The sequence below is a fragment of the Pseudomonas sp. PNPG3 genome, assembly GCF_023093815.1.
Taxonomy (GTDB): domain Bacteria; phylum Pseudomonadota; class Gammaproteobacteria; order Pseudomonadales; family Pseudomonadaceae; genus Aquipseudomonas; species Aquipseudomonas asiatica.
Genome location: NZ_JALLKV010000041.1, coordinates 1 through 53934, shown reverse-complemented (window position 1 = coordinate 53934; position 53934 = coordinate 1). Strand labels below are relative to the sequence as shown.

At 62.7% G+C, this 53934-nt stretch carries 50 protein-coding genes and 1 tRNA gene; 25 read left to right on the top strand and 26 right to left on the bottom strand.

The annotated features are described in order from the left end of the window. The first annotated feature begins 269 nt into the window (after window positions 1-269). Window positions 270-1289 (top strand): transporter, encoded by a 1020-nt coding sequence (locus tag MJ643_RS22285; protein ID WP_024086247.1) that lies wholly within the window; start codon window positions 270-272, stop codon window positions 1287-1289. Window positions 1290-1304: 15 nt separating this feature from the next. On the opposite strand, the gene ehuA is transcribed toward MJ643_RS22285, so the two are convergent. The 4 genes from ehuA to ehuB form a co-directional block, all read right to left on the bottom strand. After that, window positions 1305-2099: an ectoine/hydroxyectoine ABC transporter ATP-binding protein EhuA gene (gene ehuA, locus MJ643_RS22280; protein ID WP_164842880.1), complete on the bottom strand. Its 795-nt coding sequence runs from the start codon at window positions 2097-2099 to the stop codon at window positions 1305-1307. A gap of 59 nt (window positions 2100-2158) precedes the next feature. Further along, window positions 2159-2815: an ectoine/hydroxyectoine ABC transporter permease subunit EhuD gene (gene ehuD / locus MJ643_RS22275; protein ID WP_003256382.1), complete on the bottom strand. Its 657-nt coding sequence runs from the start codon at window positions 2813-2815 to the stop codon at window positions 2159-2161. Beyond that, on the bottom strand, window positions 2812-3471 hold the full coding sequence (ehuC, locus tag MJ643_RS22270; protein ID WP_013970844.1) for an ectoine/hydroxyectoine ABC transporter permease subunit EhuC: 660 nt from the start codon (window positions 3469-3471) through the stop codon (window positions 2812-2814). Before ehuC ends, ehuD begins: the two co-directional genes overlap by 4 nt. A gap of 62 nt (window positions 3472-3533) precedes the next feature. Further along, the gene (gene ehuB / locus MJ643_RS22265) at window positions 3534-4388 is read right to left on the bottom strand and encodes an ectoine/hydroxyectoine ABC transporter substrate-binding protein EhuB (RefSeq protein WP_013970845.1); all 855 of its coding nucleotides are present in this window, start codon (window positions 4386-4388) and stop codon (window positions 3534-3536) included. A 239-nt stretch (window positions 4389-4627) separates the two neighbouring features. Between ehuB and MJ643_RS22260 the strand changes: the two genes are divergently transcribed. From MJ643_RS22260 to MJ643_RS22195, 14 genes are all read left to right on the top strand, one after another. Beyond that, window positions 4628-6022 carry a PLP-dependent aminotransferase family protein gene (locus tag MJ643_RS22260; protein ID WP_031324447.1) on the top strand — a complete coding sequence of 465 codons (1395 nt, stop codon included), beginning with the start codon at window positions 4628-4630 and terminating at the stop codon, window positions 6020-6022. Window positions 6023-6236: 214 nt separating this feature from the next. Continuing rightward, on the top strand, window positions 6237-7208 hold the full coding sequence (gene eutB, locus MJ643_RS22255; RefSeq protein ID WP_013970847.1) for a hydroxyectoine utilization dehydratase EutB: 972 nt from the start codon (window positions 6237-6239) through the stop codon (window positions 7206-7208). A 30-nt stretch (window positions 7209-7238) separates the two neighbouring features. Then, the gene (gene eutC / locus MJ643_RS22250) at window positions 7239-8231 is read left to right on the top strand and encodes an ectoine utilization protein EutC (RefSeq protein WP_013970848.1); all 993 of its coding nucleotides are present in this window, start codon (window positions 7239-7241) and stop codon (window positions 8229-8231) included. Window positions 8232-8267: 36 nt separating this feature from the next. Beyond that, window positions 8268-9458: an ectoine hydrolase DoeA gene (doeA, locus tag MJ643_RS22245; RefSeq protein ID WP_013970849.1), complete on the top strand. Its 1191-nt coding sequence runs from the start codon at window positions 8268-8270 to the stop codon at window positions 9456-9458. Window positions 9459-9461: 3 nt separating this feature from the next. After that, the gene (doeB, locus tag MJ643_RS22240; RefSeq protein WP_013970850.1) at window positions 9462-10481 is read left to right on the top strand and encodes a N(2)-acetyl-L-2,4-diaminobutanoate deacetylase DoeB; all 1020 of its coding nucleotides are present in this window, start codon (window positions 9462-9464) and stop codon (window positions 10479-10481) included. Window positions 10482-10517: 36 nt separating this feature from the next. Continuing rightward, entirely contained in the window at window positions 10518-11984 is a 1467-nt protein-coding gene (locus MJ643_RS22235) for an NAD-dependent succinate-semialdehyde dehydrogenase (protein WP_013970851.1), read from the top strand. 12 nt (window positions 11985-11996) lie between these two features. Continuing rightward, window positions 11997-13382, top strand: coding sequence for an aspartate aminotransferase family protein (locus MJ643_RS22230; RefSeq protein ID WP_024086251.1), 1386 nt, complete (start codon window positions 11997-11999; stop codon window positions 13380-13382). 125 nt (window positions 13383-13507) lie between these two features. Then, window positions 13508-14128: an isochorismate family cysteine hydrolase YcaC gene (ycaC, locus tag MJ643_RS22225; RefSeq protein WP_013970853.1), complete on the top strand. Its 621-nt coding sequence runs from the start codon at window positions 13508-13510 to the stop codon at window positions 14126-14128. Between the two features lie 229 nt (window positions 14129-14357). Next, window positions 14358-15176, top strand: coding sequence for a polyphosphate kinase 2 (ppk2, locus tag MJ643_RS22220; RefSeq protein WP_003256373.1), 819 nt, complete (start codon window positions 14358-14360; stop codon window positions 15174-15176). A 35-nt stretch (window positions 15177-15211) separates the two neighbouring features. Continuing rightward, a complete protein-coding gene (locus MJ643_RS22215) occupies window positions 15212-16408 on the top strand; it encodes a monovalent cation:proton antiporter-2 (CPA2) family protein (RefSeq protein ID WP_013970854.1) in 1197 nt (398 codons plus the stop codon). 39 nt (window positions 16409-16447) lie between these two features. Then, window positions 16448-17545 carry an AI-2E family transporter gene (locus MJ643_RS22210; protein WP_013970855.1) on the top strand — a complete coding sequence of 366 codons (1098 nt, stop codon included), beginning with the start codon at window positions 16448-16450 and terminating at the stop codon, window positions 17543-17545. Window positions 17546-17558: 13 nt separating this feature from the next. Continuing rightward, complete coding sequence (locus MJ643_RS22205; protein ID WP_013970856.1) at window positions 17559-19079, top strand: TolC family protein; 1521 nt, start codon at window positions 17559-17561, stop codon at window positions 19077-19079. Continuing rightward, entirely contained in the window at window positions 19076-20173 is a 1098-nt protein-coding gene (locus tag MJ643_RS22200; RefSeq protein WP_024086253.1) for an HlyD family secretion protein, read from the top strand. The genes MJ643_RS22205 and MJ643_RS22200 overlap by 4 nt, the downstream gene beginning before the upstream one ends. Further along, window positions 20163-21185, top strand: coding sequence for a DUF2955 domain-containing protein (locus MJ643_RS22195; protein WP_013970858.1), 1023 nt, complete (start codon window positions 20163-20165; stop codon window positions 21183-21185). The genes MJ643_RS22200 and MJ643_RS22195 overlap by 11 nt, the downstream gene beginning before the upstream one ends. Before the next feature lie 89 nt (window positions 21186-21274). On the opposite strand, the gene sulP is transcribed toward MJ643_RS22195, so the two are convergent. From sulP to MJ643_RS22120, 15 genes are all read right to left on the bottom strand, one after another. Further along, the gene (sulP, locus tag MJ643_RS22190) at window positions 21275-22987 is read right to left on the bottom strand and encodes a sulfate permease (protein WP_013970859.1); all 1713 of its coding nucleotides are present in this window, start codon (window positions 22985-22987) and stop codon (window positions 21275-21277) included. Window positions 22988-23276: 289 nt separating this feature from the next. After that, on the bottom strand, window positions 23277-24377 hold the full coding sequence (ychF, locus tag MJ643_RS22185) for a redox-regulated ATPase YchF (RefSeq protein WP_013970895.1): 1101 nt from the start codon (window positions 24375-24377) through the stop codon (window positions 23277-23279). Window positions 24378-24400: 23 nt separating this feature from the next. After that, window positions 24401-24985, bottom strand: a complete 585-nt coding sequence (pth, locus tag MJ643_RS22180) for an aminoacyl-tRNA hydrolase (protein WP_208209537.1) — start codon at window positions 24983-24985, stop codon at window positions 24401-24403. Between the two features lie 79 nt (window positions 24986-25064). After that, a complete protein-coding gene (locus MJ643_RS22175; protein WP_013970896.1) occupies window positions 25065-25658 on the bottom strand; it encodes a 50S ribosomal protein L25/general stress protein Ctc in 594 nt (197 codons plus the stop codon). Between the two features lie 121 nt (window positions 25659-25779). Next, entirely contained in the window at window positions 25780-26721 is a 942-nt protein-coding gene (locus MJ643_RS22170; RefSeq protein ID WP_003247410.1) for a ribose-phosphate pyrophosphokinase, read from the bottom strand. A 47-nt stretch (window positions 26722-26768) separates the two neighbouring features. Continuing rightward, window positions 26769-26843 (bottom strand) — tRNA-Gln (locus MJ643_RS22165). A gap of 20 nt (window positions 26844-26863) precedes the next feature. Further along, window positions 26864-27724, bottom strand: coding sequence for a 4-(cytidine 5'-diphospho)-2-C-methyl-D-erythritol kinase (ispE, locus tag MJ643_RS22160; RefSeq protein ID WP_013970897.1), 861 nt, complete (start codon window positions 27722-27724; stop codon window positions 26864-26866). A gap of 3 nt (window positions 27725-27727) precedes the next feature. After that, entirely contained in the window at window positions 27728-28345 is a 618-nt protein-coding gene (gene lolB, locus MJ643_RS22155; protein ID WP_013970898.1) for a lipoprotein insertase outer membrane protein LolB, read from the bottom strand. A gap of 4 nt (window positions 28346-28349) precedes the next feature. Then, the gene (locus MJ643_RS22150) at window positions 28350-30071 is read right to left on the bottom strand and encodes a tetratricopeptide repeat protein (protein ID WP_013970899.1); all 1722 of its coding nucleotides are present in this window, start codon (window positions 30069-30071) and stop codon (window positions 28350-28352) included. A gap of 188 nt (window positions 30072-30259) precedes the next feature. Next, window positions 30260-30985: a phosphocholine cytidylyltransferase family protein gene (locus tag MJ643_RS22145; RefSeq protein WP_013970900.1), complete on the bottom strand. Its 726-nt coding sequence runs from the start codon at window positions 30983-30985 to the stop codon at window positions 30260-30262. Then, window positions 30982-31584, bottom strand: coding sequence for a type 1 glutamine amidotransferase (locus MJ643_RS22140; RefSeq protein ID WP_024086258.1), 603 nt, complete (start codon window positions 31582-31584; stop codon window positions 30982-30984). The genes MJ643_RS22145 and MJ643_RS22140 overlap by 4 nt, the downstream gene beginning before the upstream one ends. Beyond that, window positions 31581-33941, bottom strand: a complete 2361-nt coding sequence (locus MJ643_RS22135) for a PEP/pyruvate-binding domain-containing protein (protein WP_196184639.1) — start codon at window positions 33939-33941, stop codon at window positions 31581-31583. Before MJ643_RS22135 ends, MJ643_RS22140 begins: the two co-directional genes overlap by 4 nt. A gap of 58 nt (window positions 33942-33999) precedes the next feature. Next, window positions 34000-35310 carry an ATP-grasp domain-containing protein gene (locus MJ643_RS22130; RefSeq protein ID WP_013970902.1) on the bottom strand — a complete coding sequence of 437 codons (1311 nt, stop codon included), beginning with the start codon at window positions 35308-35310 and terminating at the stop codon, window positions 34000-34002. Window positions 35311-35322: 12 nt separating this feature from the next. Continuing rightward, on the bottom strand, window positions 35323-35940 hold the full coding sequence (locus tag MJ643_RS22125; protein WP_024086260.1) for a CDP-alcohol phosphatidyltransferase family protein: 618 nt from the start codon (window positions 35938-35940) through the stop codon (window positions 35323-35325). Between the two features lie 23 nt (window positions 35941-35963). Continuing rightward, window positions 35964-37157 carry a hypothetical protein gene (locus MJ643_RS22120; protein WP_024086261.1) on the bottom strand — a complete coding sequence of 398 codons (1194 nt, stop codon included), beginning with the start codon at window positions 37155-37157 and terminating at the stop codon, window positions 35964-35966. 807 nt (window positions 37158-37964) lie between these two features. Between MJ643_RS22120 and hemA the strand changes: the two genes are divergently transcribed. From hemA to MJ643_RS22090, 6 genes are all read left to right on the top strand, one after another. Next, entirely contained in the window at window positions 37965-39242 is a 1278-nt protein-coding gene (gene hemA, locus MJ643_RS22115) for a glutamyl-tRNA reductase (RefSeq protein WP_013970908.1), read from the top strand. After that, complete coding sequence (gene prfA, locus MJ643_RS22110) at window positions 39239-40321, top strand: peptide chain release factor 1 (RefSeq protein ID WP_013970909.1); 1083 nt, start codon at window positions 39239-39241, stop codon at window positions 40319-40321. The genes hemA and prfA overlap by 4 nt, the downstream gene beginning before the upstream one ends. Next, window positions 40321-41151: a peptide chain release factor N(5)-glutamine methyltransferase gene (prmC, locus tag MJ643_RS22105; RefSeq protein ID WP_013970910.1), complete on the top strand. Its 831-nt coding sequence runs from the start codon at window positions 40321-40323 to the stop codon at window positions 41149-41151. Before prfA ends, prmC begins: the two co-directional genes overlap by 1 nt. After that, the gene (locus MJ643_RS22100; protein WP_013970911.1) at window positions 41145-41900 is read left to right on the top strand and encodes a molybdopterin-synthase adenylyltransferase MoeB; all 756 of its coding nucleotides are present in this window, start codon (window positions 41145-41147) and stop codon (window positions 41898-41900) included. The genes prmC and MJ643_RS22100 overlap by 7 nt, the downstream gene beginning before the upstream one ends. Then, window positions 41893-42690 (top strand): glutamate racemase, encoded by a 798-nt coding sequence (murI, locus tag MJ643_RS22095; RefSeq protein WP_024086262.1) that lies wholly within the window; start codon window positions 41893-41895, stop codon window positions 42688-42690. Before MJ643_RS22100 ends, murI begins: the two co-directional genes overlap by 8 nt. 101 nt (window positions 42691-42791) lie before the next feature. Further along, window positions 42792-43310 (top strand): acyloxyacyl hydrolase, encoded by a 519-nt coding sequence (locus tag MJ643_RS22090; RefSeq protein WP_024086263.1) that lies wholly within the window; start codon window positions 42792-42794, stop codon window positions 43308-43310. Between the two features lie 123 nt (window positions 43311-43433). Here the strand turns inward: MJ643_RS22090 and MJ643_RS22085 are convergent, their stop codons facing one another. The 5 genes from MJ643_RS22085 to MJ643_RS22065 form a co-directional block, all read right to left on the bottom strand. Then, window positions 43434-44132 carry an SDR family NAD(P)-dependent oxidoreductase gene (locus MJ643_RS22085; RefSeq protein WP_038408692.1) on the bottom strand — a complete coding sequence of 233 codons (699 nt, stop codon included), beginning with the start codon at window positions 44130-44132 and terminating at the stop codon, window positions 43434-43436. Then, complete coding sequence (gene phrB / locus MJ643_RS22080) at window positions 44129-45571, bottom strand: deoxyribodipyrimidine photo-lyase (protein ID WP_038408694.1); 1443 nt, start codon at window positions 45569-45571, stop codon at window positions 44129-44131. Before phrB ends, MJ643_RS22085 begins: the two co-directional genes overlap by 4 nt. Then, window positions 45562-46461 (bottom strand): MerR family transcriptional regulator, encoded by a 900-nt coding sequence (locus tag MJ643_RS22075; RefSeq protein WP_015268948.1) that lies wholly within the window; start codon window positions 46459-46461, stop codon window positions 45562-45564. The genes phrB and MJ643_RS22075 overlap by 10 nt, the downstream gene beginning before the upstream one ends. Further along, the gene (locus tag MJ643_RS22070) at window positions 46451-47419 is read right to left on the bottom strand and encodes a DUF523 and DUF1722 domain-containing protein (protein WP_038408696.1); all 969 of its coding nucleotides are present in this window, start codon (window positions 47417-47419) and stop codon (window positions 46451-46453) included. Before MJ643_RS22070 ends, MJ643_RS22075 begins: the two co-directional genes overlap by 11 nt. A 100-nt stretch (window positions 47420-47519) precedes the next feature. Continuing rightward, the gene (locus tag MJ643_RS22065; RefSeq protein WP_013970918.1) at window positions 47520-48506 is read right to left on the bottom strand and encodes an NAD(P)/FAD-dependent oxidoreductase; all 987 of its coding nucleotides are present in this window, start codon (window positions 48504-48506) and stop codon (window positions 47520-47522) included. A gap of 187 nt (window positions 48507-48693) precedes the next feature. Between MJ643_RS22065 and MJ643_RS22060 the strand changes: the two genes are divergently transcribed. Beyond that, window positions 48694-49599, top strand: coding sequence for a TIGR01777 family oxidoreductase (locus MJ643_RS22060; RefSeq protein ID WP_038408700.1), 906 nt, complete (start codon window positions 48694-48696; stop codon window positions 49597-49599). A gap of 13 nt (window positions 49600-49612) precedes the next feature. Further along, entirely contained in the window at window positions 49613-50626 is a 1014-nt protein-coding gene (hemH, locus tag MJ643_RS22055) for a ferrochelatase (protein ID WP_038408702.1), read from the top strand. A gap of 132 nt (window positions 50627-50758) precedes the next feature. Here hemH and MJ643_RS22050 read toward each other — a convergent pair whose 3' ends face one another. Both MJ643_RS22050 and upp read right to left on the bottom strand, forming a co-directional pair. Further along, the gene (locus tag MJ643_RS22050) at window positions 50759-52027 is read right to left on the bottom strand and encodes a uracil-xanthine permease family protein (RefSeq protein WP_047594600.1); all 1269 of its coding nucleotides are present in this window, start codon (window positions 52025-52027) and stop codon (window positions 50759-50761) included. 2 nt (window positions 52028-52029) lie between these two features. Continuing rightward, window positions 52030-52668: a uracil phosphoribosyltransferase gene (gene upp, locus MJ643_RS22045; protein ID WP_011532223.1), complete on the bottom strand. Its 639-nt coding sequence runs from the start codon at window positions 52666-52668 to the stop codon at window positions 52030-52032. Between the two features lie 161 nt (window positions 52669-52829). Between upp and MJ643_RS22040 the strand changes: the two genes are divergently transcribed. Together MJ643_RS22040 and MJ643_RS22035 are read left to right on the top strand one after the other, a co-directional pair. Beyond that, window positions 52830-53387, top strand: coding sequence for a hypoxanthine-guanine phosphoribosyltransferase (locus MJ643_RS22040; RefSeq protein ID WP_013970923.1), 558 nt, complete (start codon window positions 52830-52832; stop codon window positions 53385-53387). A gap of 2 nt (window positions 53388-53389) precedes the next feature. Further along, entirely contained in the window at window positions 53390-53863 is a 474-nt protein-coding gene (locus MJ643_RS22035) for a WbuC family cupin fold metalloprotein (RefSeq protein ID WP_024086265.1), read from the top strand. Window positions 53864-53934 lie beyond the last annotated feature (71 nt).

Here is a 53934-nt window from a genome sequence, read left to right as displayed (position 1 = left end):
GATTGGGCGAATCATATCGCCCTTAAGAGGTGTCCGGGATCATTAGGCCAGTTCACTTTAGCCGCGAACACCGGCGCAGCCGGTGCCATGCACCGCGTTGGATTCTTCGCGGCTAAAGCCGCTCCCACAGGGTATGCGGACCGCTTGCGAATTCGGCTCTCTACGCGACAGCGCAGCCCAAAGGGCTTTCAGCTATCCAGCTGTCATCTGACTGCAACGAATATTCAGCAACCTTTCTGCCATCTCCCCGTGCCTCATTGCGAGTTCGAATGGGCCATCCCGCGCTGCATCTGCCACAGGACCACGACCTGTTCGGCCTGCTCTACGCCTTCGCCTTCCGCCCTGGCCAGCCGGGGCGCGAAATCGATTCGGCGCAGTTGTTGCGCACGCTCGGCCAGCCGCTGGAACCTGGCGAGTTTCTCTGGGTGCACCTGAACCTGGCCCACGCTGCCTGCGAACGCTGGTTGCGCACCCACCTGCAGTTGCCCGAAGCCTTCTTCGAAACCCTGCGCGAAGGTTCGCGCTCGACCCGTATCGAACACGCCGACTCGGCACTGCTGGCGGTGGTCAACGATGTGGTGTTCAACTTCGGCCTGGTGTCCTCGGACATCTCCACGCTGTGGGCCTGCGCCAGCAGCCAGTTGCTGGTAAGCGCGCGGTTGCAGCCGCTGCATTCGGTCGACAAGCTGCGCTCGTCGGTCAAGCATGGCGAGCGCTTTCATTCGTCCATCGAGTTGCTGGTCCATCTGTTGCGCGACCAGGGCGATGTGCTGACCCAGATCGTGCGTGAAACCACCACCAGCGTCGACCGCATCGAAGACCAGTTGCTGTCCCAGCGCCTGAGCGACAACCGCGCCGAACTGGGCAGCATGCGCCGGGTGCTGGTGCGCTTGCAGCGCCTGCTGGCGCTGGAGCCGGGGGCGCTGCTGCGCCTGCTCAACCGGCCGCCCGACTGGCTGCAGGAACAGGACATACGCCAGCTGCGCGCGGCCACAGAAGAGTTCACCCTGGTGATCAGCGACCTCACCGCCCTCGGTGAGCGGATCAAGCTGTTGCAGGAAGAAATCGCCGCCAAGCTCAACGAACAGACCAACCGCACCCTGTTCACCCTGACCGTGGTGACCGTGCTGGCGCTGCCCATCAACATCATCGCCGGTTTCTTCGGCATGAATGTCGGGGGTGTGCCGCTGGCGGAAAACCCCCATGGTTTCTGGGTGCTGGTGGCCCTGGTGGCGACCTTCACCGTGCTGGTGGGGCGCTGGGCGTTTCGCAAGCGGCGCGAGTACTGACGCGACGATCGCCGGTCAGTTCGCCTCCCGCACTGCACTGAGGAACGCCCGGGTCCGCTCCTGTTGCGGGTTTTCGAAGATCTGCGCCGGCGTCCCCTGTTCGTGGATCTGCCCCTTGTAGAAGAAGCACACCCGATCCGCGAACTCCCTGGCAAAGCCCATCTGATGCGTCACCATCAGCATGGTCAGGTTGTGTTCGCTGCCCAACCGGCGGATCACGTTCAGCACCTCGCCACACAGTTCCGGGTCCAGCGCCGAGGTCACTTCGTCGAACAGCATCACCTTGGGTCGCATCGCCAGCGCCCGGGCAATCGCCACGCGTTGTTGCTGGCCACCGGACAATTGCGACGGGTAATGCTCGAACTTGTTGCCCAGGCCAACCATCTCCAGCAGCTCCGCAGCCCGTTCGCGCGCCTCGGAGGGCTTCACGCCCAGTACCTGGACCGGGGCTTCGATCACGTTCTGCAAGGCACTCATGTGCGGGAACAGGTTGAAACTCTGGAACACCATGCCGATCTTCGCGCGCACTTTGCGTACATGGCGCTCGTTGGCGATGAGCTGCTGGCCGTTGCGCCCGGGCATGTGGGTGAGCGATTCGCCATCGACTTCGATCATGCCCTGGTCAATGCCTTCAAGCGTCATCAGTACCCGCAGCAACGTCGATTTGCCCGAGCCGCTGGGGCCGATGATCGCCACCTTTTCGCCGGGGGCGACATCGAGGTTGAGGCCGTCGAGCACGGTGAAGCTGCCGTAGCGTTTGGTCACGTCCTTGAAGCTGACGATCGGTTGGGCAATGGCCGGTGTGGGCATGTGGGTGTCCAGCGGCTGGGTGGCGGTGGCAGTGGCGAAGTGGGTCACAGGGGCGATCATCAGCGGAGCTCCAGGCGCACTTCAAGGCGCCGAACGAGGTAGGCCAGAGCGACGCTCAAGGCCAGGAAGAACAGACCGACCAGGGTGATCGGCTCGAGGTAGCGGAAGCTTTCGGAGCCGACGTTCTTGGCCTGCTGCATGATTTCCACCACGGTGATGGCCGACAGCACCGGGGTGTCCTTGAGCATGGCGATCAGGTAGTTGCCCAACGGCGGCAGGATCGGGCGAATCGCCTGGGGCAGGATGACTGCCCGGTAGGCGGTCCACGGCGCGAAGTTGAGGGCGACCACCGCTTCCCACTGGCTGCGCGCCACCGAGTCGAGGCCGCCGCGGTAAACCTCGGCCAGGTAACAGGCGTAGTGCACGCCGATACCGATGATGCCGGCCTGCATGGCCGTCATGTTCACCCCGTAGTTGGGCAGCACGTAGTAGAGGAAATACACTTGGATCAGCAGCGGCGTACTGCGGATGAACTCGATCAGCAATGCCACCGGCCACGACAGCCAGGCCTGGCGGCTGCGTCGGGCAATGGCCAGGAACAGGCCCAGCACCACTGCGATCAGGAAGCCAACCAAGGTGATGCCCAGGGTTTTCAGCGACGCCTGCAGCAAGTCGGGGAGGATTTGCGCGACGTAGTTCCAGTCCCAGAAATTCATGACAGGCTCCCCCGCAGGCGACCACGGCTCAGGCGCCGTTCGACCCGACGCATGAGGAAGTTGATGACCTGCGCCAGGACGAAGTAGAGCAGCAGGGTGAGGCTGAAGATTTCCAGGGTCTGGAAGGTCGCCTGGTCCAGCTGACGGGCGCGGAAGCTAAGGTCCGACAGGGTGATCAGCGACACCAGCGAGGTGTTCTTCAGCAGTTCGATCAGCAGGTTGGTGCCAGGTGCGATGGCCGCCAGCAATGCCTGCGGCAGGATGATCCGCCGGAAGCGGGTGGTGGCGGGCATGTTCAGCGCGGTGCAGGCTTCGTACTGCCCCTTGGCCACCGAGCTGATCGCCCCGCGCATCACTTCGGCACCGTAGGCACCGATGTGCAGCCCGAGGCCGACGATGGCCACGGTGTAGGCGCTGAGTTCGACGTTGAACGGTGGCAGCGGCAATACGAAGAACAGCCAGAACAACTGCACCAGCAGCGAGGTGCCACGGAACAGCTCGATGTAGGCCACGCACAGCCAGCTCAATGGCCGCCATGACGAACGCCGGCCGAGGGCGGCGAGGATCGCGGCGACGATGGCCAGCAGCGAGCCGAAGAAGGTCACCTGGATGGTGATCCAGGCGCCTTGCAGTAACAACGGTATCAATTCACCCATGGTTCGACCTGAATAATCGGATTACACAGGGAATGGCACGGCAAGCGCCATGCCACCTCGATTCACTGCTGGGCACAGAGCTCGGCGGCGGTCTTGTCAGTCACGTTGCTGCGGTCGAAGCCGAACGGCGCGACGGTCTTCAGATGCTCCTCGCTGCCCAGCCACTTCTTCATCTCGGCGTTGACCGCGTCGCGCAGGGCTTTGTCCTCGGGGCGGAAGGCCAGGGCACCGTAGCCGGTGTGGGCCGGGTCATCCGTGAAGTCGCTGATCGCCTCGACCTTGTCGCCACCCTTTTTCGCCAGGCCCTTCATGGTCAGCTGGGTGCCCACGGCAGCATCGGCGCGGCCGGCACGCACGGCCTGCAACTGGGCGGTGGTGTCCGGCACCTGAAGGATCTGCGCATCGGTGATGCCGGAGTCGCGGGCATAGGCGAGGTTGACCGTGCCGGCCATGATCGCCAGCTTCACGTCCGGGCTCCTGGCGATGTCGGCGTAGCTGTGCAGGTTCTTCGGATTGCCCTGTGCCACCAGCAGGGTGTCGGGCAGGGCGTACTGCGGGTCGGTGAAGATCACCTGCTTGCAGCGTGCGGGGGTGATGTACATGCCTGCTGCAATCACATCGAAGCGCCCGGCGCGCAAGCCCGGGATCAACGAACCCCACTCGGTGAGCACGCCATCGACCTGCTTGATGCCCATTTTCTCGAAGATGATCTTGGCGATTTCCGGCGACTCACCGGTTACACGGCCATCGGTTTCGGTGAAGGCGAACGGGGTTTCGTTGGCGTAGCCGATGCGGATGCGGCTGGTTTCCTTGATCTCGTCCAGGCTGGCGGCCTGGGCGCTGGCGAGCACACCGACGGCGGCACAGGCCATCAGCAGGCGCTGGAAGGGGCGTGGAACGTTGAAAGGCTGGCTCATCAATGAAGCTCCTGTTTGTTATAAAAACCGTCGTCGACGGCTCTGTGTTAGGAGGCAGTGGAGCAAAACAGCGATAGCAGGTCGGTCTTTTGTTCGAGGCTGCCAGGCAGCGGGAGTTCGACCTTGGGGCGAGCATACAAAAGCTGAAACGGCGATGGCATTGCACTAGGACAATTGCCCGAAGCACTTGTACGGGGGATGCTGTGACCCTGGCCCCGGCAAGCGAAGCGAACCTCATGATGAACAGTTGGAAGGCAGCCCTGGACGCGGCCCGCATCGGCGAGTCCAAATACAAGATCCTGGTCCAGGCCGTCACCGGCGAGATCGAGCGCGGCGTATTGGTACATGACCAGCGCCTGCCACCGCAGCGACAGGTAGCCGATGCCCTGGGCATCAGCGTGCAGACCGTGACCAATGCCTACAAGGAACTCGAGCGCCAAGGCCTGGTACGTTGCGAGATCGGCCGTGGCAGTTTCGTCAGCCGGCGCATGAGCGACCGTGTGTCGGATGACATCATCGACCTGCCCGAGCGTACCCTGGTCGACTTCTCCATCACCCGCATCCTGCACACCCAGGTGCATGAGCGCATCTGGCGCGACACTTGCGCCGAGCTGGCCGTGGAAGAGGAGCAGCCGTGGATCCATGCCTACCGGCCCATCGCCGGTTTCGAGAGCCACCGCGAGGCCGCGGTGCGCTGGCTTGCCGGCCTGGGCATGCAGGTCGAGCGTGACGATGTGCTGGTAACCAACGGCGCCGCCCACGCCATCTTCCTGGCCCTGGCCTCGCTGGCCGGGCCGGATGATGTGGTGCTGTGCGAGGGGTTGACCGACCATGGCGTGATCGGCAATTCACAGGTGCTCGGTTTCACCCTCAAGGGCCTGGAGATGGACCGCGAGGGCATCAACCCGGAACATTTCGAGGACATCTGCAGCAACGAGCGGGTGACCGCGCTGGTGTGCACACCCAACCTCAACAACCCGACCGTCAGCCTGATGCCCGACAGCCGGCGCCAGGAGATTGCCGAAATTGCCCGGCGCTTTGGCGTGCATATCATCGAAGATGACGTTTACGGCCCGCTACTGGGTGGCAGCCATGCCAGGCCGCTCAGTTCCTATGCGCCGGAGCTGTCGTTCTACTGCACCAGCATGACCAAATCGGTGCTTACCGGCCTGCGCGTGGGCTATCTGGCCATGCCCAAGCGGCTGGCGCTGCGCACCGAGAGCATCTTGCGGGTCAACAGCTGGATGGCCACGCCCCTGGTGGCGGAGATTGCATCGCGCTGGATCAACGACGGGCGCGCGGCGCAACTGGTGGCGCTGCAGCGCACCTTGCTGGGCGAGCGTCAGGCGTTGTTGCGTGAGTACCTGGGGGAGTATGTGCGTGGTCAGCACGCCCATGCCTTGGGTGCCTGGCTGAACATTCCCGAGCGCTGGGAAGTGGACAGCCTGGTGCGTGCCTTGCGCCGCCGGCAGATTGCGGTGACGCCGCCGGAGCCGTTCCTGGTGCGCGGTACACCGCGGCCACGGGCCGTGCGCTTGTGCGTGGGCGCCGAGTGTTCCGAGGCAAAGTTGCGCCAGGCCTTTGGCGATATGCGGGAGTTGTTCGGGCAGTATCCGCAGATCCACGAGCTTTGAGCGGCCTGTACCGGCCTCTTCGCGGGTAAACCCGCTCCCACAGGAATCGCGCATTTCCTGAACCCCGCACGGAACCTGTGGGAGCGGGTTTACCCGCGAAGAGGCCGGTACAGGCAAAAACAAATTCCCCGGCAAATTGCCCTAGTACATTCAGCACGACAATTTTCGCCTCATACACTCCGCCCAACATCAGCTCACTTGTTGGGTCCCGGTCATGTCAGCGCTCTCGCTTCACGATCTCTACCTCGCCCGCCAGCGTATCCACGGCCTGGTGCGCAGCACGCCGCTGGAACTTTCCCCCAGCCTGTCACGGCGCCTGGGCACGCCGGTCTACCTGAAGCTCGAGGCCCTGCAGACTACCGGCAGCTTCAAGCTGCGCGGGGCCAGCAATGCCATCGCCGCACTCAGCGCTGAACAACGCGCTTGCGGCGTGGTTACGGCCTCCACCGGCAATCACGGCCGGGCGGTGGCCCACGCTGCTGCGCAACTGGGCGTGAAGGCAACCGTGTTTCTTTCGCAACTGGTGCCAGCCAACAAAGTCCAGGCCATCCGCGATCTGGGCGCCGAAGTGTGCATCGTCGGCCACTCCCAGGACGATGCCCAGCAGGCCGCGCAACAACATGCCGATCAACAGGGCGCAACCCTGATCCCACCTTTCGATCACCCTCAGGTCATCGCCGGCCAGGGCACGTTGGGCCTGGAAATCATCGAGCAGTTGCCCGAGGTGGAGCAGGTGCTGATTCCGCTCTCCGGTGGTGGCCTGTTCGCAGGTGTGGCGTTGGCCATGAAAAGCATCAAGCCGGCGATCACCACCCATGGCATCAGCATGCAGCGCGGCGCGGCGATGTACGCCAGCCTGCAGGCCGGCAGGCCGGTCGAGGTTGAGGAGCTGCCGACACTCGCTGACTCGCTCGGCGGCGGCATCGGCCTGGGCAACCAGCACACCCTGAACATGACCCAGCGTCTGCTCGACCAACTCCACCTGCTGCCGGAAGCGTCGATCGCCAATGGCATGCGCCACGCCTACCAGCACGAACGGTTGGTACTCGAAGGTGCCGGTGCAGTCGGCATCGCCGCGCTGCTCGACGGCTTGGTGACGGCCCGCGGCCCGGTGGTGGTGGTGGTCAGCGGGCGCAACGTCGACAGCGCACAGCATCAGCGCGTCATCAATGGCGGCGACGCCTGAAATTCACGTTCCTTCACTGGAGGTATTCGAATGCCGGCCATCACCTTGCTCAGCGAAGCCGACCTGCGTAGCTGCATTACCCTCGACCGCGACGCGATCGATGCCATCGAGCAGGCCTTTGCCCTGCTTGCCACGGCCAATGTGGCGATGCCGCCGATCCTGCGCCTGGATGTGCCCGAGCACAACGGCGAGGTGGACGTGAAAACCGCCTACCTTCCTGGTCTGGAGCGTTTCGCGATCAAGGTCAGCCCAGGCTTTTTCGACAACCCCAAGCTTGGCCTGCCCAGCCTCAACGGCATGATGATGCTGCTGTCGGCCCGCACTGGCCTGCTCGATGCCTTGCTCCTCGACAATGGCTACCTCACCGCCGTGCGCACCGCTGCAGCCGGTGCGGTGGCTGCCCGCTGGCTGTCGCGGCAGGACAGCCGCAGCGTGGCCTTGATCGGCAGTGGCGAACAGGCACGCCTGCAGCTGCAGGCACTGCGCCTGGTGCGGCCGATCGAGCAGGTCAAGGTGTGGGGGCGCGATGCGCAGAGAACCGCAGCGTTATGTGATGACCTGGGGCGCGATGGGCAACTGCAGGTACAGGCCTGCGACAGTGTCGACCAGGCCATGCAGGCGGTCGATATCGCCATCACCTGCACCCCCAGCCGCGAGCCGCTGATCCAGCCGCATCACCTGCAACCGGGGCTGCACATCACTGCCATGGGCTCGGATGCCGAGCACAAGAACGAGATCGCGCCCATGGCCCTGGCCCGGCTCGACCGTTATGTGGCCGACCGCCTGAGCCAGACCCGCGTGCTGGGCGAACTGCACCACGCCTTGCGCGCTGGCGTGGTCAGCGAACAGGCCGTTCATTCCGAGCTGGGCCAGATCATCGCCGGCCTGCACCCGGGCCGTGTGCAGGCCGAAGAGGTCACCCTGTGCGACCTGACCGGCACCGGGGCCCAGGACACCGCCATCGCCAACCTTGCCTTCGAACGCGCAATCGCCGCCAACAAAGGCCTGGCGTTTCACAGCTGACAGTTTTCACAACCCACTCACAAGAAGGGCATCCGTATGTCACAGACAGTGGTCAACCTGCCGTTCAGCCGGCAGGAGTACGCCCAGCGCCTGGCCAAGACCCGCGCTGCCATGCAGGCACAGGGCCTGGAGCTTTTGCTGGTTACCGATCCATCGAACATGGCCTGGCTCACCGGCTATGACGGCTGGTCGTTCTACGTGCACCAGTGCGTGCTGCTGGCGCTCGATGGCGAGCCGATCTGGTTTGGCCGCGGCCAGGACGCCAATGGCGCAAGGCGCACGGTGTTCATGCAGCACGACAACATCGTCGGCTACCCGGATATCTATGTGCAGTCACGCGAGCGCCACCCGATGGACTACCTGTGCCAGGAGGTGATTCTGGCCAAGGGCTGGGGCGGCCTGAGCATCGGCGTGGAGATGGACAACTACTACTTCAGCGCGGCGGCCTACCAGGCGCTGTGCAAGCACTTGCCGCAGGCGCGCTTCAGCGATGCCGCCGGGCTGGTCAACTGGCAGCGGGCGGTCAAGTCGCCGCAGGAAATCGAATACATGCGTATCGCCGCGCGCATCGTCGAACAGATGCACGGGTGCATCCTCGAACGCATCGAGCCCGGCATGCGCAAGAACGAGCTGGTGGCCGAGATCTACCGCAGCGGCATCCTCGGTGTCGATGGCCACGGTGGCGACTACCCGGCCATCGTGCCGTTGTTGCCGACTGGCGCTGATGCCAGCGCGCCGCACCTGACCTGGGACGATTCACCGTTCACCCGCGGCGCCGGCACGTTCTTCGAGATTGCCGGCTGCTACAAGCGCTACCACTGCCCGCTGTCGCGTACCGTGTACCTGGGCAAGCCGCCGCAACACTTTCTCGATGGCGAAAAGGCGGTGGTCGAAGGTATCGCGGCCGGCCTCGATGCCGCGCGGCCAGGCAATACCACCGGTGACATCGCCAGGGCGTTCTTCCGTGTGCTGGAGAAGTTCGGCATACACAAGGACAGCCGCTGTGGTTACCCGATCGGTATCAGTTACCCGCCAGATTGGGGCGAGCGCACCATGAGCCTGCGCCCGAGCGACACCAGCGTGCTGCAACCGGGCATGACCTTCCACTTCATGCCGGGGCTGTGGATGGACGACTGGGGCCTGGAGATCACCGAAAGCATCCTCATCACCGAGACCGGGGTCGAGACCCTGTGCAACGTGCCGCGCCAGCTGTTCGTGAAGGACTGACCCATGAATGCAATCGCTCAGGCCGCCGCCACGGTGGCCAACCCGATCACCTGTACCTTGGATTTCGAGCAGGACGGTGTGCAGCACGGCTTCCTCAAGCTGCCGTACTCGCGTGACGACTCGGCCTGGGGGGCGGTGATGATTCCGCTGACGGTGGTCAGGAATGGCAGTGGCCCTACTGCCTTGCTCACTGGTGGCAATCACGGTGATGAGTACGAAGGCCCGGTGGCGCTGAGCAAGCTGGCTCAGCAGCTGCAGCCCGAGCAGGTAAACGGGCGGGTGATCATCGTGCCGTTCATGAACACACCGGCGTTCCAGGCGGGCACCCGTACTTCGCCGATCGACCGGGGCAACCTCAACCGCAGCTTCCCTGGCCGGCCTGATGGCAGCGTGACGGAAAAGATCGCCGATTATTTCCGGCGCACCTTGCTGCCGTTGGCCGATATCGTCCTGGACATCCACTCCGGTGGTCGCACCCTCGATTTCCTGCCGTTCGCTGCATGCCATGTGCTGCCCGACAAGGCCCAGCAGGCCCGCTGTGAAGCCGGCATGCAGGCCTTCGCCGCGCCCTACAGCATGCGCATGCTCGAGCTGGATGCGCAGGCGATGTACGACACCGCGGCAGAAGAGCAGGGCAAGGTGTTCATCACCACCGAACTGGGCGGTGGTGGCACCTCCACGGCGAAAAGCGTGGCCCTGGCGGAGCGCGGCGTGCGCAATGTGCTGATTCACGCCGGCATCCTTGCCGGCGAAGTGGAGCAGGGCGAGACAACCCTGCTGGACATGCCCGATGGCGATTGCTTCATCGCCAGCGAGCACGACGGATTGCTGGAGATGTGCCGCGACCTGGGCGAAACGGTCAGCCAGGGCGAAGTGATCGCCCGTATCCATGACATCCGCCGCACCGGCAGCGCCCCGGTCGAGTACCGCGCCCGACGCAATGGCTTGCTCGCAGCCCGGCACTTTCCCGGCCTGGTGCAGTGCGGCGACACCCTGGCGGTGATAGCCGACGTACTGGCCTGAACCTGGCGCCACGACAACGAGGTATGGAGAACAGTCATGTCACACCACTACCCATTCAACAGCCTGTGCCACGTCGATGGCCAATGGCTGCACAGCCACAGCGGCAACAGCATCGCCGTGCATGACCCGGCCAACCGCCAGGTCATCGGCCATGTGCCGCTGCTCGACCACGAGCAGATCGTCGCCGCGGTGGATGCCGCCCAGCGGGCTTTCCCGGCCTGGCGCCAGCAGAGTCTGGACAGCCGCGCTGCGCTGTTGCGGCGCTGGGCTGAATTGATGCTCGAGCACCAGGAGGCTCTGGCGCGCATTCTCAGCGAGGAACAGGGTAAGCCGCTGGCCGAAGCACGCGGTGAAATCGCCTATGCGGCAAGCTTCATCCCCTGGTTTGCCGAGGAGGCCCGGCGCCTCAACGGGCAGACTATCCCCAGCCATATTCCGGGTGCCCAGCTGAGTACGCTGAAGGAGCCCGTCGGGGTCTGCGCGCTGCTCACCCCGTGGAACTTCCCCAGTGCCATGATCACCCGCAAGGCGGCTGCGGCGTTGGCGGCCGGCTGCACGGTGGTGGTCAAGCCGGCCCACGAAACACCGTTTTCGGCGCTGGCCCTGGCCCAGCTGGCAGAGGACGCCGGCTTCCCGCCGGGGGTGTTCAACGTGGTAATCGGCGAGCCGCAGATGGCCATGGAAACCCTGGTGTGCGACAGCCGCGTGCGGGCGGTCAGCTTCACCGGCTCGACCCGTGTCGGCAAGCTGGTGCTGCAAGCCGCGGCTCAGGATGTGAAGAAAGTGGCGCTGGAGCTGGGCGGCAACGCGCCGTTCATCGTCTGCGCCGATGCCGACCTGGAGCTGGCCGTGCGGGTGGCCGTGGCCGCCAAGTTCCAGACGTCTGGCCAGGACTGCTGCGCGGCCAACCGGATCATGGTGCAGCGGCCGTTGTACGAAGCATTCCTGATGCGTTTCGCCGAAGCGGTGCGGGCGCTGAAGGTTGGCCCGGCGATGGTCGATGGCGAGGAGACGGCGGCAGAGGTCGGCCCGTTGATGCACCAGGCCGCCTTCGATGCCACCCAGGCCCGGGTCGAGGACGCCCTGCAGCGTGGCGCCCGGCGCCTGGTCGGTGGCGAGGGCCATGCGCTGGGTGGCTGGTTCTTCCAGCCGACGGTGCTCGCCGATGTCACGCCGGCGATGCGCATCTACCAGGAAGAAAACTTCGCGCCGATTGCCGGGGTCATGCCGTTCGACACGCTGGAGCAGGCCATCACCATGGCCAATGACACCGAGTACGGCCTGGCTGCCTACATCGTCGGCAACCGCCTCGATGTCGTGCACCCGCTGGTGCGCCGGCTCGACCACGCGATGGTGGCGATCAACGGCGTCAAGTTCACCGGCCACCCCATCCCGTTCGGCGGCATGAAGGCCTCGGGCCTGGGCCGCGAAGGCGGCAGCGAGGGCTTCGAACCCTTCGTCGAAACCAAATACGTTTGCTTGCACCACCACGGTCAGTTCTAAGGAGTGTTTGCCATGAGCCAAGATTTCAGCCAGCTGTTCGAACAGGACCGCGCCCACTTCATGCACCCTTCGACCCACGCCCATGATCACGCCAGCGGCGCGCTCAAGGGCCGGATCATCACCGGTGCCGAGGGCATCCGCCTGCGTGACCATGAAGGCCGCGAACTGATCGACGCCTTCGCCGGCCTGTACTGCGTGAACATCGGTTACGGGCGTACCGAGGTCGCTGACGCGATCCATCGTCAGGCCAAGGAGCTGGCGTATTACCACACCTACGTCGGCCACTCGACCGAAGCGATCATCGAGCTTTCCAGCCGCATCATCGACTGGGCGCCGGCTGGGATGAAAAAGGTCTATTACGGCCTGTCGGGGTCCGATGCCAACGAGACCCAGGTCAAGCTGGTGCGCTACTACAACAACATCCTCGGTCGTCCACTCAAGAAGAAGATCATCTCTCGCGACCGCGGCTATCACGGCTCGGGCATCATGACCGGCAGCCTTACCGGCCTGCCCAGCTTCCACCAGCATTTCGACCTGCCGGTGGAAGGCGTCAAGCATACGGTCTGCCCGCACTGGTACCGCAAGGCACCGGCCGGCATGGATGAGCAGGCCTTCGTGCGCTATTGCGCCGACGAGCTGGAGCAATTGATCCTGGCCGAAGGGCCCGACACGGTCGCCGCGTTCATTGGCGAGCCGCTGATGGGCACCGGTGGCATCATCGTGCCGCCCAAGGGCTACTGGAAGGCGATCCAGGCCGTGCTCGATCGCTACGACGTGCTGCTGATCGCCGACGAAGTGGTGTGCGCCTTCGGCCGCCTGGGCTCGAAGATGGGCAGCCAGCGCTACGACATCCGCCCGGACCTGATCACCACGGCCAAGGGCCTGACCAGCGCCTATGCGCCTCTGTCGGCAGTGATCGTTGGTGAGAAGGTGTGGAACGTGATCGAAGAAGGCTCGCAGAAGGCCGGCCCGATGGGCCACGGCTGGACCTACTCTGGGCACCCGATCTGCGCGGCGGCGGCGCTGGCCAACCTGGATATTCTCGAGCGCGAGAACCTGACCGAGAATGCCGAAGTGGTGGGTGCATACCTGAACCGGCGCATGCGCGAAACCTTCGAAGGCCACCCGCTGGTAGGTGAAGTACGGGGTGACGGCATGCTTTGCGCAATCGAGTTCATGGCCGATCGCGAGGCGCGTACGGCGTTCGACCCGGCGTTGAAAGTCGGGCCACAGGTGTCGGCAGCGTGCCTTGAGCGCGGGATGATCGCCCGGGCCATGCCGCATGGTGACATTCTCGGTTTCGCACCGCCGTTGGTGCTGAACCAGGAGGATGCCGAGAAGATCGTCGCCATCACCAAGGTGGCGGTCGATGAGGTAGCTGGCAAGGTACTCGGCTAAGCATCGCAGGGGCCGCCGTGCGGCCCCATCGCCGGCCTTGGCAGGCGAACCGACTGACGGTCCCATCCACCTTTCATCCTTGCCTACGCTGATATTCCCAACCCGCTAACGCAAGGAAACCCGTCATGGCCTTCCAATACAAGCGTCTGGACAAGAACAACGCCGCCGTGCTGCTGGTCGACCACCAGACCGGCCTGCTCTCGCTGGTAAGGGACATCGACCCCGACCGCTTCAAGAACAACGTCCTGGCCCTGTCGGACCTGGCCAAGTACTTCAAGCTGCCGACCATTCTCACCACCAGTTTCGAGACCGGCCCCAACGGCCCGCTGGTGCCCGAACTGAAAGAGCAGTTCCCCGACGCCCCGTACATCGCCCGGCCTGGCAACATCAACGCCTGGGACAACGAGGACTTCGTCAAGGCCGTCAAGGCTACCGGCAAGAAGCAGCTGCTGATCGCCGGCGTGGTGACCGAAGTGTGCGTGGCCTTCCCGGCACTGTCGGCGCTGGAGGAGGGCTTCGAGGTATTCGTCGTCACCGATGCCTCCGGCACCTTCAACGAACTGACCCGTGACTCGGCCTGGCGGCGCATGGAGGCCGCCGGGGCGCAACTGATGACCTGGTTCGGCGTGGCCTGCGAGCTGCACCGTGACTGGCGCAACGACATCGAAGGGCTGGGGACCCTGTTCTCCAACCATATTCCGGACTACCGCAACCTGATGACCAGCTACAACAAGATGGCCAAGTAATCCGGCCTTGAAGGCACCCCGTACCCTGTGGGGGCGGGTTCACCCGCGAATGCATCGGTAGCTTTGATGACGCATTCGCGGGTAAACCCGCTCCTACACCCACCCCGGAACACTCACCAGCACTCGTAGAATCAATGAGATAGAGGCAAGCCTGCGAAATCCATAAGCGAAGCGGCAAACTGCCATGGATCGACCATACTGACTCTTCATTCGCCCTCAGGAGAGTGCCATGTCGAAGTCGTCCAGGAAGAGAGACCCCAAGGACCAGCCGGAGAAACTGGGCGGCAAGGCGTACGAGAAGGAGCTCAAGCAGCTGCACGTGGAGCTGGTGAAGCTGCAGGAATGGGTGGTGGCCAAGGGCCTGAAGGTGTGCATTGTCTTCGAGGGCCGCGATGGCGCCGGCAAGGGCGGTACCATCAAGGCCATTACCGAGCGCGTCAGCCCGCGAGTATTCCGCGTGGTGGCGCTGCCGGCGCCAACCGAGCGGGAAAAGAGCCAGATGTATGTGCAACGCTACCTGGGCCACCTGCCTGCCGCGGGCGAGGTAGTGATCTTCGACCGCAGCTGGTACAACCGCGCCGGTGTCGAGCGAGTGATGGGCTTCTGCAGTGAAGAGCAGAGCAGCAAGTTTCTCACCGTGGTGCCGCTGTTCGAAAAGATGATGGTCGAGTCGGGGATCATCCTCATCAAGTACTGGCTGGAGGTCAGCGCCGAAGAGCAGACCCGCCGCCTGCAGGACCGCATCAACGATGGCCGCAAGCTGTGGAAGCTGTCGCCGATGGACCTCAAGTCCTACACACGCTGGGATGAATACACCCGGGCCCGCGACGAAATGTTCGCCGCCTCCGACTCGTCATGGGCACCGTGGTTCATGGCCCATTCCAACGACAAGCGCCGTGCCCGGCTGAACATCATCAGCCATCTGTTGACGCGCATTCCCTACAAGGACATCACCCGTGACGGGCTGGTGAAATTGCCCAAGCGCGGCAAGATCGGCAAATACAAGGCCGTCAACTACCCGTTCAAAGTCGTCGAAGAGCGTTTCTGATCTCTCCCCGCGGGGAGCAGCGAGGGTGCGAGCCTATGCCACATGATGGCAGCCTGTTGCAGGCGACGGTGGTGTTCCTGCTGGCCGTGGTGCTTCTGGTACCGCTGGCGCAGCGTTTGAAAATGGGGGCGGTGCCCGGCTATCTGCTGGCGGGCATCCTGATAGGGCCATCGGTATTTGGCCTGCTGAACAACCCGGATAACGTGGCACGCCTGTCGGAGATGGGTGTGGTGATGTTGCTGTTCGTCATCGGCCTGGAGCTTTCGCCGCGGCGTTTGTGGGGCATGCGCCGGGCGCTGTTTGGCGTCGGCTCGCTACAAGTGGGCCTGAGTGCTGTAGTGCTTGGCCTGCTGGCGTACTGGCTGTTCGGCCAGTCGAAGCCGGCTGCCATCGTGCTGGGCCTGGGCCTTGCGCTGTCGTCAACTGCGTTTGGCCTGCAGGTACTGGCCGAGCGCAAGGACCTGGGCAAGCCGCACGGCCGCCTGGCCGTGGCGATCCTGCTGTTCCAGGACATTGCCGCGATCCCGCTGATTGCCGTGGTGCCGCTGCTCGGTGGTGATGTCAGTACCGCCGACGAAGGCGCCTGGCCGGTGTTGGCGGTGGTGGTTGGCATAGGTGTGCTGATCATCTTTGGCCGCTACCTTTTGACCCCTGTCTTCAAATGGACAGTCGGTTCTGGCCTGCCCGAGCTGTCTACCGCTACCGCCCTGTTGGTGGTGCTGGGCACCGCCTGGGTGATGGAGCACGTAGGTGTGTCCATGGCGTTGGGGGCGTTTCTGGCGGGCGTCCTGATGGCCGAGTCGCCTTTCCGCCACGAACTGGAAACCCAGATCGAGCCCATCAAGGGGTTGCTGCTGGGGCTGTTCTTCGTTGGCGTGGGAATGAGCGCCGACCTGCGCCTGCTGTTCGGCATGCCGTTAATGGTGCTGGGGCTGACCCTGCTGCTGGTGATGATCAAATTGCCGCTGCTTTATGGCCTGGGCCGCACCGCAGGTGGGCTCACCCAGGCCCAGGCGCTGTGCCTGGGCGTGGTGCTGGCGTCTGGCGGCGAGTTTGCCTTCGTGGTGTTCAAGCTGGCGTTGGATCATCAGGTGCTGGGGCAGCAGGTGCATGACCTGCTGGTGCTGGCCATCACCTTGTCGATGGCGGTAGTGCCGTTGGTAATGATGGCCCTGGCGCGGCAGTTGCGTGACGACAGCCCCACACCGGCAGCCCCTGAAGCGGGCCACTGAATCGCGCCACATGGCGCACCTGGAGTTCGGAGGTGAAGCATGCAACCGGGTATCAAGATGGACAGCCGCCTGTCGCGGGGCTTGCTCGATGTGCTCATCAAGGCCGGCCTGGTGGCTGCGCTGGTGATATTCGCCTTCCAGACGTTCCAGCCGTTCCTGGAGCTGATGCTGTGGTCGGTGATCCTGGCGGTGACCTTGTACCCGTTGTATTGCCGCATCCAGCGCCGCACAGGGCTCAAGGACGGGCTTTCGGCGACGCTGGTCGTTCTGCTGGTACTGGTCGTGCTGCTGGTGCCGATCTACCTGGTGGTGATGTCGATCGGCGAATCGGTGGACAGCCTGGTGACGCTGCTGAAAAGCGGGGCCTGGACCGTGCCGGCCCCTCCCGACTCGGTGGCGGCCTGGCCGCTGATCGGGCCGAAGGTGCATGCCTTGTGGCTGGCCGCCTCGGAAAACATGGCCGGTGTGCTGAACCAGTGGATGCCCCAGCTCAAGGGTGCCGGGCGCACGGTGCTGGGGGCTGCAGCCAGTGCGGGCGGCGCGTTCCTGCTGTTCATCGCGGCGATCATCGTCTCGGGCATCATCATGGCGTTCGGTGACCGCGGCGAAATCGCGGCGCAGCGCATTGCCATGCGGGTGTCGGGGGAGGAGCGCGGCAAGCCATTGGCCAAGCTGTGCACCGCCACCATTCGCGCGGTGGCCCAGGGCGTGATCGGCATTGCCTTCATCCAGATGCTGCTGATCGGTGTCGGCTTCGTCATCAAAGGGGTACCGGGAGCGGGGATGCTGGCAATCGTCATCCTCATGCTGGGGATTGCCCAGGCACCGGCCACGTTGATAACGGTGCCGGTGATCATCTACATCTTCAACGTCGAAGGCTTTACCGTGGCGACCATCATTTTCGCCATCTACACCTTCGTCGCCGGGCTTGCCGACAACGTGCTCAAGCCGCTGCTGCTGGGGCGCGGGGTGGACGTGCCGATGCCGGTGGTGCTGATCGGGGCATTGGGCGGCATGGTGGTCAAAGGCATCATCGGCCTGTTCATCGGGCCGGTGATCCTGGGCGTCACTTATGTACTGTTCTGGCAGTGGGTGGCGCTGCAGGTGCCGGAAAATCCCGTCGAACCGTCGGCGTAAGCCAAGGCCTGCCATGCCCGGACGCTTCTGTGGTTTTGCACTGAGCCTGGCTGCGGCGTTGGTGGGCTGTACCCAGGTCGGCCCGGATTTCCAGCCGCCGCAGGACCCGTGGCTGGGTACCTGGAATACCCCGCTGCTGGAGCAGGCCGGGCAGCAGGCCGCGGCGCCCGACCTTCGTCAGTGGTGGGCCGTGTTCGCCGACCCTGCCCTGGATGCCTTGATCGCCGAGGCCGATGCCAATAACAGCAACCTGCGCGTGGCTGGTTTGCGCGTTGCCGAAGCCCGCGCCCAGTTGGCCATCGTGCAGACCGGGCGTTATCCACAGCTGCAGCAACTGCGCGCGCAGAGCCTTTACCTGAAGCAGGATCAGTCCGGCACCGCCACCGCTCGCGACTCGGTGTTCTGGCAATCCAGCGCGGGCTTCGACATTGGCTGGGAAATCGACTTCTGGGGGCGCTTCAGCCGCGCCATCGAAAGCGCCGACGCCGTCTACTTCGCCTCCCAGGCCAATTACGCCGATGCCATGCTGCTGTTGCGTGCGCAGGTGGCCGACACCTACTTTGCCCTGCGCACCGCCGAGGCGCGGCTGGATATCGCCGAAGAAAACGCCCGCCGCCAGGCGCGCAGCCTGGAGATAACCGAGCGGCTGTTCCGTCATGGCGAAAACGACGAACTCGACTGGCAACAGGCGCGCACCCAGTACCTGGCTACCCAGGCCACCATCCCCGAGTTCCAGAACCAGCTCAATGCCCTGCGCAACGTGCTGTGCTCGCTGCTGGGCCGCGCGCCCGGGCCGCTGCCACAGCTCGATGCCGGTCATGGCCAGTTGCCGTTGCCGGACCGTGCCGTGCTGCAGGATGTGCCCGCCCGCCTGCTGCAGCGCCGCCCGGACATCCGTGCCGCCGAGCAGGCGGTAGCGGCGCAGTCGGCGCTGGTCGGGGTAGCCGAGGCCGACCTTTATCCACAACTGAGCCTGTTGGGCAGCATCGGCTGGAGTTTCGTCACGGCCAATCATTTGCCCGATACCTTCGACATCGCCGCCGGGCCCAGCCTGATCTGGAACCCGTTCGACTACGGTCGACGCAAGAACGCTGTGCGCGTGGAAGATGCCCGCTTGCAGCAACTGATCGAGCTGTATCACCAGGATGTGCGCGAAGCCGCCCGTGAGGCCGACGATGCCGCCAGCGGGCTGGTGCGCTCGCTGCAGAGCGCAAGTATCCGCGACCAGGCCTCGCAGGCCGCGCAGCGCTCCCTGAACCTGGCCAGCTCGCAGTACCGCGAAGGCTTTGCCGACTTCCAGCGCGTGCTCGACGCCCAGCAACTGCTGCTGCAGCAACAGGACGGCTACCTGGTCAGCCGCGGCAATGCGGTCAGCAGCCTGGTGACGCTTTACAAGGCCCTGGGCGGCGGCTGGGACGCCAGCCGCGCACCGATCGACCCGGCCACCCGCCAGCAGATGCAGCAACGCACCGACTGGGGTGAGCTGCTTGACGAACCAGGCCCCAGCGCACATGCACAAGGTGAAACGAAATGAGCGACACCACGCCGACGCCATCCCCGCCAGCCCCCGATCGCGGCATGCGCTGGGTGCTGCTGCTGATTGTCGTGAGCCTGCTGTGGTACCTGCTGGCCGATCGCTTCACGCCCTATACCCAGCAAGCCCGCCTGCAGGCCTACGTGGTGCCGGTGAGTGCCGAGGTGGCTGGGCAGGTGAAGCGTGTGGCGGTGGGCAACAACCAGGAAGTGCGCAAGGGCGATGTGTTGTTCGAACTGGACCAGGAGCAATATCGCATCGCCCTGGCCCGAGCCGAAGCCGACCTGGACACGGTACGCCGGCAGATCGGCGCCCACACCGCTGGCATCGACTCGGCCCAGGCGGCGCTGGTGGCGGCCCAGGCCAACGAGCGCAAGGCCCGGCAGGACGCCGAGCGGCTCAAGCGCCTGATCGATGAAGACCCGGGCACGGTGTCGGTGCGCCGCCTCGAGGGCGCCCAGGCCACCCGCGACCAGGCCATCAGCCAGGTGGCGGCAGCCCGTGCCGAAGTTGAGCGGGCCCGTGAGCAGCAGGGCGGGGCGCAGGACGACAACGCCCAGCTGCGCAGCGCGGCGGCCAATGTGGAAAAAGCCCGGCTGGACCTGGCGCGCACCATGGTACGCGCCGATGCAGACGGGTTGATCACCGACCTGCGCACCGACGTTGGCCACTATGTTGGCGCCGGCAGCCCGATGATGACCCTGATCGCTATCCATGACGTGTGGATAAGTGCCGACATGACCGAGAACAACCTAGGTCGGCTGCGCCCTGAAACCCCGGTGCTGGTAGTGCTTGATGCGCTGCCCGGCACGGTGTTGAAGGGGCGCATTCGCAGCATCGGCTACGGTGTGAGCGTAGGCCAGAGTGCCCCGCCAGGTACGTTGCCGACCGTACAGAACAGCCGCGAGTGGCTGCGCTCCGCACAGCGCTTCCCGGTTATCGTCGAACTGGAGCGTGACCAGTTGCAGGACAAGACCGTATTGCGGGTCGGTGGCCAGGCCGAAGTCATGGCCCTGCCAAGCGAGGGCAACCCATTGAACCTGCTGGGCCGGCTGTTCATGTGGCTGATGAGCTGGCTGTCGTATGCCTATTGAACTACGCCGCCTGCGTGCCCTGCGCCTGGCCTGGGGCGTGGCGCTTTGCCTGGCGGTGAGTTTCGGCATCGGCTTGCCGGTACCGATCCTGGCGCCGGTGTTCGCGGTGTTGTTGCTGGCCATGCGCAGCCAGCCCTTGCCCCTGCGTGCGGCACCGGCCTTGGCGGTGCTGGTGCTGCTTGCCTGCGGCAGCGGGCTGCTGCTGATTCCGCTGCTGCGCCATGCCCCGGTAAGTGGGGTGTTGCTGGTGAGCGTGGGGGTTTTCCTTACCTTGCGTTATGCACTGAAAGGCGGCAATGGCCTGTTGGCCAATTTGCTGGTTATCGGCCTGACCATGATCGCTGCCGCCGGCACCAGCGACTTCAGCCTGGCGCTGTCGGTGGTCGAAGCGCTGGCCAAAGGCATGCTGCTGGCGGTGCTGGGCACGGCAGCGGCGCATGTGCTGTTTCCCGAGCCGGCCGATGCGCCGGCGCAACCGGCACCGCCTCTGCTCGACGGTGACCAGGTGAGCTGGGTTGCCTTGCGTGCTACGTTGATCGTCATGCCGGCCTTCCTGCTGGCGCTGATCGCCCCGGACCAGTACATGCCGCTGATCATGAAGGCAGTGAGCCTGGGGCAGCAGGCCGGTGAGACCCGCGCACGGCATGCCAGCCGCGAGCTGATCGGCTCGACCTTGCTGGCCGGGTTGCTGGCGATATTGATGTGGGGCGCGTTGAGCCTGTTCGTGCACCTGTGGATGTTTTTTCTGTGGGTGCTGCTGTTCGTTCTCTGGCAGGGGCGCAGGCTCTACCGTGCGGTGGATACCAGGCAAAGCCCGGCGTACTGGGTGAGTTGCCTGACGACCATGCTGATCTTGCTGGGGCAGTCGGTGCAGGACAGCGCGGGCGGGCAGGATGTGTACCGCGCCTTTGCCGTGCGCATGGCGCTGTTTCTGGCGGTGTCGGTGTATGCCAGTGCCATGCTGATCTGGATCGACCGGCTTCGGATGCGGCGTGGGCTTCTTCGCGGGTGAACCCGCTCCTACAGGTATCGTGTTGCCCATGGGATCACGCAATTCTTGTGGGAGCGGGCATGCCCGCGAAGAGGCCAGCCCAGGAAAACCTAGGGCTTCCAGTCAACCCCACTCTCTTCCAGGTAGGCGTCCACCGCTGCCCCAACAGTGGGATGAAATGCCGACTCCCCCATATGCTCGAACAACTCGAACTGCCGCATCTTGTCCTTTACCGGGTCCTTCATCTCGGCAAACTGCAACTCCACCCCCCGCGCCTCCAGCGCCCGGTCCAGCTCGGCCAGCATGTCCGCCGAGGTGATATCGATGCTGGTCACCGGCTCTGCCGCGATCACCAGCCGTTGTACCGGGGTAGGCGATGCATCCACCGCCGCCATCACCGTGCTCTGGAACTGTTCGGCATTGGCAAAGAACAGCGGGGCATCCCAACGCAGCAGCACCAGCCCCGGAATGCGTCGGGCCTGTGGATAACGCTGCACATCATGGTAACCGCGGGTGCCATCCACCCGTCCCAGCACCGCATGATGCGGCCGCCAGCCGTCCCACAGGAATTCGATCACCGATATAGCCACGGCAATGCAGATACCGGGAATGGCCCCGAATACCGCTACGCCGACGAAGCAAGTGAACGACAGCCAGAATTCCCATTGCTGCATGCGGAAGATGCGCTTGAGGTCGGCGAACTCGAACAGGCCCAATGCTGCGGCAATCACCACTGCCGCCAGGGCGCTGTTGGGCAGGTGTTGCATCAGGTTGGGCGCCACCAGCAGCAACAGGGTCACCGCCAGCGCGCCGATAATACCGGTGAGCTGAGTCTGCGAGCCGGCCGCTTCGGCCACGGGGGTGCGCGATGAGCTGCTGCTGATGGGGATGCCCTGGAACAGCCCCGAGGCCAGGTTGGCCACACCCAGGCCGAACATTTCCTGGTTGGGGTTGACCGGGGCCTTCATGCGCGCGGCGTATGAACGTGACAGCACACTGGTATCGGCGAACGACACCAGCGCTACTGCGATGCCACCGAGCAGCACCTCCACCAGGTCGATATCGCTGACCCAGGGGAACACGAAGCTGGGTAGCCCCTGGGGCAGTTCGCCGAGCACTTTCACGCCTTGCTGGTCGAGCCCCAGCAGGCTCACCGCCAGCGTGGCCAGCACCACAGCAATGAGAATGCCCGGCAAACGCTTGAACGGCTTGAGCAGCAGGATCAGCGCCAGGCTACCGCCACCGACCACGAAGCTTGGCCAATGGCCCTGGCCGGCGAGCAATGCCTGGATCAGGTTCCAGGTATCCCGCAGTGGGCCCTGGCTGTCGACCGACAGGCCGAACAGTTTGGGCAACTGGCTGATCAGCACCGTGAGGGCGATGCCGTTCATGTAGCCATAGCGGATCGGCTTGGACAGCAGTTCGGTGATGAAGCCCAGGCGCAGCAAACCGGCGATCACACAGAACGCCCCGGCGACCAGGGCCATCATGCTGGCGATGGCGATTGCCCGTTGCGGGTCGCTGGCGGCGTACTGCACCACCACTGCCAGGATCGGCGCGGCCAGCGCCGAGTCCGGGCCCAGCACCAGGATGCGGCTGGGGCCGAAAAGGGCGTAGGCCAGCAGCGGGATGATGGTGGCGTACAGGCCGTAGATGCCAGGTACGCCGGAAGCTTCGGCATAAGCGATACCCACCGGCACCAGCATGGTGGTGAGCACCAGGCCGGCGGCGATGTCCCTGGGTAGCCAGGCGGGTTGGTAGTGGAGCAGGGTGACCAGGCCGGGTAACCAGCGTTGCCAGTCGAGGCGGGTTTTTTCGGGCATGGGGCGTGCGTCCAGGGGAGGGTGCTGAATCACAGCTTAGATGCTGAATTCCGGGGCCGCTCTGCGGCCCTTTCGCGACACAAGGCCTTTGATGCAATGTCCAGAAAATGCGTGGTAGCTGTGGGAGCGGGCATGCCCGCGAACACCGGCGCAGCCGGTGCCAGGCACCGCGTTGGATTCTTCGCGGCTAAAGCCCACAGGGGGAGCGTGCCGCTTGCCAAATGCCAGAAAAAACAAAACCCCTTGAGGCGTTGGCCTCAAGGGGTTCGTGGGTACTGCAGTCTGGCGCTTAGACGTTGAAGCGGAAGTGCATCACGTCACCGTCCTTGACGATGTAGTCCTTGCCTTCCAAACGCCATTTACCGGCTTCCTTGGCACCGCTCTCGCCCTTGAACTGGATGAAGTCGTCATAGGCCACCACTTCAGCGCGGATGAAACCTTTTTCGAAGTCGGTGTGGATCACGCCAGCGGCCTGTGGTGCGGTGGCACCGACGCGTACGGTCCAGGCGCGTACTTCCTGCACGCCGGCAGTGAAGTAGGTCTGCAGGTTCAGCAGCTCGTAACCGGCGCGGATAACGCGGTTCAGGCCAGGCTCTTCCAGGCCCAGGGCCTCAAGGAACATATCCTTCTCTTCACCGTCTTCCAGTTCGGCGATTTCCGCTTCGATCTTGTTGCACACCGGCACCACTACCGCGCCTTCTTCCTCGGCGATGGCCTTGACCACGTCCAGGTGCGGGTTGTTGTCGAAGCCGTCTTCGGCCACGTTGGCGATGTACATGACCGGCTTGCTGGTCAGCAGGTGGAAGCCGCGGATGACCGCCTTGTCTTCGGCGCTCATGTTCTTCATCAGGCTGCGCGCTGGCTTGCCTTCGGTGAAGTGCGGGATCAACTGTTCGAGGATGGCCTTCTGCGCCAGGGCTTCCTTGTCGCCGCCCTTGGCGTTGCGGGCAACCTTCTGCAGTTGCTTCTCGCAGCTGTCGAGGTCGGCGAAGATCAGCTCGAGGTCGATGATCTCGATGTCACGCTTGGGGTCGACGCTGTTGGAAACGTGGATCACGTTCTCGTCTTCGAAGCAGCGCACCACGTGGGCAATGGCGTCGGTCTCGCGGATGTTGGCGAGGAACTTGTTGCCCAGGCCTTCGCCTTTCGAGGCACCAGCCACCAGGCCGGCGATGTCGACGAACTCCATGGTGGTCGGCAGGATGCGGTTTGGCTTGACGATTTCAGCCAGTGCATTCAAGCGCGCATCGGGCATCGGCACGATGCCGCTGTTAGGCTCGATGGTGCAGAAGGGGAAGTTCTCCGCCGCGATGCCAGACTTGGTCAGGGCGTTGAACAGGGTGGACTTGCCGACGTTGGGCAGGCCGACGATGCCGCAATTGAAACCCATGGGTATTCCCCTCTCTAAGGAAATCAGGCCTTCTGGCTGTGCAGCTCGCGCATCGCCTTGGCGAAGTCGCCGGCAAGCACGTCCGGCAGCACGCCGAGGGCAAAATCGATGCTGGCGTCGAGCTTCTCCTGCTCGGCGCGCGGCGCGCGGCCCAGGACGAAGTTGGAGACCAGTTTGGCGTCACCCGGGTGGCCGATGCCAAGCCGCAGGCGGTGGAAGTCGTTCTGGTTGCCGAGCTGCGCGATGATGTCGCGCAGGCCGTTGTGCCCACCATGGCCACCGCCGCGCTTGAGCTTGGCGACGCCCGGGGGCAGGTCGAGTTCGTCATGTGCCACCAGGATCGCTTCCGGCTTGATGCGGAAGAAATTGGCCAAGGCCGCCACGGACTGGCCGCTACGGTTCATGTAGGTGGTGGGGATGAGCAGACGAACGTCGCTGCCCTGATGGCTGAACTTAGCCGTCAGGCCGAAATATTTGCGGTCAGCGGTCAACGAGACGCGCTGGGCGCTGGCAATGCGTTCAACGAAAAGAGCCCCTGCGTTATGCCGGGTCTGTTCGTATTCGGGGCCGGGGTTACCCAGGCCGACGATCAACTGGATGGCGGTCACGTCAGGGGCTCTTCCTTGGAGTTGGTGGGTTACAGGGCGCGCGGCACTGTAACCCGATCAACGCCGGCGCGCGAGTGGATTACTCGGCAGCGCCTTCTGCTTCTGGAGCAACGCGTGGAGCGTGAACGTTGGCAACAGCTTTGTCATCACCGTGGGCCAGAGCTACGAACTCTACGCCTTTCGGAGCTTTCAGGTCCGACAGGTGGATGATGGTGCCGATTTCAGCGTTGGCCAGGTCGACTTCGATGAACTCAGGCAGGTCTTTGGCTTCGCAGGAAACTTCGATCTCGGCTTCTACGTGGGAGATCTCGCCGCCTTTCTTGACCGGGGCTTCTTCATTGATGAAGTGAACCGGTACCTTGGCGGTCAGTTTCTGGCCAGCAACGACGCGAACGAAGTCGGCGTGCATGATGAAGCCTTTGGCCGGGTGGCGCTGCAGAGCCTTGACCACGACGTTTTGCTTGGCGCCGTCGACGTTCAGTTCCAGAACGTGGCTGAAGGCAGCCTCGTTTTCGAACAGCTTGGTGATTTCCTTGGCCAGGATGGTCAGGGACTGAGCGTCTTGGTTACCACCGTAGACAACGGCTGGGATGTTCGCGGAGTGACGCAGGCGGCGGCTCGCACCTTTCCCCAGGTCAGTACGCGCTTGGGCGTTCAGAGTGAATTCGGTCATTTTGTTTCTCCAAAGTAGCCCCCCGAGGGCGTTTGCGACCAGCGCCAACGGGGATGGCAAAAAAGCCCCGCCCCAACAACCAGTGTTGGGGCGGGGCGCTTTTCGTCAGCGTGTGTTCCGCTTAGCGGAACATCGCGCTGATCGATTCTTCGTTGCTGATGCGGCGGACCGCTTCAGCGACAACCGGTGCGATATCCAGCTGGCGGATACGGTCACAGGCTTGAGCAGCGGCGGACAGCGGAACGGTGTTGGTCACCACCAGCTCGTCCAGTACCGACTTCTCGATGTTCTCGATCGCGCGGCCCGACAGGACAGGGTGCGTGCAGTAGGCGTAAACCTTGGCAGCGCCGTGTTCTTTCAGGGCTTTGGCCGCGTGGCACAGGGTGCCGGCGGTGTCGACCATGTCGTCTACCAGGATGCAGGTGCGCCCTTCGACGTCGCCGATGATGTGCATGACCTCGGAGTGGTTAGCCTTCTCGCGGCGTTTGTCGATGATACCCAGGTCGACGCCCAGGGACTTGGCAACAGCACGTGCGCGCACGACACCACCGATGTCCGGGGAGACGATCATCAGGTTCTCGAAACGCTGGTCCTCGATATCGTCGACCAGTACGGGCGAGCCGTAGATGTTGTCGACCGGGATATCGAAGAAACCCTGGATCTGGTCAGCGTGCAGGTCGACGGTGAGTACACGGTCGATACCTACGACAGTGAGCATGTCAGCGACGACTTTGGCGCTGATGGCTACACGTGCCGAACGCGGACGGCGGTCCTGGCGGGCGTATCCGAAGTAAGGAATCACGGCGGTGATTCGGGATGCTGAGGAGCGGCGGAAGGCGTCGGCCATCACTACCAGTTCCATCAGGTTATCGTTGGTCGGGGCACAGGTCGGCTGAATAATGAAGACGTCTTTACCGCGGACATTCTCATTGATCTCAGTGCTGATCTCGCCGTCGGAGAACTTACCGACAGAAACGTCACCGAGAGGGATATGCAGCTGACGTACGACACGCCGAGCCAGATCGGGGTTGGCGTTCCCCGTAAAGACCATCATCTTGGACACGCGCAGTACCTGAAGGCTGAGGGTAACCTGGATGAGTATAAGGAAAATGGCAGGGGCGGCTGGATTCGAACCAACGCATGGCAGGATCAAAACCTGCTGCCTTACCGCTTGGCGACGCCCCTGTATCTGTTGCTGCGAACGCTTATGCGCTCGACTTCTTGACCAGACTTTGCAGCTTGCGATGCAACATCGAAACGTTGCTTCCTTTCGCCACAAACCCTGTTTGGGTCGCTGAAAGAAGGGCCAGAACTTTATCAGCTTCGGCTTTGCTTGGGAAGGCCCCAAACACACAACTTCCAGTACCGGTCAGTCGAGCCTCAGTGAATTTACCCAGTGAATTCAACGCATTGCGAACTTCCGGGTAACTCTGCTCTACCACCGGTTGGCAGTCATTTCGACTGTTTCCCTCGGGAACGGGGCGCATCTTAAGGGGGAGCGAATCACGTGTCAACTGTGGATGTGAAAAAATTTCTACTGTGCTGACAGACACTTGCGGCACAAGCACGACATACCACGGCTCTTCCGGGTCGACCGGGGTCAATTGTTCACCCACGCCCTGGGCGAATGCCGCGTGGCCGCGCACGAATACCGGTACGTCGGCGCCCAGGCTCAGGCCTAGTGCGGCCAGGCGGTCTTCGTCCCAGTCCAGTTGCCACAGGTGGGCGAGGGCCAACAGGGTAGTGGCGGCATCCGAGCTGCCACCGCCGATGCCGCCGCCCATGGGCAGCACCTTGGTCAGCCAGATATCGGCGCCCAACGTCGTGCCGGATTGTTCCTGCAGCTTGCGCGCAGCACGCACGATCAGGTTGCTGTCATGCGGCACTGCTTCGATCTCGGTGTGCAGGCGGATCACGCCGTCGTCACGCACGGCAAAGCTCAGTTCGTCGCCGTGATCGAGAAACTGGAACACGGTTTCCAGCTCGTGATAGCCGTCCGCACGGCGGCCGATGATGTGCAGCCACAGGTTGAGCTTGGCCGGAGCGGGCAGGGTTAGGGTCTGCATGTATCAGTGCCCCAGCTGGCGGGGCTGCCAGTCCTTGACCACCAGTGTCACGTCGAGGTCCTTGCCGTGCAGCTTCATACGCTCGGGCAGCCAGTAGCCGTTCTGTTCCGTGTAGCTCAGGTATTGCACCTGCCAGCCGTCCTGGTCGAGGCTGGCCAGGCGGCTGTCGCCGTCCAGGGTCAGCTTGCTCTTGCTGTCGGGGGCCGGCAGGCCGCGGACCCACCAGACCAGGTGCGAGACCGGCAACTGCCAGCCCAGTTGTTCTTCCAGCAGGGCTTCGGGGCTGAGGGCCTCGTAGCGGCCCTGGTTGGCCACTTCCAGTACCACGCCGCCGGGGCGGCCGGTCAGGCGAGCGGCGCCACGGCCCAGCGGGCCGGCCAGGCGAATATCGTAGTAGTCCTGGCGTTGCAGCCAGAACAGCGTGCCGCTGCCGGAGTCGCGCGGGGCACGGATGCCGACCTTGCCGTTGATCTGCCAGCCATCGAGGCTGCTCAGTTGCTCTTTATGGGCGCGCCACTGCTGCGGGTCGCCGTGGCCCTGCAGGGCCTCGCGACTACCGAAGCCGGCACAGCCGGCCAGCAGGGCGATCAGGGTGAAGGTAATGCAATGGCGCAGGAACATGGTGTTAGAGAGTCTCGGATCCGGTCAGGCGCAGGATGGTCTTGCGCAGGATGGGGCTGTCGGCCTGGGCTTCGAAGCCCTTGGCCCAGACCTGGCGGGCTTCGCGGCGCTTGCCGTTGGCCCATAGCACTTCGCCCAGGTGGGCGGCCACTTCGTGGTCTGGGAAGCTGGCAAAGGCCTTGCGCAGGTAGGTTTCAGCCTCGTCGAGGTTGCCCAGGCGGTAATTGACCCAACCCAGGCTGTCGAGCACCGCCGGGTCATCCGGGGTCAGCTGATGGGCCTTGTCGATCAGCGCCTTGGCTTCGCTGTAGCGGGTGGTGCGGTCGGCCAGGGTGTAGCCGAGGGCGTTCAGGGCCATGGCGTTTTCCGGCTCGCGGGCGATGATGGCGCGCAGGTCTTTTTCCATCTGCGGCAGGTCGTCACGCTTTTCCGCCAGCATGGCACGGGTGTACAGCAGGTTGAGGTCGTCCGGGTAGCGCTGGATGGCTTGCTGCAGCACCTGGCTGGCCTGGGCGTCCTTGTTGTTGTTGCTGTAGCTTTCCGATTCGATCAGGAACAGCTGTATGGCGTAGTCCGGCTGGGATTCGCGGGCATCGGCGAGCAGGCGCGAGGCTTCGGTACCACGGCCGTTGGCAATCAGGATGTCGGCCTGGCGCAGCTGCGCCGGCAGGTAGTCGGGGCCCGGGCCGACCAGGGCGTATTCACGCAGGGCGCCTGCAGGGTCGTGGCGCTCTTCGCGGATGCGGCCCAGGTTCAGGTGCGCGGCGTCGACGTTGCTGTCGCGTTCGATCAGCTCCTGCAGGTAGCCCTCGGCTTCATCCCAGTCCTTGTTTTCCAGGCACACCAGCGCCAGCGAATAGCGCAGCTCGTCGTCCTCGGGGTATTGCTGGACCAGGCTGAGGAACTCGCCCTTGGCATCGGCGATGCGGTCCTGTTCGACCAGGGTGCGCGCGTAGGTCAGGCGCAGGCGCTTGTCGTCCGGGTTGTCGCGAATCGCCCCGCGCAGCAGTGGCAGGGCCTCCGGGCCGCGGTCCAGGGCTTGCAGCAGGCGCGCGCGCAGCAGGACCGGGGCGACTTCGCCGTTTTGCGGCGGGTGCGACTCGAGCAACTCCAAGGCTTCTTCGGCCTTGCCGTCCTGGTTCAGCAGCAGGGCCTTGCCGAACACCAGCTGGCTGTTGTCCGGGTACTTCGCCAGCAGGCGTTCGAAGCTTTGCAGCAAGCCGTCGCGGGTGCTCTGGTCGGTTTCGGCGGCGGACAGAGCGAGGAAATCGAAATGGGTGTCGCCTTGGCCCTGCAGGACCTTTTCCATGTAAGTCATGGAGTCGTCATAGCGGCCGGCGCGGGCCAGCTGGATGGCTGCGGCGCGCTGGGCGTCGAGGTTCTGCGGGTCGTTGCGGGCCCAGACCAGGGCGTTGTCCAGTGCCGGTTCGTCGGCGCCGAGGTATTCGGCAATGCGGTAGGCGCGCTCGGAAACCCCGGGGTCCTGGGTTTTCGCGGCCTGGTCGGTGTAGTTGGCCAGGGCGATGTCGAAGCGGTTGCGCTGGCCGGCCAGTTCGGCCACCAGCAGGCTGTAGAGCGTATCCTGCTTGAACGAGCCATACACCACGGGTTTTTCCGCCTCGCTCTTGCCGGCCTCGGCGACGGGAGGCTCGGCCTTTTGCGGGGCCAGGCTCTGGCAGCCCTGGAGCAGGGCGAAGGCAAGCAGCAATGCGTATGGTTTGTTCATAGAAGGCTTTAAAAAGGACTCACCGGCGGTCGGAGCATGATGACACAAGCGCGGTGGCAAACCCACCTGCGAAGGTCGTGGTTTACAGGCTGGGTGGTGCAGAGTGGGACAGCGGGGTGGGGGAGAGGTTCGAAGGGGCTTCTGACACAATGACCCAGCCCCTACCTGCGCCGACAATTTTGTCGAGATCACAGGTCAGGATAGATCCGCTCGTATAGTGCCACGTCGCTGGGGCAGTCAATTTCTCCCCAGGGAGCGTGCGTCGCCACGCCGGCGACTGGAAAACCCTCGCTGACTAGTGCCCCTAATAGCGATGTCATGTCAGTCTGGTCGCGTGCCTGAGGCGTGAGCCCTTGCAATTGCCTTTTCAACGCCTGCCAACCCGCTGGCGTGACTTTGAACAAGCCTATGTACTGGCCCTGAATGACCTCAAGACTGGTAGCGGTCTGTCCAATAGCGCTCACCAATCCATCGACTAACCGGAAGTTCTCCAGGTCTGGTAGCGGATCGTTGAAGCGTTGCTGCCAGAGACGCACTGCAGCGGGATCGTAGCCCAGGACAATATCGGCTGGATGGTTAATTAGCTCGGATACTAGGGTGCTGTCGTAGAAGATGTCACCGTAGCTAACAAGGCAAGGCTCTGCGCTCAACCAACCGCTGGCGCAATTTAGAGAGCTGAAAATACCGGAGCTGTGCCAGCGGTGGTTGTGAAACAAAGTGTCGGTGAATGGTGCAAGCATTTCGCTTCGATAGCCTGCAACGATGCCAACCTCGCTGACATCGCATCGACGGAGCGTTTCAATCGCGCGCTGTAGCAGTGGCACACCATTAAAGGGTACCAAGGCCTTGGGGCGTTCATCGGTCAGGGCTTGTAAGCGACTCCCGCGACCTGCAGCAAGAATAATGGCTTTCATGAAAAAGCTCCAAAGGCATGTCGCACGCGTTGAATATCCAATGGATCGGCAGGTAGTTCTCGCTCGGGGTGCCACATGATCCCGGTATGACGACGGTGGTCGTCATACACAGCCTCGATCACGCCGTCGTCGGCCAGGGCTAGTACGCGGTAGCCGTCGGGCGCCTCCCGAAAGCCGTATTCATGATAGGAATTCACTCGCCGCCGTTGTTCTTGCATGTTGATCATGTGTTCGCCTACATGGCCGGCCAAACGTTCCAAAGTGCCGCCAGCTCGCGTCAACATTACCTGCATGCCGCGGCATACACCGAGCACCGGAAGCCGTAGATTTTCCGCAAGATCAAGCAAGACCCTCTCAGTGGCGTCGCGTGTGTCGGCTGTCCCACTCAGGGCCTGGCAGCTCCCTCCACCAGTAAGCAAGAGGCCCTGAGGGCGCAATGATTGGACTAGCGCCATGCTGACTCTCGGATCGTTTGGAAGGTACAGCGGGGTCAGCCCACATTGGTCTAAGAATTCAACCCAGCGCTGGTCAAGCGCGTCCCGCCATTCCTGGCGTTCGGCGTTGAACTGCCTGAGCATGGTCATCCCAACCAAAATCATGCCAGCACCTGTATACGCCGCTCGGCGCAGTCGAGCAGCAGGCTTGTCGCCGCCAATAGGGTTTTGAATCGAGTATCGCCCACGCCGATAGCTGCGGGAATGGCGAACTCTCGGGCTCGGATCGACATATGCGAGTTCTCGCCTCCGTAGGCGGTGATGAAACCAGCAATGCGGTGGGTAAAAATCCAATCAAAACCCGGATCAGCGTTTTCGATTAAGACAATGCAACCCTCTATGTCCGGTGCCAATTGCCCTGGAAGCACTTGGGCCACCCGCGCGTGAGTGGCACGTCGAGTGATGAAGTTGGGATTGCACCAGTGCACTCGATGGCCGAATAGATCTTGCGGCTGACAGATGATGCTTGGCGTACGGACTAACTGCGTTTCATACCAGCGGCTGCGGTTGTGGGCAATTGCTTGGTGCAAACGTTTGCGATCGATGTCGGCATAAACGCTGGTAAATTCGGTGATTTGCGCAAAGCTGAGTTGGTCGCGGTCAAAACCATGTACCTCACCCCAATCGCATAGTGAGCGCAGAACATCCGAAACAAACGCTGCATAGAGGTATTTGAGCTTCTCGCGCGACGCAATAGCGGCCTGAGCAAATTGTAGAAACTGCTCGGCGGAAACGTTAAGACCGCACTGGTCAAAAGCTTGCTGAATGGCGTTGACCTGGGCCCGAGATACAGTTAGCCCGTTCATAGATTTTGGGGGCCGCTGTAATGGGCGCTGCCAGTCAAAATAACGCTCCGGAGTCTCGTCGTAGCGTGCCACACGTATATCGTAGGTACCCGGCCGGACATGACCGTGCAGCTTTAGGAAATCGTCCTTATGCAACGTCTGGAAATCGCTGGCCATCTCGCGATCGATACTATTGACCCCTCCGGTCACATGATCGATGAAACCGGCAGATACTACCCCCGCTGTTTCCAGCGATTTAATTATTGCGGTACCTATGAACGCTGCACGGGCAGCGCCAGCGAATATTTCAGCGACCACGTTGGCCGCCGATAGGCCATTCCTCATACGTTGCAAGGACTCGCGCCGAGGTTCCCCCGCCATTAAACTCTGCACCTTGTCAGTAATACTCGGTAGGCGTGTCAGGTCGGAGAAGAACGGGCCGCTGGGGGAGATAATGTGCTCGGTCAACTGGCGTAGCTCGTTCAAGTAGCATTCGTGCTGCTCGGTACTAAGAGTCCGGAGCGCCGGCAGCGCGGCAGCGGCACCGGGGCTAGTAAGCTCTGGCGTGAAGCAAGTAGGAATGATCGCGAACTCGATCTTGTCATGCAGATGAGGATGCATGGCCAAGTAGTCGCCGCACTGTTCGACTACGCGCTCGGCAACATCTTGAGGTACCGAGGCAGGGATGAATGACTCGATGCTGTGGGCAATGCAGATGTAAGGAGAGCCACCCACCTGGTACATCAGCGGTTTGCGCCGCAGATCCCGGTAGCCGTATCGGAACCTGGCAGAGGCCCAATTAAGGTCAGTGATCAGCTCCTTATATAGCGAGTAGGCTAGCGCCCGCGGCTTGGTACCGATCATTTCCGCCGGGTTCCAGTCCGGCATAAGGCCAAGGAAGGCGGTCGACGTAGGACGCGGATGGCGTTGCTTGCAGATCAGCTCTTCGAGCTGAGAGGCCTCGTGCTCCAAAACTTTGCGCAGTTGGGCGTCGGCAAGTGCGCTGGCATTACGGGGCCCATCCGCGGTCATGGGACGCACTTGGAATAGCAGAGGGCCATCGACAGTGATCGCGAACTCTATGTCCAAGGCATCGTGCCCGGTTAGAACTTGTACCTCTTCGAGCAACGAAAACAGCCCTAGTAATTCCGCAGGCTCGCTTGCCGCCTCGCTGCCAAGGGAGACGAAAGCGTGCACAGTCTCGTTGCCGGCAGTGACACCGTCGGTGCTGGCACCTAGTACATAGTCAACTACGTAATATGGCAAACCCGTCTCTGGATCACGGGTCATCGCCACTCCGCTGGCCAATACACCTCTCGCCATCTGCTGCACCAGCACCTCATCGCGCTCGCGAGCTAGGCCGTAGGAGGCGATCACCGTCTTGATGGCTTCGCCGAGTGCCTGGCCGCCACACACATCTAGAATTGACGCGTACATCCCTGCACCGGAATGGCCGTCGCGGTCTTCGGCTAGACAGCTGGATCTTACAATCAGCGGCTCATCGCCAAAGAACGCCTGACAGTGCGAGATCACTGCCTGCCAGTCCTCCCGCCACTGTGCCACGGTGAATCGATGAAGGGGCAACACTTGCCCGGTGCTCAGAAGTGGTGCCAGTTGCTGCAGGGTATCGGCCTTGCCGGAAAAAGCGAACACGGAAGAAGGATTTACCGAGTGCATATGTCTTCCCTAATCAGTCCAATCAGTCCTTCGCAGGGGCTGTAAGTTTGTGTCAGGTTTAAGCCAACTCGGCGCCGGTATAAGTCGCGAGTTCAAGGCCGTAAAGTGAGGACAGCTCGCGCAGGAAGCGATTGCCCTTTTTCGCCGCAGCGTAGGGACAGTCGTCCTCAACGATGACGTGGCCAATTGTGCCGATGTTGCCGCTATAGACGTTTACCGCCTGGCCAGGCGCAACGTGGGCGGTGCAAAACCGGATGTTGTACTTGTCCAGTAATGGCTGTAGGGAGTCGGGGGTGTAGTCGTTGGCGATATGACCGCCATTGCGGGAGGCGACAGTTACGACGCTACCTGCGCGCTGAAGCACTGAGTCGTCAATTAGAATGGGCTCGCCTAGGTGCAGACGGACTAGCAGTTCGAACGGGTCGATGCCGGTCAGCATCCGGTACATCTGCGGCGCTACGCTACCCATCATGCGTGCGTTGATCTCCACTAGACAGGGCCCTTTGGCATCGCGCAACAGTTCAACATGATAAAGGCCAACATCCAGCCCCAGAGCGCTGAACACTGCCTGCACATATGCTTTGATCTCGTCGCGCTGTGCTGCGTCAAGGCCTGACGGCATGGTCGCGGTCATTTCTAATATTTCGCTATGGTCGGCGCGGAAACGGATGGTGGTCGCAAAGCAGGAGACCTTGGCGTCTTGGACGATGACTTCCGCTGAATGCAATGTACCGTTGATGTATTGCTCGACCAGATAGTCGCGGCTTACCAAGTGGTCGATCATAGGATCAGCACCCTTGCGACTCTGGCGCAGCTCGGCGAGAAAGGCGTCAACGTCGGCCTGGCTATGGCAAATGGCGGAAAACTGCTTGGCGAATCCTCGGGTCGGCTTGACAACGAATGGCAGCGACAAACTCGGAACGACCCCGTTGATCAGTTGCTCCTCGCTCAGTACTTCAAAATCAGGAGAGCGTAGTCCGTGTGCCCGCAGCGTTTCGCGCAATCGACTCTTGTATACCGCCCCGCACAGAGCTTCGTACCTCGGGTAGAGGGTGCCGATACGCTGGGCCTCACGCGCCACCGGTACTATGGCTGCTTCAGAGGTAGAGATGAGGGCGTCAATAGGACGCTCCGCGTGCAGGTTGGCCAACAACTGGCTGAGTTCGCCGTCTTCCAGATTATCGATACGCAAATAAGTATCCACATATCGCAGGTAAGGCTCGAGACGGGAGGTGTCGTCCTTGATCGAGATCGTCAGGAACGAGGCGTCGCGCTGATGAATGAAGGTGACATGGCAGCCAAGCCGTTTGGCTGCCTCAAAAGCCAGCAGGCCGCTTACGGTGCTGTCGACGAAAACCACGTGTTTCATTGGAACCTCGGATTACCAGGGATGAAAGTAAATGGTGCTGAGCCCGAACAGCATTGCGAAGCAAGCGACCGTCGAAGGTGCGCCATACTTGGGAATTCTCAAGCTGGTGACCTGGAGGATGCCGACCAGGGCCACCAGGCCGACGATCACACCGGCACCGTAATGCCCGGCCGATAGCCCCATCAGCGCCAGCGCAAAGACAAATCCTGAATATGTGGTGGGTAGCCCCTGATATCCCTCGCCAGCCGATGTGCTGGGCATGCCAAACAGCGATAGCCGCAAAATGGCTGTGAAAACCAGAGTTGCTGCGGCCAGCGTGGCCGAAAGAGACTGGTCGAGGATTAGGATGACAAGGGCTGGCGTGATGCTGAAATTGAGCAAGTCGGCAAAACTGTCTAGATGCTTGCCGAAGGCCCGTTGCGCGTTGTTCGCCGCCAGGTAGCGTCGGGCGATGTGGCCGTCAAGGAAATCGAGCATCGCGGCCAGGCAAATCACCGTTGCCGCCAGAATGAACCGTCTTTGCAACGCAAAATAAACAGTACCGAAGGCCAAACCGATATTGAACATTGTTAATATGTTCGCCAAATCCAAAAGACGGACGAACGGAAATACACGCGCTAATGTGGGCATATTGTTCTCCTTGAAGAAACTATTTAGACAGGTTGTTTTCCCTTGATCGCAACTGTCTTTCGAAGGGCGTTGGTTACGACGAAATAGAAAGCAACGAAGATAACGCTCGTGCTGAACAGGCCTGCATACTTAACCAGAATTGAACCGACGAAGATGGTAATTATCATGCCTAAGTACACCCCAGCATACTGGACAGATGCCATCAACGGCATGGCACTGGTAGGTGTGCTCCTGACAAGATCGGCTTGCAACTTGAAAAATGTCAGTTCGAAAAAGAATATGTAGAAAAAATACGCGATGTAACTGGACTGAATATCATGGCCGAACGCTGCGAGCATCATGAACAGGCCGCTGGCTACAGCCATCGGCATAGGTAGCGGTCGCAAATTACACTTGCCCAAACGATAGAACAGTACTGCGCCCACCAAAGCTGCCAAACTATTGACGGCCTGCAACAAGCCGATATACACCTCTCCCAAGCCCAGCACATGGGCCGGTAACAGCACCCTGGACACATTGAAGAAACCCTGAAAAACGCTGACGAAGACGATGAACTGATAGAGGCTGAGGCGTAGCGCGGGATACTCCTGCAAAAGCGAACCAAGGGCAGTCAATAGTCTTGGTGCGACCTGCACGGTGATCGGAGGCTTTGTTGGCGCAGGTAGTAGATAGGCCGCCAAAGCCGCGATGGAAAAAAGACTGACAGTAATGAGCAGGGCTAACCCAGGCGTCATGTTGGCTTTGAACAGTACCAGACTGATGCCTGCCAGGCCGCCGGCAATGAATTGTGCGGTGAGTGTCAGAGGCACTGAGCTGGCGATTTGCGCACTCGGGAAATAACACTTGATGGCAACAATACGCCCTACCCGTTGCAGCGCATCCAGGGCGCCAATGACTACCGCGCCTAACACGGCGACTTCCACATGATGTGGCAGGATCTTGTAGGTGACCGCCGCGCAGCCCAGCGACAGCAAGTTGGCACTCCACAGCAAGGTGCGTGGCGCTAGATAGTCAGCCAGACGGTAGATAGGAGCGACAAAAATTACCGGCAGAACCATTGGCGCAAACAGCACCACTTGGGAAAGTATTAGGCTGGCAGTATTAGCATAAATGTAGTAGGAAAGATAAATATAACTCAGCGTAGAGGCCGAAATGGCACACAAGTTAACGCCCCAAAGGAGCACTGAGTGCCTACGAGATGCTGCAAATTCTTCCATTGCTCGCGCCTATTATATAGCTTCCTGCCATGCATGAAGCATACCCTGCATAGAAAATCATTTTTAAGATAGGTTAAACAAGAATTTAAAAAATGCTTGTTTTGGGTGCGTCACCAAGTAAATGTGCATCATTGCAGTCCGTCAATATCTTTACTAATCCTCACCAACATAGCTTCTAGTCATCAGCAAAATTAGTAGATAGAAATAAACCGACTGACTGATAAAGCCATGCTATCCCACTCGTATCGCTGTCTCGGTGAGGAATATCGATGTAGCGGCGTCAAGACTAGGTGCGGAAGGAGGGTAGGGCAACAGCTGGGCATGTATTTGGGAAATGGACTACAAGACTGTGGATAAGTCTTATGGACATATGTCAAAGAGTCTTCTCGACCCGGTCGGCGTAGTTGGCTAGGGCGATGTCGAGCCGATGGCTCTGGCTTTTGCTGTGACTGTTGCTTCTAAGAGCGCGGTAGATCAGGTGCTGCAGATTGCGACTTCAGGAGGCCGAGCGTAGGGCTTGCTCCCGGGAGGACTGCGCAGCAGGCCTCATCCTGGGGCCCAGCGCTTGACGGGCATCCATGCCCGTCACCTCCATGCGCAAGGCCTGCGTTCGGCCTCCTGAAGTCGCGAAGATCAAGATCAGGATCAAAAGCCAGATCAAAAGCCGGCAAGACCTGAAAACACCGCTAGGGCAGGCTACGAAAAGGCGATAGCCGCACGACTATCAGCGCAATAGCGAACGGTGGTTGTCCTGAAACCTGCGAAAGAGGACAATTATCGGCTTCCCGTCACAACCAGCGACCTTGCATGGCCTTTCTTGCACTTGGTATCAACCATAAGACTGCCTCGGTAGACGTACGCGAGCGCGTGGCGTTTACCCCAGAGCAGCTGGTAGACGCCCTGCAGCAGCTCTGCCGGCTGACATCCAGCCGCGAAGCGGCGATTCTGTCGACCTGCAACCGTAGCGAGCTCTATATCGAGCAGGACCACCTGTCCGCCGATGCCGTGCTGCAATGGCTCGCCGACTACCACCGCCTCAGCCTGGACGAGCTGCGCGCCAGCGCCTACGTGCACGAAGAGCACGAGGCGGTGAAGCACATGATGCGGGTGGCCTCCGGCCTGGACTCGCTGGTGCTCGGCGAACCGCAGATCCTCGGCCAGATGAAGTCCGCCTATGCCGTGGCGCGTGAGGCCGGCACCGTCGGCCCGCTGCTCGGGCGCCTGTTCCAGGCCACCTTCAGTGCCGCCAAGCAGGTGCGCACCGACACTGCCATCGGCGAAAACCCGGTGTCGGTGGCGTTTGCCGCGGTCAGCCTGGCCAAGCAGATCTTCAGCGACCTGGGCCGCAGCCAGGCCCTGCTGATCGGTGCCGGCGAAACCATCACCCTGGTCGCCCGCCACCTGCATGAGCAGGGCGTGCGCCGCATCGTCGTGGCCAACCGTACCCTTGAGCGGGCCAGCATCCTGGCCGAACAGTTCGGTGCGCACGCCGTTCTGCTGGCCGACATCCCTCAGGAGCTGGCCAACAGCGACATCGTCATCAGCTCCACCGCCAGCCAGTTGCCGATCCTTGGCAAGGGTGCGGTCGAGAGCGCGCTGAAGCAGCGCCGGCACAAGCCGATTTTCATGGTCGACATTGCCGTACCGCGCGATATCGAAACCGAAGTCGGCGAACTGGATGACGTCTACCTGTACACTGTCGATGACCTGCACGACGTTGTGGCAGAAAACCTCAAAAGTCGCCAGGGCGCGGCCCAGGCCGCCGAAGAGCTGGTGTCGGTGGGGGCAGAGGACTTCATGCTGCGCCTGCGCGAGCTGGCCGCGGTGGATGTGCTCAAGGCCTATCGCCAGCAATGCGAGCGCCTGCGCGACGAAGAACTGCAAAAGGCCCAGCGGCTGCTGGCCAACGGCGGCAACCCCGAAGACGTACTGGCCCAACTGGCCCGGGGGCTGACCAACAAACTCCTGCACGCGCCCAGCGTGCAATTGAAAAGGCTCTCGGCCGAGGGCCGCCTCGATGCGCTGGCCATGGCCCAGGAACTCTTTGCCCTCAACGAGGGCTCGACGGACAAATCCCCGCAATGAAAGCGTCGCTGCTGAACAAACTGGAAATCCTCCAGGACCGCTTCGAAGAACTCACCGCTCTGCTTGGTGATGCCGAGGTCATTTCCGACCAGACGCGCTTTCGCGCCTATTCCCGTGAATACGCCGAAGTCGAGCCGGTCTACGCTGCTTATAAAGAGTGGCGCAAAGTCCAGGACGACCTCGAAGGTGCCCAGGCGCTGCTCAAGGACAGTGACCCGGACCTGCGCGAAATGGCCGTGGAAGAAGTGCGTGAAGCCAAGGAACAACTGCTGACGCTGGAGTCGCAGCTGCAACGCATGCTGTTGCCCAAGGACCCCAACGACGGCCGCAACGTGTTCCTCGAAATCCGCGCCGGCACCGGTGGCGACGAGGCGGCGATCTTCTCCGGCGACCTGTTCCGCATGTATTCGCGCTACGCCGAAAAGCGTGGCTGGCGCCTGGAAATCCTCTCGGAGAACGAAGGCGAGCACGGCGGCTACAAGGAAATCATCGCCCGCGTCGAGGGTGAGAGCGTGTACGGCAAGCTCAAGTTCGAGTCCGGCGCACACCGCGTACAGCGCGTGCCCGAAACCGAATCCCAGGGCCGTATCCACACCTCCGCGTGTACCGTGGCGGTACTGCCCGAGCCGGACGAACAGGCGGCCATCGAGATCAACCCGGCCGACCTGCGCGTGGACACCTACCGCGCATCCGGTGCCGGCGGCCAGCACGTCAACAAGACCGACTCGGCGATCCGTATCACCCACTTGCCCACCGGTATCGTGGTCGAGTGCCAGGAAGAGCGCTCGCAGCACAAGAACCGTGCCCGTGCCATGTCCTGGCTGTCGGCCAAGCTCAACGACATGCAGACCAGCGCCGCGCAGAATGCCATCGCCACCGAGCGCAAGCTGCTGGTCGGCTCGGGTGACCGTTCCGAGCGCATCCGTACGTACAATTATCCACAGGGGCGGGTGACCGATCACCGTATCAACCTGACCCTGTACTCGCTGGACGATATCCTCGCCGGCGGGGTGGAGGCGGTGATCGAACCGCTGCTGGCCGAATACCAGGCCGATCAACTGGCCGCTCTGGGGGACTGATGACCATCATCGCCAGCCTGCTGCGCAACGCGCAGTTGCCAGAGTCGCCTACCGAGCGGCTGGATGCCGAGTTGCTGTTGGCCGCGGCCATCGGCAAATCGCGCAGCTACCTGCACACCTGGCCCGAGCGAATCGTCAGCAGCGAAGATGCCGAGACCTATGCTGGCTACCTGCAGCGCCGCCGTGGCGGCGAACCGGTCGCCTACATTCTCGGGCTGCAGGGCTTCTGGAAGATCGATCTGGAAGTGGCACCGCATACCCTGATCCCGCGGCCGGATACCGAGCTGCTGGTCGAAGCTGCCCTTGAACTGCAACCCGCCACGCCGGCCAAGGTCCTTGACCTGGGCACCGGCACCGGCGCGATTGCCTTGGCCCTGGCCAGCGATCGCCCGGCCTGGCAGGTGACCGCAGTGGACCGCGTGGAGGAGGCTGCAGCCCTGGCTGAGCGCAACCGCCAGCGGCTGGGCCTGGCAAACGCCCAGGTACGGCTCAGCCACTGGTTCGACAGTCTGGCCGGCGAGCGTTTCGACCTGATTGTCAGCAACCCGCCCTACATCGCTGCCGCAGACCCGCATTTGGTCGCCGGTGATGTACGCTTCGAGCCCAGCAGTGCGCTGGTGGCCGGTGCCGATGGCCTGGACGATCTGCGCGTGATAGCTGCCCAGGCGCCCGCGCACCTGGTACCGGGTGGCTGGTTACTGCTGGAACACGGCTACGATCAGGCAGCGGCGGTGCGCGCCTTGCTGGCTGAACAAGGCTTCATCGAGGTCGCCAGCCGCACGGACCTGGGCGGCCATGAACGCATTACCCTGGGGCGCCTGCCATGCTGAGTGATCAGGAACTGCTGCGTTACAGCCGGCAGGTTTTGCTGGCCCAGATCGACATCGACGGCCAGTTGCGGCTCAAGCAGAGCAAGGCGCTGATCGTCGGGCTCGGCGGCCTTGGCTCGCCCGTCGCCTTGTACCTGGCCGCCGCCGGGGTCGGTGAGCTGCACCTGGCGGACTTTGACACCGTCGACCTGACCAACCTGCAACGCCAGGTGATCCACGACAGTGCGAGCGTGGGCATGAGCAAGGTCGATTCGGCCCTGCAGCGCCTGCAGGCAATCAACCCGGAAATCAGCCTGGTTGCCCATCGCCAGGCTCTGGACGAGGACTCGCTGGCGGCCGCTGTGGCAGCGGTCGACCTGGTGCTGGACTGCTCTGACAATTTCGGTACCCGCGAGGCGGTCAACGCTGCCTGCGTCGCGGCTGGCAAGCCGCTGGTCAGCGGTGCGGCGATCCGCCTGGAAGGACAGTTGTCGGTATTCGACCCACGGCGTGACTACAGCCCTTGCTACCACTGCCTGTATGGCCATGGCAGCGAAGCCGAACTGACCTGCAGCGAAGCCGGCGTGATCGGCCCATTGGTGGGCCTGGTAGGCAGCCTGCAGGCGCTGGAGGCGATGAAGCTGCTGGCCGGGTTCGGCGAGCCGCTGGTCGGCCGCCTGCTGTTGATCGATGCTCTCGGCACTCGTATCCGCGAATTGCGGGTCAAGCGCGACCCGGCTTGTGCGGTCTGTGGTAAGCGCGATGGCTGAGCGATCGGCGCCGGTCGGCGTGATGGACTCCGGGGTTGGCGGCTTGTCGGTACTCGCCGAGATCCAGCGCCTGCTGCCCAACGAGACGCTACTGTACGTGGGCGATTGCGGCCACATACCCTACGGCGAGAAGTCGCCGGACTATATCCGTGAGCGTCTCCGGCGCATTGCTGCGTTCTTCCATGAACAGGGCGCCAAGGCCATGGTACTGGCCTGCAATACCGCCACGGTGGCGGCGGTGGCCGACCTGCGCGAGTTGTACCCGAACTGGCCGCTGGTGGGCATGGAGCCGGCGGTGAAGCCCGCTGCCGCCGCTACGCGCTCTGGCGTGGTCGGTGTGCTGGCCACTACCGGTACCCTGCAGAGTGCCAAGTTCGCTGCCTTGCTCGATCGTTTTGCCAATGACGTACAGGTCATCACCCAACCTTGCCCGGGCCTGGTCGATCTGATCGAGACCGGTGACCTGGCCAGCCCGACGCTGCGCCAGTTGCTGCAAGGTTATGTGCAGCCGTTGCTGGCCGCTGGCTGTGACACGTTGATTCTCGGTTGCACCCATTACCCCTTCCTGCGCCCGTTGCTGGCCGGCATGGTGCCAGCCGACGTCGCCATCATCGATACCGGTGCTGCAGTGGCACGCCAACTGCAGCGGCTGCTGGGCGCGGATGACCTGTTGGCCGATGGGCCGGCCAGGGATACCCGCTTCTGGACCAGTGCCGATCCGCAATATCTCAGAAAGATCCTGCCTTTGCTGTGGCATAAGTCGGACAGTGTGCAAAGCTTTTCATTGTGAAAAAAACGTGAAAAGAAGCTGAACTATCGTACCGCTGCCGTTTTCTACCGCCTTGCCTGAAATGAGGCGGATACCAATAACAGCAAAGAAGGATGTTGCTCATGAAGAAGCTGCTCGGCTTGGCGGCGGCTGCCGTCTTCACCCTGGGGCACTCACTGTCGGCGCAGGCTACCGACGTTTCGTTTTCGGTGGGGCAGACCGGTGACTCGACCATGGTCTACCGGTTGGGGCTGCAATCGAATTGGGAAGCGAGCTGGTGGCAGACCAGCGTCGGGCGCCTGACGGGGTATTGGGATGGGGCCTACACCTATTGGGATGGTGACGAGACCGCGAGCAACCATAGCCTGTCGTTCGCGCCGGTGTTCGTCTACGAGTTTGCCGGGGAGTCGGTGAAGCCTTATATAGAGGCTGGGATTGGCGTGGCGGCATTCTCCAGCACCGAGCTGGAAGACAACGAGCTGGGCTCGGCATTCCAGTTCGAGGACCGCATCGGCTTTGGATTGCGCTTTGCCGGTGGGCATGAGATTGGCGTGCGGGCGATTCACTATTCCAACGCGGGCATCAAGCAGCCCAACGATGGGGTGGAGAGCTATAGCCTGCATTACCGCATGGCGCTCTGACCTCTCCTGTGCGGGCCTCTTCGCGGGTGAACCCGCTCCCATAGCACCCCCTGTATCTTGAGTGCAGTGGTGTACCTGTGGGAGCGGGTTTACCCGCGAACAAAGCAGTGCCGATGCCAGGCTCTAGCGCGTCAACGGCCACAGGCCATTGAGATCCAAGGCCTCCAGCACAAGCTCGGGCTCCCTCTGCGGCCACCGCCGCAGCAGTTCTTCTGCCGCATCCTGCGGCGTCCATGCCTCCGGTAGCGCCTGCGCCGGTGTCACGGGGTTCTTCAGCGACTGCGGCCCCACCACGGTCAGCTCAACCCCCTGCGCCTTCAACGCCTGACGCTGCTCGCGCATCCATTGCGGCATGTTGTTCCAGCCCGCAGGCACCTGCGTCGGTGCATGCAACTGCAGCGCCGAATAACGGTTGAACACCGCCATCACCTGCGGCGAGTCACCCTTCGCCAACAACGGCAGCGCACTGGCCAGGCAATGCTCGCCGGCCAACTGGTTGTCCGTGACGATCGCCTCGAACAGCTCGCTGTCCGCCACATCGTCCGCCAGGTAATCGCTGGTACCGGCGTTGATGATCAAGCCATCCAGCGTGCACCAGGCATGGCAGATCTGCTGGCTGGCCTGGGCCGCCTGATGTTCTTCGTGCAACTGCCACGGCAAGCGCAACAGCTGGCTGCCATAGCGTGCACCCAAGGCATCCAGTGCCTCGCCATGCTTCGCGCTTGCAGCTACCCGGTGTCCTTGCCCGAGCAGCCCCTCCACTAAAGCCAGGCCAAGTCCATTGCCTGCTCCCGTCACCCAGATACTGCGTGCGTTGTTCAAGATGCTGCCCTCTGATCCTGCCGGCGCGGGAGGTTCTTGAATGCCTCCAGTGCGCGCTGACGACTGCTGTCGAGATCGACAATTGGACTGTGGTAGGAATATCTAGCAAAAAGATCGGCCGACTTCACGGGGAAATGAATGGCTTTTTCATCTACCCCCTGCAATTCCGGCAGCCAGTGCCGAATGAAACGCCCTTGCGGGTCGAATCGCTGCGACTGTGAAACCGGGTTGAAGATGCGGAAATAGGGCACTGCGTCGGTGCCAGTGGACGCGCTCCACTGCCAACCGCCGTTGTTGGCGGCCAGGTCGCCGTCTATCAAGTGGCGCATGAAATGCCGCTCGCCCTTGCGCCAGTCGATCAGCAGGTTCTTGCTGAGGAACATGGCCACGATCATGCGCAGGCGGTTGTGCATCCACCCGGTGTGCAACAGTTGGCGCATGGCGGCGTCGATGATCGGGAAGCCGGTTCGGCCCTGTTCCCATGCTTCGAGGTCGGCCGGTGCATCGCGCCAGGGCAGGGCTTCGGTCTGGGCGCGGAAGGCTCGGTGACGCGAGACCTGTGGATAACCGGTCAGGATGTGTTTGTAGAATTCGCGCCAGAGCAGCTCGTTGATCCAGGTTTGCACGCCGCTGCTGCCGCTGTCGAACTCGCCGCGGTTGCTGGCCAGGGCACCGTGCAGGCACTGGCGTGGCGAGATCATGCCGGCGGCCAGATAGGCGGAGAGCTGGCTGGTACCGGGCTTGGCAGGCAAGTCACGCAGCTGTTGGTAATCGTCGATGGTTTCATCGAGAAAACGGGTCAGCCGCGCCTTCGCTTCGGCTTCGCCGGCCGGCCAGTGGTCGCGCAGTGCCTGCGCGGGTTTTTCGAAGCCGTCCACGTGCTGTGGGATCGGGTCGCTGCTGACATGCAGCGGTGCCTGGCGTTTTATCTGGCGGGCCAGGGCAGGGAGGCTGCGGTGCAGGTGCTCCAGGCAGCTCTTCTTGAACTGGCTGAACACCTGGAAGTAGTCGCCGCTGCGGGTAAGGATGGTGCCAGGGCGGAACAACAGCTGGTCGAGGTGGCTGTGGGCCTGGATGGACGACTTTTCCAGCAGCGCGCGGGTGGCGTCGTCGCGACGTTGCTCGTTGATGCCGTACTCCTCGTTCCAGTGCACGCTTTGCACCTGATGTTGGCGGCAGACGTCGAGTACGGCCTGTGGCGCCTGGTCCCAGGTGTCGATCTTGCGGATCAGCAGGGGGATGTTCAAGCGCTCCAGCGACTGGCGCAGGTCGCGCAGGCTGCGCAGCCAGAAGTCGACCTTGCAGGCGGCGTCGTCGTGGGCCAGCCATTGCCCGGGGCTGACCAGCCACAGTGCGAGGGTCGGGCCGCGTTCGCTGGCGGCGGCTAGCGCGGTGTTGTCATCGATGCGCAGGTCGCTGCGCAGCCAGGTCAGGTGCATGGTGCGGTCATCTCTCCAGGCTGGCGGTCATGGGCTTGCAGCAAACGCAATGCCGCCTGCGGGGTATCGAACAGGGCAAGATTGGGCAGCCCCAAGGCACGCAGCCGGGTTTCATGCAGCGCCAGCGTCGGCCCGCCAGCCAGGGTCGGCACGGGCAGGTTGGACAGGGTACGGTGCAACGCCTTGTCATCGATGCGTGGCCCCAGGTGCAGGAGCACGGCGCGTGGCTTGAGCATGGTGGCTGCGCGTTGCAGGTGCGCGCCAGCAATGGTGTGCTCCAGCACTTCGACCGGCAGGCCGTTGCTGGTGAACAGCCAGGCGCACAACCACAAACCGGGGCTGAAAGTGTGTTCGCTGTCTTCGGCCAGCAAGATGGCAGGCCCATGCAGCAACTGGTTGTCGTGGTAGACCCTGGCGCCCAGCTTGCTGCGCAACCAGCTGTGGAAAAACACCTGTTCCAGCCGTGCGTTGAAATAGTTGCGCCAGCGCAGGTCGAGGAGGTCGAGCAGCGGCAACAGCAATTGCTCGCACAGAGTGACGGCCGGGTACAGGGCCATCGCCTGGTTGAGCTGCTGGTCAAGGGCGCGCTGCGACAGCGTGGCGATGGCCTCGATCAGTTGGAACTGCCGGGCTTGCCAGTCGCCTTTCGGCGGCGTGCTAGCCGGTTTGTCGAGCAGCTCGCGTACCTGGCCGACGGAGGCGCCGCGCTGCAGCCAGGCAAGGATCGCTTCTACTCGTTCGACCTGCTCCAGCGGATACAGGCGATGGCCCTTGGCGGTACGCTGGGGCTTGAGCAGGCCGTAGCGGCGCTCCCAGGCTCGCAGGGTGACGGGATTGACGCCCGTGCGGCGAGCCAGTTCGCCGATGGGCAACAGGATCTCAGACGGCATTGCGCAGGCCCAGGCTCTCGGGGTGCGGCTGAAGGTAGGCCTGCTGCTGCAGATACGGATCGGGATGCTTGCGCAAATGGTGCTTGAGCAGGGTTAGCGGCACTACCAGCGGCACCACGCCTTGCTGGTATTGGCCGATAATGGCCTGCAGCTCGGCTTTGTCCTGCCGTGTGAGGATGTCCTTGAAGTAGCCGCTCAGATGCTGCAGCACGTTGCAATGAGTGCCGCGGCTGGCACAGCGGCGCAGAGCCTGCATCAGCTGGCTGAAGTAGCGCGGGCCGATGCTTTGCGGGTCATCGTCCTTGCTCATGCTGCCGAGCAGGCGCCCGAGGCTGCGGTAGGCCTGCGGGTTGTTGGCCATCAACAGGTACTTGTAGCGTGAGTGGAATCGCACCAGAGCGCCACGGCTCAGGCCTTCGGCCAGCAGGCGTTGCCAGTCGGCGTACGCGTACACGCGGCTGATGAAGTTCTCGCGCAGCACGGGGTCGTGCAGGCGGCCTTCTTCTTCCACCGGCAGGTCCGGCCGCCGTGCGCAGAACGCCTGCGCATACACTCCCCGCCCACCGTGGAAGGCAGGGTGGCCATTGTCTTGGTATACCTTGACCCGCTCCAGGCCACAGGAAGGCGATTTCTGCATGAAGATGTAGCCACAGATATCATCGAGTTCCGCCGCCATTTGCTCGCCATAGCTGCGCAGCGGCCCGGTCAGGTCCATGCCGGGGTTGCGGGTGCCTACCACTTCCGGCTGCTCGGGGTCGCCGACCAGGCGGATCGGGTCGCGCGGCACGCCCAGGCCGATGGCCACCTCCGGGCACACCGGCAACCAGTCGAAATGTTCCTCGAGTTGCATACGGCACAGGTCGGAGGCCTTGTGGCCGCCGTTATAGCGCACGCTGTGCCCGGTCAGGCAGGCGCTGATGGCGATACGCGGCTTGCTGTGGGCGGATGAGTCGTGCATGGGCTGCCTCCAAAAACCTGTACGAGACAAAATAGTTGTACAGGTTCATTCCAGCACAGCCCGGAAGTTATGCAAACAGTTTTTTTTGTATAACCCTACATCACTCGAGATGTTCGAGCAGTCGACGCGCCGCTTCCTGGCCACTGAGCCAGGCGCCCTCGACACGGCCGGACAGGCACCAGTCGCCGCAGGCGTATAGGCCCTGGTCAGCATCGGCCAGTGCGCCCCATTCATGGTTGCTGCTCGGACGGGCATAAAGCCAGCGGTGGGCCAAGGCAAAAGTAGGTGCTGGCACCACGCAGCCGACCAGTTCGGCGAATTCGCCCCACAGCTGTTCGATCACTTCCTCCTTGGGCAGGTCGATGTGTTGTCGGCTCCAGTCCGATGTGGCGTGCAGTACCCAGGTGTCGAGTTGCTCGTCACGCCCGGGCTTGCTGCGGTTGCGCGCCAGCCAGTCGAGCGGGTTGTCCTGCACGAAGCAGCCTTGCATCGGGGTATCCAGCGGTGTCTGGAAGGCCAGGGCGACGGCCCAGGTGGGCTCCATCTGCACACCGGCGGCCACGGCAGCGAGCTTCGGGGTAGCGGCCAGCAGCGGCGTGGCCTGTGGCGCCGGCACGGCGATCACCACGCGGCTGTAGGGGCCGTGGCTGCAGCCTTCGGTGTCCTGCAGGTGCCAGTACTGCTTGCCGCGGAACACTTCGGCGATGCGGCAGCCGAAGTTGACCGTCACGTCCTTGAGCAGGCCGCGGGTGATTGCACTCATGCGCGGCACGCCCACCCAGCGCGTCTGCTCGTCGGGGGAGGGGCTGAGTTCACCATCGCGGTAGTTGTACAGCTGTGGCTTCCATTGCGCGGCCCAACCGGCGGCAACCCATTGCTGTACCTGCTCGACGAAGCGGCGGTCACGGGCCGTGAAGTATTGGGCGCCGAGGTCCAGCGCGCCAGCTTCGCTGCGCTTGCTGGCCATGCGCCCGCCACTGCCGTGGCCCTTGTCGAACAAATGCACGGATTGCCCGGCCTTCTGCAGGGCCTGGGCGGCTGACAGGCCGGCGATACCGGCCCCGATGATGGCGATAGGTACTGTCATGATGGCCTCTTCAAACCTTGCTGTAAGCAGACTACGCTGTCAGGCAAACCTGTACAATGCTCAAATGTTGTATAAGGTTATTCCGTGTTGGCAGGCAGGTTGGCCTATGTTTATCCGAGAGCGTCGGGTCAAAAAAGTGCCTTGATGTTAAAAATAGACCACCGCCGCATTCTGCGAGGACACAGCCATGCATATATTGCTGACAGGCGGCACCGGGTTGATTGGCAAGCACCTGTGCCAGTACTGGCTCGGCCAGGGTCATCGCCTGACGGTGTGGAGTCGGCGGCCTGAACAGGTGCCGAAAATTTGTGGGACCGGCGTGCGTGGCATCGCCCGCCTGGAACAACTGGAGGCGGATGTTCAGCTGGACGCAGTGATCAACCTGGCCGGCGCGCCGATTGCCGATCGGCCCTGGACGGCGACCCGGCGCAACCTGCTGTGGGCCAGCCGCGTCACCCTCACCGAGCAGTTACTGGCCTGGTTGGGCAGCCGCGAACAGCGCCCGGAAGTGTTGATTTCCGGCTCTGCGGTGGGCTGGTATGGAGACGGTGGCGAACGCGAGCTGACCGAGGCTTCACCGCCGGTGCGCGAAGATTTCGCCAGCCAACTGTGCATTGCCTGGGAAGAGACAGCGATGCGTTCGCAGGCTCAGGGCATTCGCGTGGTGCTGGTGCGTACCGGGTTGGTGCTGGCCAGTGACGGCGGCTTTTTGTCGCGCCTGCGCCTGCCCTTCAAACTGGGGCTGGGCGGGCCTTTGGGTGACGGGCGGCAGTGGATGCCTTGGGTCCATATAGACGACCAGGTCGCCCTGATTGATTTTCTCTTGCAGCACAAGGATGCCAGCGGTCCTTATAATGCCTGCGCCCCGGAGCCGGTGCGCAACCGCGAGTTCGCCAGGCGCCTGGGCCGCGCCTTGCACCGGCCGGCGCTGCTGCCAGTGCCGGCACTGCTGCTCAAGGCGGGGCTGGGTGAGCTGTCGACCCTGCTACTCGGCGGCCAGCGCGCCCGCCCGGCACGCTTGCTGGCGGCAGGCTTCACCTTCCGCTTCAACGATCTGCAATCGGCTCTGGACAACCTGTCCAGCTGCCTCTGACATAGGACGCTGCATGACCGATCACGCCCTGCTGCTGGTCAACCTGGGTTCCCCGGCCTCCACCTCGGTGGCCGATGTGCGCCGCTACCTCAACCAGTTCCTCATGGACCCGTATGTGATCGACCTGCCCTGGCCGGTACGGCGCCTGCTGGTGTCGCTGATCCTGATCAAGCGCCCGGAGCAGTCGGCGCACGCCTATGGCTCGATCTGGTGGGAAGAGGGCTCGCCGCTGGTAGTGCTGACCCGTCGCCTGCAGGCGGCGATGGTCGAGCACTGGCCCCATGGCCCGGTGGAGATTGCCATGCGCTATGGCCAGCCGGCCTTGCCCGAGGTGCTGGAGCGCCTGGTGGCCCAGGGTGTGCGCAAGGTGACCCTGGCGCCGCTGTATCCACAGTTCGCTGACAGCACGGTGACCACTGTGGTGGAACTGGCCAGGCAGACGGTCAGTGAACGCCAGTTGCCGTTGCAACTTCGCGTGCTGCAGCCATTCTACGAGCACCCGGACTACATCGAGGCATTGGTCGCCAGCGCCCGGCCTTACCTGGAGCAGGATTACGATCACCTGTTGCTGAGCTTCCATGGTTTGCCGGAGCGCCACTTGAAGAAGCTGGACCCTACCGGCAAGCATGACTTCCAGGCGGCCGATTGCTGCAAGGATGCCAGTGCCGACATGCGCGCGGTGTGCTACCGCGGGCAGTGCCTGGCAACGGCCAGGGCCTTTGCGCAGAAGATGGGCATACCCGATGGCAAATGGTCGGTGTCGTTCCAGTCACGACTGGGGCGGGCCAAGTGGATCGAACCCTATACCGAGGCGCGGCTGGACGAGCTGGCCAAGGCTGGGGTGAAGAAGCTGCTGGTAATGTGCCCGGCGTTCGTGGCCGATTGCATCGAGACCCTGGAAGAGATCGGCATGCGCGGGAGCGAGCAGTTTGTCGAGGCCGGCGGGCAGGAGCTGGTGCTGGTGCCTTGCCTGAATGATCACCCGGAGTGGGTGAAGGCGCTGGCGGGGATGTGCGAAAAAGCCTGAGTCCAAGGTTGCCTGTTCTGGCCTCTTCGCGGGTAAACCCGCTCCCACAGGTTTTGCACAAGGCCTGAGGGCAGCGGGGTACCTGTGGGAGCGGGTTTACCCGCGAAGTGGCCGGGTCAGGCTAAAGCCGAATCAAGGCAACTGATCCTTCTTGTGCTTCCAGCCATCATTGCCCGGCAAGATCAGGTTCAGGGCGATAGCCACGATGGCGCACAGGGCGATGCCCTTCAGGCCCCAGTCATCCGGGCCATCACCACTGCCGATCAGTACGCCGCCGATACCGAACACCAGTGTCACCGACACGATCACCAGGTTGCGCGCTTCAGCCAGGTCGATCTTGTGGCGGATCATGGTGTTCATGCCCACCGCCGCGATCGAGCCGAACAGCAGGCACAGGATGCCACCCATCACCGGTACCGGGATGCTTTGCAGCAATGCGCCGAACTTGCCGATGAAGGCGAGGGTGATAGCGAAAATCGCCGCCCAGGTCATGATCTTCGGGTTGTAGTTCTTGGTCAGCATCACCGCGCCGGTAACTTCGGCATAGGTGGTGTTGGGCGGGCCGCCGAACAGGCCGGCTGCGGTGGTGGCCAGGCCGTCACCCAGCAGGGTGCGGTGCAGGCCGGGCTTCTTCAGGTAGTCGCGGCCGGTCACGCTGCCGACCGCGATCACCCCGCCGATGTGCTCGATCGCCGGTGCCAGGGCAACCGGGACGATGAACAGGATGGCCTGCCAGTTGAATGCTGGCGCGGTGAAGTTGGGCAGCTCCAGCCACGGCGCGGCGGCGATCTTGGCAGTGTCGACCACGCCAAAGGCGAACGACAGGGCAAAGCCTACGAACACGCCGGCAATGATCGGCACCAGACGGAAGATGCCCTTGCCGAACACGGCAACGATCAGCGTTGTCAGCAGGGCCGGCATCGAGATCATCATGGCGGTCTTGTACGGTAGCAGCACGCTGCCGTCACCGGCCTTGCCCATCGCCATGTTGGCGGCGATCGGCGCCATGGCCAGGCCGATGGAGATGATCACCGGGCCGATCACCACCGGCGGCAGCATGCGGTCGATGAAGCCAGTGCCTTTGATTTTTACCATCAGGCCCATGAAGGTGTACACGAAACCTGCGGCCATCACGCCGCCCATGGTCTCGGCCAGGCCGAACTGGCCCTTGGCGAGGATGATCGGGGTGATGAAAGCAAAGCTCGAGGCCAGGAACACGGGTACCTGGCGGCCGGTGACCAGCTGGAACAGCAGGGTGCCGATGCCGGCAGTGAACAGCGCTACGTTCGGATCGAGGCCGGTGATCAGTGGCATCAGCACCAGCGCGCCAAATGCCACGAAGAGCATCTGCGCGCCCGAAACGACCTGGCGCCAGAGCGGGTCGTTGAAGCCGTCCTGCATGGTCAGGCGTCCTTTTGCTTGGTGCCGAAGATCTTGTCACCGGCATCGCCCAGGCCCGGCACGATGTAGCCGTGTTCGTTCAGGCGCTGGTCGATCGAGGCGGTGTAGATCTGCACGTCCGGGTGGGCTTTTTCCACCACTTCGATGCCTTCTGGCGCAGCGACCAAAACCATGGCGCGGATCTCTTTGCAGCCGGCCTTTTTCAGCAGGTCGATGGTGGCGACCATCGAACCGCCGGTGGCCAGCATCGGGTCGATGATCAGGGCCAGGCGCTGGTTGATGTCCGGCGCGAGCTTTTCCAGGTAGGTGTGGGCTTCGAGGGTTTCCTCGTTGCGGGCAACGCCGACGGCGCTGACCTTGGCGCCCGGGATCAGGCTGAGCACGCCGTCGAGCATGCCGATGCCGGCTCGCAGGATCGGTACCACGGTAATCTTCTTGCCGGCGATTTTTTCAACTTGCACCTTGCCGCACCAGCCGTCGATCTCGTAGGTTTCGAGCGGCAGGTCCTGGGTGGCTTCGTAGGTCAGGAGCGCGCCGACTTCCTGGGCAAGTTCGCGAAAATTCTTGGTGCTGATATCGGCACGGCGCATCAGGCCGAGCTTGTGGCGGATCAGCGGATGGCGGATCTCACGAGTGGGCATAGGGGGGCTCCGAAAGGCGGGCAAAAAAACCGCGCTAGATTAATCTATTCAGCCTGTGCTGTCGTCTGGTCATTCTGGACGTTAGTCCATAAATGCTTGATCTGTGACGAGCGGATGCGTACCTTTGCCCGCTTTTCCAAAATGCACCCCCGGAGAGCGCCATGTCCGCCGATCTCGAGCATATCCGTCAAGTCATGCGTGAAGCTGACTGCCTGTACACCGAAGCCGAAGTCGAAGCGGCCATCGCCAAAGTCGGCGAGCAGATCTGCAAGGACCTGCACGACAAGAACCCGGTGGTTTTCTGCGTGATGAACGGCGGCCTGATCTTCTCGGGCAAACTGCTGACCCACCTGCAGTTCCCACTGGAAGCCAGCTACCTGCACGCTACCCGCTACCGCAACCAGACCAGCGGCGGCGAGCTGTTCTGGAAGGCCAAGCCCGAAGTGTCGTTCATCGACCGTGACGTACTGATCGTCGATGACATCCTCGACGAAGGCCACACCCTCAGCGCCATCATCGAGTTCTGCAAGCATGCTGGTGCGCGCTCGGTGCACACCGCGGTACTGATCGACAAGGAACATGACCGCAAGGCCAGCCCGGAACTCAAGGCCAACTACGTGGGCTTGCCCTGCGTCGACCGCTATATCTTCGGTTACGGCATGGACTACAAAGGCTACTGGCGCAACGCCAACGGCATCTTCGCCGTAAAGGGGCTGTGATCATGCGCCAGCCTGCGTTCATCGACCAATCGCTGTTCGCCGGGCTGGCCGCAAAGGCTGCAGCCAACCCGCGCGGGCGGCAACATCACAATTTCCATGAGATGGAAGAGCCTTGCCACCGCATGGCAGTCGGGCTGCAACCGAGCACCTATATCCCGCCGCATCGGCACCTGAGCGATGACAAAGCCGAAACGCTGGTCGTGCTCAAGGGTTGCCTGGGCCTGCTGCTCTTCAACGAGCAGGGGGCGGTGACCGACAAGCGAGTGCTGCAGGCGGGCGGGGATTGCCTGGGTGTGGACCTGGCGCCTGGTATTTACCATGGGCTTGTGGTGCTGAAGCCGGACAGCATCCTGTTCGAGTGCAAGGCCGGACCGTATCGGCCGGTGGGTGAAGGCGAACATGCGCACTGGGCGCCGCGCGAAGGAGAAGAGGGCGTGGACGAGTACCAGGCCTGGATGCGCGCGCAGTTCGATTGATGTTGCCTGCACCGGCCCCATCGCCGGCAAGCCAGCTTGTATGGTTAGACTTGAAGGGAGGAGGAGGGACA

Coding starts and splice junctions, on each gene's coding strand:
- ehuA (WP_164842880.1), bottom strand. CDS start 2,099: ATGCCCACACCGGCCATTGCCCAACCGATCGTCAGCTTCAAGGACGTG.
- MJ643_RS22150 (WP_013970899.1), bottom strand. CDS start 30,071: ATGAACAAACCATACGCATTGCTGCTTGCCTTCGCCCTGCTCCAGGGC.
- ehuC (WP_013970844.1), bottom strand. CDS start 3,471: ATGGGTGAATTGATACCGTTGTTACTGCAAGGCGCCTGGATCACCATC.
- doeA (WP_013970849.1), top strand. CDS start 8,268: ATGTCACAGACAGTGGTCAACCTGCCGTTCAGCCGGCAGGAGTACGCC.
- upp (WP_011532223.1), bottom strand. CDS start 52,668: ATGCCCACTCGTGAGATCCGCCATCCGCTGATCCGCCACAAGCTCGGC.
- eutB (WP_013970847.1), top strand. CDS start 6,237: ATGTCAGCGCTCTCGCTTCACGATCTCTACCTCGCCCGCCAGCGTATC.
- MJ643_RS22235 (WP_013970851.1), top strand. CDS start 10,518: ATGTCACACCACTACCCATTCAACAGCCTGTGCCACGTCGATGGCCAA.
- murI (WP_024086262.1), top strand. CDS start 41,893: ATGGCTGAGCGATCGGCGCCGGTCGGCGTGATGGACTCCGGGGTTGGC.
- MJ643_RS22060 (WP_038408700.1), top strand. CDS start 48,694: ATGCATATATTGCTGACAGGCGGCACCGGGTTGATTGGCAAGCACCTG.
- MJ643_RS22065 (WP_013970918.1), bottom strand. CDS start 48,506: ATGACAGTACCTATCGCCATCATCGGGGCCGGTATCGCCGGCCTGTCA.
- MJ643_RS22040 (WP_013970923.1), top strand. CDS start 52,830: ATGTCCGCCGATCTCGAGCATATCCGTCAAGTCATGCGTGAAGCTGAC.
- hemA (WP_013970908.1), top strand. CDS start 37,965: ATGGCCTTTCTTGCACTTGGTATCAACCATAAGACTGCCTCGGTAGAC.
- MJ643_RS22215 (WP_013970854.1), top strand. CDS start 15,212: ATGCCACATGATGGCAGCCTGTTGCAGGCGACGGTGGTGTTCCTGCTG.
- MJ643_RS22205 (WP_013970856.1), top strand. CDS start 17,559: ATGCCCGGACGCTTCTGTGGTTTTGCACTGAGCCTGGCTGCGGCGTTG.
- MJ643_RS22090 (WP_024086263.1), top strand. CDS start 42,792: ATGAAGAAGCTGCTCGGCTTGGCGGCGGCTGCCGTCTTCACCCTGGGG.
- MJ643_RS22075 (WP_015268948.1), bottom strand. CDS start 46,461: ATGCCGTCTGAGATCCTGTTGCCCATCGGCGAACTGGCTCGCCGCACG.
- MJ643_RS22210 (WP_013970855.1), top strand. CDS start 16,448: ATGCAACCGGGTATCAAGATGGACAGCCGCCTGTCGCGGGGCTTGCTC.
- hemH (WP_038408702.1), top strand. CDS start 49,613: ATGACCGATCACGCCCTGCTGCTGGTCAACCTGGGTTCCCCGGCCTCC.
- doeB (WP_013970850.1), top strand. CDS start 9,462: ATGAATGCAATCGCTCAGGCCGCCGCCACGGTGGCCAACCCGATCACC.
- MJ643_RS22260 (WP_031324447.1), top strand. CDS start 4,628: ATGAACAGTTGGAAGGCAGCCCTGGACGCGGCCCGCATCGGCGAGTCC.
- sulP (WP_013970859.1), bottom strand. CDS start 22,987: ATGCCCGAAAAAACCCGCCTCGACTGGCAACGCTGGTTACCCGGCCTG.
- ehuB (WP_013970845.1), bottom strand. CDS start 4,388: ATGAGCCAGCCTTTCAACGTTCCACGCCCCTTCCAGCGCCTGCTGATG.
- MJ643_RS22230 (WP_024086251.1), top strand. CDS start 11,997: ATGAGCCAAGATTTCAGCCAGCTGTTCGAACAGGACCGCGCCCACTTC.
- MJ643_RS22175 (WP_013970896.1), bottom strand. CDS start 25,658: ATGACCGAATTCACTCTGAACGCCCAAGCGCGTACTGACCTGGGGAAA.
- MJ643_RS22140 (WP_024086258.1), bottom strand. CDS start 31,584: ATGATTTTGGTTGGGATGACCATGCTCAGGCAGTTCAACGCCGAACGC.
- MJ643_RS22120 (WP_024086261.1), bottom strand. CDS start 37,157: ATGGAAGAATTTGCAGCATCTCGTAGGCACTCAGTGCTCCTTTGGGGC.
- ycaC (WP_013970853.1), top strand. CDS start 13,508: ATGGCCTTCCAATACAAGCGTCTGGACAAGAACAACGCCGCCGTGCTG.
- ychF (WP_013970895.1), bottom strand. CDS start 24,377: ATGGGTTTCAATTGCGGCATCGTCGGCCTGCCCAACGTCGGCAAGTCC.
- MJ643_RS22070 (WP_038408696.1), bottom strand. CDS start 47,419: ATGCACGACTCATCCGCCCACAGCAAGCCGCGTATCGCCATCAGCGCC.
- ppk2 (WP_003256373.1), top strand. CDS start 14,358: ATGTCGAAGTCGTCCAGGAAGAGAGACCCCAAGGACCAGCCGGAGAAA.
- ispE (WP_013970897.1), bottom strand. CDS start 27,724: ATGCAGACCCTAACCCTGCCCGCTCCGGCCAAGCTCAACCTGTGGCTG.
- MJ643_RS22195 (WP_013970858.1), top strand. CDS start 20,163: ATGCCTATTGAACTACGCCGCCTGCGTGCCCTGCGCCTGGCCTGGGGC.
- MJ643_RS22285 (WP_024086247.1), top strand. CDS start 270: ATGGGCCATCCCGCGCTGCATCTGCCACAGGACCACGACCTGTTCGGC.
- MJ643_RS22100 (WP_013970911.1), top strand. CDS start 41,145: ATGCTGAGTGATCAGGAACTGCTGCGTTACAGCCGGCAGGTTTTGCTG.
- phrB (WP_038408694.1), bottom strand. CDS start 45,571: ATGCACCTGACCTGGCTGCGCAGCGACCTGCGCATCGATGACAACACC.
- ehuD (WP_003256382.1), bottom strand. CDS start 2,815: ATGAATTTCTGGGACTGGAACTACGTCGCGCAAATCCTCCCCGACTTG.
- lolB (WP_013970898.1), bottom strand. CDS start 28,345: ATGTTCCTGCGCCATTGCATTACCTTCACCCTGATCGCCCTGCTGGCC.
- prfA (WP_013970909.1), top strand. CDS start 39,239: ATGAAAGCGTCGCTGCTGAACAAACTGGAAATCCTCCAGGACCGCTTC.
- prmC (WP_013970910.1), top strand. CDS start 40,321: ATGACCATCATCGCCAGCCTGCTGCGCAACGCGCAGTTGCCAGAGTCG.
- MJ643_RS22050 (WP_047594600.1), bottom strand. CDS start 52,027: ATGCAGGACGGCTTCAACGACCCGCTCTGGCGCCAGGTCGTTTCGGGC.
- MJ643_RS22130 (WP_013970902.1), bottom strand. CDS start 35,310: ATGAAACACGTGGTTTTCGTCGACAGCACCGTAAGCGGCCTGCTGGCT.
- MJ643_RS22135 (WP_196184639.1), bottom strand. CDS start 33,941: ATGCACTCGGTAAATCCTTCTTCCGTGTTCGCTTTTTCCGGCAAGGCC.
- MJ643_RS22125 (WP_024086260.1), bottom strand. CDS start 35,940: ATGCCCACATTAGCGCGTGTATTTCCGTTCGTCCGTCTTTTGGATTTG.
- MJ643_RS22200 (WP_024086253.1), top strand. CDS start 19,076: ATGAGCGACACCACGCCGACGCCATCCCCGCCAGCCCCCGATCGCGGC.
- MJ643_RS22145 (WP_013970900.1), bottom strand. CDS start 30,985: ATGAAAGCCATTATTCTTGCTGCAGGTCGCGGGAGTCGCTTACAAGCC.
- MJ643_RS22035 (WP_024086265.1), top strand. CDS start 53,390: ATGCGCCAGCCTGCGTTCATCGACCAATCGCTGTTCGCCGGGCTGGCC.
- eutC (WP_013970848.1), top strand. CDS start 7,239: ATGCCGGCCATCACCTTGCTCAGCGAAGCCGACCTGCGTAGCTGCATT.